The organism is Burkholderia sp. AW33-5 (genome assembly GCF_053427615.1).
Window position 1 is genome coordinate 57,672 of record NZ_JBSAXA010000011.1, and the last position, 57,671, is coordinate 115,342.

Below are 57,671 nucleotides of genomic sequence, written 5' to 3' on the forward strand. Positions count from 1 at the left end.
GCGCGGGCTGCCACGATCCGGGGCGCGCGTTCGCGCCGACATTGTCCGCCGCTTCGCTCGCGGGGCCGGGCGTGCCGGAAGGCAGCCGCCACGGACGCTTCAGCCTGCGCAACGCGCCGTCGCTGCTCTACGTGCGCTACGTGCCGCGCCGCCACTTCTATCAGGACGACGACGCCCCCGCGCCGTCGCCGTTCGGCGGCCTCTTCAGCGACGGCCGCGCGGACACGCTCGCCGAACAAATCCGCGGGCCGCTGTTCGATCCGAACGAGATGAACAACCGATCGCCGGCCGCGCTGCTGCGCAAGGTCGACCGCACCGAACTGGCGGACGATCTCGCCGCGCGCTTCGGCGCATCGGTGCGGCGCAACCCCGAGCAACTGGTGCGCGCGCTGGGCTCGGCCGTCGAGGCCTATCTGCAAAGCGACGACATGGCGCCGTTCACGTCGCGCTTCGACGCGTATCTGCGCACGCGCAAGCCGCTCGCGCCGGCCGAGATGCGCGGTCTGACGCTGTTCCGCAATCCCGACAAGGGCAACTGCATGAGTTGCCATACGCTGTCGGAGACGTCGAGCCGGCCGGAGCGCTCGCTCTTCACCGATTTCGGCTACGACGCGATCGCGGTGCCGCGCAACCGCGCGCTGCCCGCGAACCGCGATCCGCGCCATTTCGACAACGGCCTGTGCGACACGGCCACACGGCTGCGCTGGCCCGAGCCGACGCAATGGTGCGGCTACCTGCGCACGCCGGGGCTGCGCAACGTCGCGGTCAAGCAGACGTTCATGCACAACGGCGTGTTCACGACGCTGCGCGACGCGGTCGCGTTCTACAACACGCGCTCGACCGACCCGGGCCACTGGTATCACGGCGCCAGGACCTTCGACGACGTGCCGGCCACCTATCGCGGCAACATCAACGTCAATTCGACGCCGATGAACCGGCGGCCGGGCACGCCGCCCGCACTGACCGACGCGGAAATCGACGACATCGTCGCGTTCCTGGGCACGCTGACCGACGCGCGCTACGCGAACCTCGTCCCGCCCGCCGCGCCTGCCGCCCGGATGACCGGATCGCCGGGCGCCCGCCCACCTGCGCCGGTGCGCTGAACCCTGGCCGAACGGCCAGGCTAATGCGCGCCCGCTTGCGGCCGCCTCATATACTGGTTATATTTACAGTACTGTATTTATGAACAGTGAGGTGCGCGATGGAACATCTGGTCCGTATCGTCAACGACACCGATCGCCAAGTGCTGGCATGGCTGCGTGCGCAGGTCGGCGACGCCCGCGTCGAGCGCGCGGCGCGCCAGCTCGGGCATACACGCAAGCCCTTCCCGTCGGCGGTATGCCGGTATCTGGGCATGAGCGCGCCGGCCACGCTGCGCCGGGCCGAGCGGCCGCGTGCCGCACGCGACTTCTCGGTCGGCGATCGCTACCTGTCGCTGATCCGTCAGCATCTCGCCGCGCATGCGGTCAGCCGATGAAATCGCCGAAATCGTATCGTCGGCGCATAGCCGCGCGGCGGCCGTCCGGGGTGAACGCGGCGTGCCGGCCGGAAAATGGCGCGCGATCGCATCGATCGTCACATCGCGCTGCACGCGCAGTTGCTCGCGAAACCGGTGCAGGTGGCGATCGAACGCGCCCGAGCCGACGAATTCGGCCGCAGCAACGTCACCCAGCTACCGCCCCTTCCGCGCGCGCTCGATCCACTCGAACAACGCCATCCCGATCAGCATCGCGACGACGAACGCGATGCCCTTGGCCGACCCGAGTCCGATCGACACGATCGCCGGCCCCGGGCAGAACCCGGCAAGCCCCCAGCCGATGCCGAACACGGCGCTCCCTGCGACGAGGCGCACGGTAATCGTCCGCACGGCCGGCCACTGGATCGGCAGGCCGAGCAACGACCGCGTCCGACGCTTCGCCCACGCGAACGCGAACACGGCAACGCCAATCGCGCCGGCCATCACGAACGCGAGCGACGGGTCCCAGCGGCCTGCCAGGTCGAGAAAGCCGAGCACCTTCTGCGGGTTGGCCATCCCCGACACGATGAGGCCGGCGCCGAACAGCAGCCCCGCAAGAAACGCGAATCCTGCCTGCATGTCAGCCTCCGATCACGTGCCGTCGCACGAATACGGTCGCAAAACCCGCGACCATGAACACCGTCGTCGCGACGATCGATCGCGCCGCGCCGCGCGACAGCCCGCAGACGCCGTGACCGCTCGTGCATCCGCCCGCATAGCGCGTACCGATCCCGACCAGCAGGCCGGCCGCCAGCAACTCGCCCCAGCCCGCATCGACCTGCGGCGCCGCAGCGACACCGGCGATACGCATCATCAGCGGCGCGGCAATCAGCCCGGCGACGAATGCGGCGCGCCAGTCGCGCTCGGCGGCACCGGCCGTGAACAAGCCGCCGACGATGCCGCTGATCCCGGCGATCCGCCCGTTGAACGCAACGAGCCACGCGGCCGCGAGCCCGATCAGCACACCGCCTGCAAGCGACAGCCACGGCGTGAAATGAAGCACATCAAGCTGCATGGCGGGTCCCCTTTGCGGCCGTGCCGCAGAACTGTTCGTACAGCACGCCCATCACCGCGATCACGGCCGGGCTGTCGAGCGAATAGTGGATGTTCTTGCCTTCACGGCGCGTGCGGACCAGTGCGTTGTCCCGCAACACGCCGAGCTGCTGCGACAGCGTCGGCTGGCGGATGTCCAGCCGCGCCTCGAGATCGCTCACGCAGCGTTCGCCCTGCGACAGCTCGCAGAGCAGCAGCAACCGGTCGGGATTGGACAGCACCTTGAGCAGCGCGCATGCCGATTCGGCGGCGGCGCGCATCTGGTCGGGCTCGGGCAGCCCGGTGGAAGGGTCGGCGTTCATGAGGGGGACGGCAAACGATTAAGGAATCTACATTATATAAATTCATATAATGTAGATTCTTGCTTTCGTTCGGTGCCGTCGGAAGACGGCGCCATCGGCAATGGTCGCCCCTGCCTCCGCTACGCCTGCTCGCCGGCAATCGCCTCGGCCGCAACCGCGCGCTTCGCGCCGGCCCGCACCGCGCCAAGCACCAGCACCGCGCCCCCGGCAATTACGCACGGCACCGCGACGAATGCGAACGCGGTCGACAACGGCAGTCCCATCGCGAGCATCGCGCCGCCCGCCATCGAGCCGACGACGGACCCGCCGCGGCCGATCCCGTTCGCCCAGCTCACGCCCGTGGTTCGGCATTCGGTCGGATAGAACGCGGCCGACAGCGCGTTCGCGCCGACCTGCGAGCCGGACACGCAGAAGCCGGCCGCGAACACGGCCAGTGCCGCGCCCGCCGGCGACGCGGCCAGCACCCCGATCGCCGCGACGAACACGCCCGCCGCCGCATAGCTGCACGCGAGCACGCGATGCGGATCGAAGCGGTCCATCAGCCAGCCGAGCACGATCGCGCCGAGCGTGCCGCCGACCTGGAACATCGCGGTCACGCGCGCGGCCGTCTGCAGCGTCGCGCCGGTCGTGCGCAACACCGTCGGCAGCCAGCTCGACAGCAGGTAGATGACGAGCAGGCTCATGAAGAACGTCAGCCACAGCAGCAGCGTGCCGCGCAGCAGGTCGGCAGCGAACAGGCGGCCGAGCGGCGACCCGGCCGGCTTGCCGCGCGGCGCGACGAACGACGCGTGCGCGAGATCCGGGTCCGGTGCGATGCGCGCGAGCATCGCCGCGATCCGCTCGCGCGATGCGCCGGTGTTGACGAGGTAGCGCACCGATTCCGGCAGTCGCCACGCCAGCACCGGCAGGAGCAGCAGCGGCGCGGCACCGCCGACGACGAGCACCGCGCGCCAGCCGTCGCGTTCGATCAGCGACGCGGCCGCGAGGCCGCCGAGCGCCGAGCCGATCGTGAAGCCGCAGAACATCGTCGTGACGAGCAGCGAGCGCCGCCGCGCGGGGCAATACTCGGACGTCAGCGTGATCGCGTTCGGCAACGCGCCGCCGAGCCCGAGGCCCGTCACGAAGCGCCACGCGATCAGTTCGGTCAAGCCGCCCGCAGTCGCCGACGCCGCACTCGCGATGCCGAAGCACGCGACACAGGCGAGCAGCAGGCGCTTGCGGCCGAACCGGTCGCCGAACGGCCCGAACACGAGCGCGCCTGCCATCAGCCCGGCGAGCCCCGCGCCGAAGACCGGCGCGAGCTGCGCGGGCGACAGCCCCCATTCCGCGCGAATGACGGGAGCGATGAATCCGATCGATGCCGTGTCGAAACCGTCGATCGCGACGATCAGGAAGCACAGCACGACGATCGCGGCCTGAAACGGCGCAACGCGATGCCGGTCGATCCATGCGCTGACGTCGATGGACAGCGTATCGGCCATGATGATGTCTCCTCCATGAAGGCGGTCGCGCGCGATGTCGTTGGAACGCGCGCCGCCGGATTCGGGCTGAAGCGCGTCAGTCGACGGTCTTCAGGCAATCCTCCGCGCGCCAGCCGTGCAGCCAGTCGAGCGCGTCGTAGAACTGCGCCTGCGTGCGTCCGACCCACAGCGCGTTGCGCACCTGCCGTTCGACGCCCTTCGCGTGATAGATCCGCCCCATCTCGCGCGCCGAATACAGCACGCGCGCGGTGCGCGGAATCCGCACGCGTTCGTACTGCGCGAACGCGGCTTCGAAGTCGCCGTCGGTCCGCGCGACGGCCGCGCCGAGCGTCACCGCATCCTCGAGCGCCTGGCACGCGCCCTGCGCGAGGTATTGCGTCATCGGATGGGCGGCGTCGCCGAGCACCGTCGCGCGGCCCGCGCTCCAGCGCTCGACCGGGTCGCGATCGGCGGTCGCCCAGCGCTTCCACGACGTCGGCCGGTCGAGCATCTGTTTCGGCAGCGGATGAATGCCGTCGAAGTACGACAGCACTTCCTCCTTGCTGCCGTCGCGCACGCCCCAGGTTTCCTGCTCGCGGCTGTGAAACGTGACGACGAGGTTGTATTGCCGTCCGCCGCGCAGCGGATAGTGGACGAGATGGCAATGCGGGCCGGCCCACACGACCGGCGCATTGATCTGCAGGTTCTTCGGCATGTTGTCGACGTCGACGACCGCGCGGTACACGACGTGCCCCGTCACGCGATGCGCATCGCCGATCAGCGCCTGCCGGATCGCCGACTTCACGCCGTCGCAGCCGATTACCGCGTCGGCGCGATAACGTTCGCCGTGCTGATCGATCACGGTCACGCCGTTGCCGTCCTGCTCGAACCCGCACACTTGCGTGCTGGTCCGGAATTCGATCAGCGGATGATCCTTGACCGCCTCGTAGATCGACAGGTGGATGTCCGCGCGATGGATCACCGCATACGGGTTGCCGAAGCGTTCGCGATACGCGGCGCCCGTATCGATGCACGCGACTTCCCGCGCATCGACCGCATCCATCAGCTGCAGCCGGTCGGTGAACACCGCACGGCCGCGCGCGGCCTCGCCGACGCCCAGCGCGTCGAGCGCATTGAACGCGTTCGCGGCGAGCTGGATGCCCGCGCCGATCTCGCCGATTTGCGCGGCCTGTTCGAGCAGCTTCACGCGAATGCCCTGGCGCGCGAGCGCCAGCGCCGTCGCGAGCCCGCCGATGCCGCCGCCGATCACGAGTACGCGTCGGCCTGTATTGTTTGTCTCGCCCATGTCCGTCTCCTCCATCGTGTTACGCGACGTAGTCCGGTTGCCGCTGCGGCTGCGCCGCCTCGAACGCCGGCTCGCGTCGCGCGTGTTCATGAACCGCGAGGCTGCGCGGATATGCGCTCAGGTCGCAATCCATCCGCAACGCGTTCGCGACCTGCGGCACGAGGCACACGTCGGCGAGCGTCGGCGCCTCGCCGAAACACCACGGGCCCGTATCCGCGCGCGCGAGCAGGCGCTCGACGCCGGCCATGCCTTCCGCGATCCAGTGCCGGTACCACGCACTCTTCTGCTGCGGCGTGACCCGCAGTTCGCTGTCGAGGTAGCGCAGCACGCGCAGGTTGTTGACCGGATGGATGTCGCACGCGATCAGCGTCGCGAGTTCCAGCACGCGTGCGCGCTGCCGCGGTTCGAGCGGAATCAGCCGCGGCGCCGGATGAATCTGGTCGAGGTAATCGATGATCGCGAGCGACTGGCCGAGACGGAAATCGCCATCGACCAGCGCCGGCACCGACGCCGACGGATTCACCCGCGCGACGTAGCCGGCCTCGCGGTGCTCGCCCGTGCGGATGTTCACGGGCAGCGTGTCGAACGGCAGCCCTTTCAGCGCGAGCGCGATGCGCACCCGATAGGATGTCGAACTGTTGAAGAAGCTATGCAGTTGCACGATGTGACCTTTCGAGGAAATCGAGGAACGCGCGTCAGACCACGCGCACGGCCAGTTCGCCGAGACGCTCGACGCCGACCTTCATCACGTCGCCCTTGACCACCGCGCCGACACCTTCCGGCGTGCCGGTGAAGATCACGTCGCCGGGTTCGAGGCGGAAGTACTTCGACAGGTCGGCCACCGTTTCCGCGACCGACCAGATCAGGTGCGACACGTCGCTCTTCTGCTTCGTCGCGCCGTTGACGGTTAGCCACAGGCCGGCCTGCTCGACATGACCGACCTCGCTCGCCGGATGCACGGGGCCGATCGGCGCGGAACGGTCGAACGCCTTGCCGATTTCCCACGGCCGGCCCATCTCGCGCATCTTCATCTGCAAGTCCCGGCGGGTCATGTCGAGTCCGACGGCATAACCCCACACGTGCTCGAGCGCGCGCTCGAGCGGAATGTCGGAACCGCCCTTGCCGATCACCGCGACGAGTTCGGCTTCGTAGTGATAGTTCTGCGTCTGCGACGGATACGCCAAATCGAGCGTTTCTCCGTAGGCGACCGGCACGATCGAGTCGGCCGGCTTGCAGAAGAAGAACGGCGGTTCGCGATCGGGATCGAAGCCCATCTCGCGCGCATGGGCCGCGTAGTTGCGGCCGACGCAGTACACGCGACGAACCGCGAAGCGGGCGTCGCTGCCAGCGACGGGAAGCGCCACCGGCGCTTCGGGCGGGAAAACGTAAGTCATGAACGGCTCCAGCGTAGGCATGAAGGAAGGAACGCGCGCCGCCTCGGCGGCGCACTTGGACGAATCGGGGAAGTCGGGAAAATCGGGCCGACCGGCGGCGTCAGTCGCGCGCTTCGCGCAGCAGGTTCAGCGCCGACAGCACCGGCCGGTCGGAATAGCTGAACAGCACGCCGTCGGACGACGCCGACAGCCGCACCGGCGCCCACGACGGCGCGACGAAGATGTCGTGCGGCTCGAATGCGAACGCGTCGCCGCCGATGTGCGCGGTGCCGCTGCCTTCGACGACGCAGTAGATCGTCGCGTCGGTGCTGCGATACGTGCGGCCGTCGAAGCCGGCCGGCAGGAACTGCATGAAGGTGGCGATCGTCGGCATCGGCCAGCCACCCGTCGCGGGATTCACGTAGCGCAGCTTCACGCCGTCCCACGCGTCGAGCTCGCCGTTGCGGTACAGCGCGTCGAGCGCCTCGCGGGTGCGTTCGTATGGATAGCTGAACACCGGCGACGTCGGATCGCTCGCGCGATGGCGCACCGGCACCATGTTGTGGCCGAAGCGCGCGAAGCTGTCGCCTTCCGCGCGGCTGACGGGCTGCTCGGCTTCCGGATAGGTCTCCGCGAAGCCTGCATCGAGGCTCCCGACGAGCGGGATGTCGAGCCCGTCGAGCCACACGACCGGCTCGCCGCCGTCTTCCGCCGACGGGTTGCCGTGGTCGTGCCACGCCCACGACGGCGTGATGATGAAGTCGCCCGGATGCATCGTCGTGCGCTCGCCGTTCACCGCGGTCCACGCGCCCTTGCCCTCGACGATGAAGCGCAATGCCGACTGCGTATGCCGATGGCTCGGCGCGATCTCGCCGGGCAGGATCAGCTGCAGGCCCGCGTACAGGCTCGGCGTCATGCTCGACTTGCCGGGCAGCCCCGGGTTCTCCAGCACCAGCACGCGGCGCACGGCTTCTTCCGCGCTGATCACGCCGCCGGCCTGCATCACCAGGTCGCGCACCTGCGCGTACTTCCAGATCGCGGCCTGCGCGGCCGGCTGCGGCGCTTTCGGCACGAGGTTGTGCAGCGACTCCCACAACGGCGCGAGGCGCTGTTCGGCGATCCGTGCGTAGTAGTCGGCGCGCGACGTATCCGGGTGACGGCTGGTCATGATGTCTCCTTGGGGCGGCCGATCGCGGTCGGCGCTGTGTCGGGTCGGGGACCGCGTGCTTCAGTCCGTTAGCGCATTTATATTCGACGCAGACATACCCGGTAAAATGGCGAAATCATCTAATCCATATGATTTCGGATATACCTTCCGACACGGAGCACGCGATGGACTGGACCTACCGGCTGCGATTGCGGCACCTCCAGGTGCTGCTGAGCCTGGCCAGCACGGGCAACCTGAGCCAGTCCGCGACGGCGCTGGCGACCACCCAGCCCGCGCTGTCGAAGTGGCTGAAGGAACTGGAAGAGGATGTCGGGCTGCCGCTGTTCGAGCGGCACGCGCGCGGCCTGCGGCCGACGGCCTACGGCGATGCGTTGATCGAGCACGCGCGCCGTGTGGAGGCGCAGCTCGACGTCGCGCGCGACGACATGGCCGCGCTGCGCGAAGGCGGCAGCGGCCTGGTCACGATCGGCACGTCGGGCGTCGCGGCGGCCGATACCGTGCCGCTCGCGGTGTCGCAGTTGCTGAAGCGGATGCCGCGCGCGCAGGTGCGGCTCACCGAGAGCACGATGAACCAGCTGATGCCGCAACTCGCGCGCGGCGAACTCGACATCGTCGTCGGCCGCTCGGGCTCCGCGTCCGTCGATCCGCACCTGCTCGCCGAAGCGCTGTACGTCGATCCGGTGGTGTTCGTCGCGCGGCCCGATCATCCGCTCGTCGGCGCGGCCTCCGTCGGCTGGGACGAGGTGCTGGCCCACTCGTGGATCGTCTGGCCGTCCGGCACACCCGTGCACAATGCGCTGCAGGTCGCGTTGACGGCCGCCGGCCGCGTGCAGCCGCCGCATTGCGTCGAATCGAATTCGTCGATCCTGAACCTCACGCTGCTGAACAACACCGATCTGCTGGGCGTCGCCTCGCATCGTGCCGCGCGGCGCTTCGAGCAATTGAACGCGATCCGCATCCTGCCGATGCGGCTCGAGGGCCAGGGCGCGGTGTCGATGTACTGGCATCCGGACAGCGCGAATCGCGCGGCCGTGGCCGCCGCGATCGAGTGCCTGCGTGCCTGTGCGGCGCCGCAGGTGGGCGGATGGGAGAAAGTGAAGACGGAATGAACGGCGAGGCGGCCCGCTGCGAACCGGGCCGCCTCGCGCTGGCGCGTCAAGCGCCGTCGCAGGATGCCGTGTCGTCCAGCATCAGCGTGCCGACCCGCGCGGGCACGAGCGGCGTGCGCGGCGCCGGCGGCGTCCAGCCGAACAGCGCCTGCGCGGCCGCACCGCACACGCGGCCCTGGCATGCCCCCATCCCGCAGCGCGTCTGCAGCTTCGCGGCCGTCCAGCCGGACGCCGGCGCGACCGCGTCGAAGCGCACATCCTCACAACGGCACAGCAGCGTATCGGGCCGCGCGAGCCGGCGGATCGGCTCGCGGATCGCGAAGCGTTCGCGCACCGCGTCCGCGAATGCCTGCCAGCGCGCGCGCTGCGCAATCAGCCCGGCCAGCGGCGCCGTCTGCCCGGTGGCCGCGCAGCCGGCAATCTCGCCTTCGACCATCGCCAGTTCGCTGCCGCCGACACCCGTGCACTCGCCCGCCGCGAAACAGCCGTCGCGGCTCGTGCGCTGGTGCGCGTCGACCACGACCGCGCCGTTCTCGATCCGGCAGCCGAGATGGCTCGGCAGCACGGTGTTCGGCACGAGGCCGAAGCCGCATGCGAGCCGGTCGCAGTCGACCTCGAATTCACGCTCGCCCTGCCGGATCCGCACGCGTTCGAGCCGCTTGTCGCCAAACGCTTCGACGACGTGTGCGCCGGGCCGATAAGCGGCCGTGACGAGCTTCGCGGCCTGCGCGAGTTTCGACGGCCAGCGCCACAGCCCCGCGCCGAAACCGGCGACATCGCTCCACGCAGCCTGTTCGAGCACGTGCGACACTTGCGCGCCGGCCTGCCGGGCCGTCGCCGCGCTCGCGAGCAGCAGCGGGCCGCTGCCGGCGATCACGGTGCGCTGCCCGCGCACGTCGAGGCCGTACTTGATCAGCGCCTGCAGGCCGCCCGCGCCGGTGACGCCCGGCAGCGTCCAGCCGGGAAACGGCAGCAGCAGCTCGCGCGCGCCGCAGCACACAATCAGCGTGCGGAATTCCAGCAGGAACCCGCGCTCGTCGTCCTCCAGCAGCAACGTGCCCGGCTGCGTCTCGGCGACGATGCGTGTGGCCGCCAGATGCGTGACGTTCGGCCGACGCAGCACGGCAAGGCGTTCCGCCGCGGCCGGCACCGGCGTCGCGGCCGCCGCCTGGCGCCAGATCTGCCCGCCCGCGCGCGGGTTGTCGTCGACGATCGCGATCGTCGCGCCGCTTCGTGCGGCGGCCCGCGCGGCCGACAATCCGGCCGGGCCCGCGCCGACGATGGCGACGTCGACGCTCAGTCGTTCCTGTTTCATCGCGTGCGCTCCACCCGCATCCCGTCGCGGCACAGCGTCTGGCAAGCCAGACGACGGCGGCCGTCGATCGTCATCCTGCACTCCTGGCAGATGCCCATACCGCAAAACGGCGCACGCGCCGCACCCGTGCACGACACGCGCGTCGTGTCGTCGCCGCTCGCCGCGACGGCGGCCGCGACGGTCGCGCCGTCGGCCACCGTCAGCGCGCGACCGTCCAGATGAATGATCATGTCAGCGCTCCGGCTACGGGGGACGTCGTTAGAAAACGTCCCGGCAAATACGGTTCGATGTCGATGGGCGGCCGTTCGCCGGTCATCAGCGCGGCGACGAGCCGCGCGCTGCCCGGCGCGGTCGTCACGCCGAGCCCTTCGTGCCCGACCGCGAGCCATACGCCCGGCCGCGCCGGATGCTCGCCGAGCAGCGGCAGACCGTCGGGGCTCGCGGAACGGAAGCCCGTCCATGCGCGAATTCCGTTCAGGTCGGCCAGATCCGGCAGGTAGCCGGCCGCGCGGCGCAGCATGCGCGCGAGGACCGGCGGCTCGACGCGCGCGTCCTCGGTGTCGAACTGGCGCGACGAGCCGATCAGCAACTGGCCGGTGGGCCGCGGCTGCACGTTGAACGCGACCGACGTGCCGTCGCTCGCGTGCGCGCTCGCCGCATAGCCGAGCTCGACGAGCTGGTGCGACACCTGGCCCGGGTAACGATCGGTGATCAGCAGATGGCCCTTCTTCGGGCGCAATGGCAATTCAGGCAACAGCGTGCGCGCGGCGACGCCGTTCGCGACGACCACGCGCGCCGCACGCAGCGTGTCGCCGCTCGCGAGCGTCACGCTCGGACCGTCGACCGCCACCGCGCGATCGCGCCGCAACGTGATGCCCGGCGCGCGCTGCAACAGCCAGCTCGCGGCGACGGGCGCATAGAGAATCGCATCGCCGGGGATCTTCAGCGCGCCGCCGAGGCCCGCGCGCAGCATCGGCTCCAGCCGCGCGAGCGTCGCCGCGTCGATCAGCTCGCCCGCCACGCCGTGCGCGGCGAGCGTCGCCTGCTTGGTGCGCGCGAGATCCATTTCGTGCGCGTCGGCCGCGAGCCACAGCGTGCCGCAGTTGCGGTACGCGCAGCCGTCCGGCATCTCGCCGGCGAGCGCGCGCCACAATTCGATCGAATAATGGCTCAGCGCGAGCTCCGCCGCGTTGTCGTCCATCGCGACGAGGTGCCCCATGCCGGCGCCGGTCGCGCCGCCGCTCGCGTCGTCGACGACGAGCACGCGCAGCCCGCGCTGCGCGAGTTCATGCGCGCACGCCGCGCCGACGATGCCGGCGCCGATCACGACGACGTCGGTCCGGGTCTCGCTCACGACACGATGCCCCAGCCGAACGGGTCGTCTTCCTCGATCAGCAGCGTTGCTTCCGCGCTCAGGTGCGCGCTGCCGCGAATCGTCGGCACGATGCCGCCGTCGGCCTGCGCGTAGCTCGCCTGGAACACGCTGCCGATCACGCTCGCCTGACGCCACACGACGCCCGGTTCGAGCTTGCCGTCGGCCGCGAGGCACGCGAGCTTCGCGCTCGTGCCGGTGCCGCACGGAGAACGGTCGTACGCATGGCCCGGGCACAGCACGAAGCTACGGCTGTCGTGCTCGGGATCGTCCGCGAACAGTTCGATATGGTCGATCTCGCCGCCGTTCGCGCCGGTGATACCCGCGCGTTCGAGCCCGGCACGCACCGCGGACGCATAGGCGGTCAGCGCCGCCACGTTGTCGCCGGCCACGCGCTGGCCGTGATCGCTGATCAGGAAGAACCAGTTGCCGCCCCACGCGATGTCGCCCTTGACGGGACCGTAACCGGGCACATCGACGTCGACGGCCTTCGCATAGCGGTACGCGAGCACGTTGCGCACGCTGACCGACAGGTCGTCGTGCAGCGTCGCCTCGACGGTGCCGACCGGCGTTTCGATCCGGTGCACGCCCGGCTCGATGCGGCCCATGTGATGCAGCGTGCGCACCACGCCGATCGTGCCGTGCCCGCACATGCCGAGGTAACCGCTGTTGTTGAAGAAGATCACGCCGGCCGCCGCCTCCGGCGACACGGGTTCGCACAGCAGCGCGCCGACCAGCACGTCGCTGCCGCGCGGCTCGAGAATGCACGCGGTGCGATAGCGATCGTGCTCGCGCGCGAGCACGTCGCGGCGCTCGGCCATCGTGCCGTTGCCGAGCGAGGGAAAACCGGACACGACGAGCCGCGTGGGTTCGCCGCCCGTGTGCGAATCGATGATCTGGATGCGCTTCATCATGAGCCGTTCGAAGTGGGGAAAGGAGCATAGCTTCCTCCGTCGCGCGTCCGTCCGCTTGTGGCTTTTCGATGAGGACGGCGACGAAATCGGCATAGTGCGGAACGCGTTTCGCGACCCTTGCGGCCACTGTGCCGATTTCGTCATTTTGCTCCGCGATACGGCTCAAGCGTGATGGGTGTTTGCACGGCGATACTGGTTGCACGTCGACGCGCCTGTCGTCGACCGATACGAAGCAGGAGATTGCAGTGAGCCGAAACGCCATCCAGCGGACCGGAGTTTTCCCCGCCCTCAGCCACCGGTTCGTACCGGACGCTTCCATCGCTTTCGACGCCGCGCACCGCGCCGAACGGAGCCGCGCGAACCGCTGACCGGTTTCCCCCCGGCGGTGCGGCGGCCTCCCCCCGTCGCATCGCCACTTCCGTGTCCGGCATGGCCGGCACGGGCCCGTTCGCCGCGGCGCCTGCCCGCGCCGCACTCGAGCGGGCCCCGGCCCTCGCGGTCGTTCGAACCGGTCGCACGCCGGCCGGCAGGTGTTGCGCCGCTGCTCCGTCGGAGCGCGGCGCAGGCCGCACCTGCCCCGATATTTCACAGGAGACAAACCCATGCCAGGTCAAGGCAACACACACCCGTCCGTCCCGCTTTCCCGTTCCGTGCCCGCCGACGGCGGTCACGGCAAGTTCAAGAAGCAGCTGTCGCTGACCGACCTGACGTTCATCGGCCTCGGTGCGATCTTCGGTTCGGGGTGGCTGTTCGCCGCGAGTCACGTGTCGACGATCGCCGGCCCGGCCGGCATCTTCTCGTGGCTGCTCGGCGGCTTCGCGGTGCTGCTGCTCGGCATCGTCTACTGCGAGCTCGGCGCCGCGCTGCCGCGCGCGGGCGGCGTGGTCCGCTACCCGGTGTTCTCGCACGGCCCGTTGCTCGGCTACCTGATGGGCTTCATCACGCTGATCGCGTTCTCGAGCCTGATCGCGATCGAAGTGGTCGCCGCGCGCCAGTACGCGGCCGCATGGTTTCCCGGTCTCACCAAGGCCGGATCGAGCGACCCGACGACGATCGGCTGGCTCGTGCAGGCCGCGCTGCTGTGCTTCTTCTTTTACCTGAACTATTCGAGCGTGAAGACGTTCGCGAAGGCGAACAACATCATCAGCATCTTCAAGTTCATCGTGCCGCTGTCGGTGATCGCGGTGCTGTTCACGTTCTTCAAGCCCGCCAACCTCACCGCGCACGGTTTCGCGCCGTTCGGCATGCCGGGCATCGAGATGGCCGTGTCGGCCGGCGGCATCATCTTCGCGTATCTCGGCCTCACGCCGATCGTGTCGGTCGCGAGCGAAGTGCGCAATCCGCAGCGCACGATCCCGATCGCGCTGATCCTGTCGATCCTGCTGTCCACGCTGATCTACGTGCTGCTGCAACTCGCGTTCATCGGCAGCATCCCGACCGACATGCTGGCCGCCGGCTGGCACGACGTCAGCAAGGCCTTCTCGCTGCCGTACCGCGACATCGCGCTCGCGCTCGGCGTGGGCTGGCTCGCGGTGATGGTGGTCGCCGACGCGATGATCTCGCCGAGCGGCTGCGGCAACATCTACATGAACGCGACGCCGCGCGTCGTCTACGGCTGGGCGAAGACGGGCACGTTCTTCAAGGTGTTCACGCGCGTCGACGAGGCATCGGGCATCCCGCGCGCGGGCCTGTGGCTCACGTTCGGCCTCGCGATCTTCTGGACGATGCCGTTCCCGTCGTGGGAGGCGCTGATCAACATCGTGTCGGCCGCGCTGGTGCTGAGCTATGCGGTCGCGCCCGTGTCGGTCGCCGCGCTGCGCCGCACCGCGCCCGACCTGCCGCGGCCGTTCCGCGCGGTGGCGTTCGGCATCACCGGCCCCGCGTCGTTCGTGATCGCCGCGCTGATCGTCTACTGGTCGGGCTGGGGCACTGTGTCCTGGCTGCTCGGCCTGCAGATCGTCATGTTCGTGATCTATCTCGCGTGCCGCCGCTGGGTGCCGACCGCGCACCTGAGCCTCGCCGAGCAGGTGCGTTCGTCCGCGTGGCTGATCGCGTTCTACGCGGCCATGATCGTGCTGTCCTACTTCGGCGGCTTCGGCGGCACGGGCCAGCTCGCGCATCCGTACGACACGGTCGTCGTCGCGGCCGTCGCGCTCGTCATCTACTACTGGGGCGCCAATACCGGCATCCGCTCCGACAAGCTGCAACTCGACGACGACGAAGACTGACACACCCGCTTTCCCTTTTCACTCCGGCCGGGCGCCCCACGCCCGGCCCCGCTTTTTCCGAGGAAAACCCATGCAACTCACAGGTCAGCTCCTGATCGGCCAGTCGGCCATCGCCGGACAGAACGGCACCCTTCACGCGATCGCCGCCGCGACCGGCGAACCGCTCGAGCCCGCATTCGGCGGCGCGAGCCTGCACGACCTGGAGACGGCCTGCGCGCTCGCCGACGAAGCCTTCGACACGTATCGCGAGACGAGCCCCGAGCAACGTGCGGCGTTTCTCGATGCGATCGGCCGCAACATCCTGGCGCTCGGCGACGACCTGATCGAGCGCTGCGTCACCGAAACGGGCCTGCCGCGCGCACGCATCGAAGGCGAACGCGGCCGCACGGTCGGTCAGCTCGCACTGTTCGCGTCGCTCGTGCGCGACGGCGGTTACGTCGATGCGCGCATCGATCCGGCCCGCCCGGACCGCAAGCCGCTGCCGCGCGTCGACCTGCGCCTGCGCAACGTCGCGATCGGGCCGGTCGCCGTGTTCGGCGCGTCGAACTTCCCGCTCGCGTTCTCGGTCGCGGGCGGCGATACCGCGTCGGCACTCGCCGCCGGCTGCCCGGTGATCGTCAAGGCGCACTCCGCGCATCCGGGCACGTCCGAGCTCGTCGGCCGTGCAATCCAGCAGGCCGTGCGCGAATGCGGGCTGCCGGCCGGCGTGTTCTCGCTGCTGTTCGACGCGTCGCGCGAAATCGGCCAGGCGCTCGTCGCCGATCCGCGCATCAAGGCCGTCGGCTTCACCGGCTCGCGCCGCGGCGGCGTCGCGCTGATGAACATCGCGGCCGCGCGCCACGAGCCGATTCCGGTCTATGCGGAAATGAGCTCGATCAACCCGGTGCTGCTGTTCCCGGCCGCGCTCGACGCGCGCCACGACGCGATCGCGCCGCAGTTCGTCGCATCGCTCGCCCTCGGCGCCGGCCAGTTCTGCACCAACCCGGGCCTCGTGCTCGCCGTCGACGGCCCCGCGCTGCGCGCGTTCGAAGCCGCGGCGGCCACCGCCCTGCAGGCGACCGCCGCGCAGACGATGCTGACGCCGCACATCCACGCGAGCTATGCGCAAGGCGTGGCCACCCTGCGCGCGCACGACGCGGTCGAACTGCTGGCGCAAGGCGTGGAAGGCGGTCGCTTCCAGGCGCGCGCGGCGCTGTTCGCGACCTCGGCGGACGCATTCATCGCCCATCCCGAACTGCGTGACGAAGTGTTCGGTCCGGCATCGCTGATCGTGCGCTGCCCGGATGCCGACACGCTGCACCGCGTGCTGAAGTCGCTCGAAGGGCAACTGACGATCGCCGCGCATCTCGCCGACGGCGATGCCGCGCTGTTCGCCGCGCTGCGCCCGACGCTCGAGCGCAAGGCCGGCCGCATTCTCGTCAACGGCTTCGGCACGGGCGTCGAGGTCGGTCATGCGATGGTGCACGGCGGTCCGTTCCCGGCCACGTCCGACACGCGCACGACGTCGGTCGGCGCACGCGCGATCGAGCGTTTCCTGCGCCCCGTGTCGTACCAGGACGTGCCGGACGCGCTGCTGCCCGACGCCATCCGCAACGGCAACCCGCTGAACGTGCCGCAACGCATCGACGGCGTGCCGGCGCCCCGGGAAGCGCGCGATGTCTGAGCCGCTCGCCGAAGTCGTCCTGTCGCTCGATGAGGTCCATGCGCTCGCGCTGCGGGTGCTGACGCACCACGGGCTGTCCGATGCGCACGCGCGGGCGATTGCGGGTGTGATCACGCAGGGCCAGCGCGACGAGTGCCACTCGCACGGCGTGTATCGGCTGCTCGTGTGCGTGCGCTCGCTGAAGAAGGGCAAGGTCGACCCGCAAGCCGTGCCGACGCTGCGCCGGCTGTCGTCGTCGATCGTCGCGGTCGACGCCCATCGCGGCTTCTCGCTGCTGAGCTTCGAAACCGGCCTGCCGGTGCTCGTCGAGATGGCGAAGCAGCACGGGATCGCCGCGATGGCGATCAACCACTGCTACCACTTTTCGGCGCTGTGGCCCGAGGTCGAGGCGATCGCCGCCGAGGGGCTGGTCGGCATCGCGATGAACCCGAGCCACAGCTGGGTCGCGCCTGAAGGCGGCCGCGAGCCGGTGTTCGGCACGAACCCGATCGCGTTCGCGTGGCCGCGCCCGGACGGCGTGCCGTTCGTGTTCGATTTCGCGACGAGCGCGATCGCGCGCGGCGACATCGAGCTGCACGCGAAACAGGGCAAGGCGATCCCGCCGCACTGGGCGATCGACGCCGACGGCCAGCCGACCACCGATCCGAAGGCCGCGCTGCAGGGCGCGATGCGCACGTTCGGCGGGCACAAGGGCTCGGCGCTCGCGGCGATGGTCGAACTGCTCGGCGGCGCGCTGATCGGCGACATGACGAGCCAGGAGTCGATGGACTTCGACGAAGGCGTCGGCGCGACGCCGTGCCACGGCGAGCTCGTGATCGCATTCGACCCGAAGGTGTTCCTCGGCGACGATCTCGACGCGGGCCTCGCGCGCGGCGAGCGGATGTTCGCGTCGATCACCGGGCAAGGCGCGCGGCTGCCGTCGCAGCGGCGCTTCGACGCCCGCGCGCGCAGCATCGCGCACGGCGTGCGGATTCCGAAGGCGCTGTACGACGAAATCCTGACGCTGCTCGACTGACGCGCGATCGCCAGGCGCGGCTTCATTGCCGGCAGGACGGGCGATGAAGCCGCCGTCCGGTTCGACCGGCGTGTCCCGTGCCCGCATCCACGCGTCCAATCCGGCGCCCGCTCGCCCGCGCCCGCCGGCGGCCGCATGCCCGGCGGCTGTGGGATAATCGACGGGTTTGCCCAGGGCGCAGCTCAAGAGGTTGTTCGCACGGGCGCGCGAGAGGCCTCCATTCCCGTGCCTCCACCCTTTTTCGCGATAATTCTTCAGCCATCACCATGCCCACATACCGTTCCAAAACCTCCACCGCCGGCCGCAACATGGCAGGTGCGCGCTCGCTGTGGCGCGCCACCGGCATGAAAGACGACGATTTCTCGAAGCCGATCATCGCGGTCGTCAACTCGTTCACGCAGTTCGTGCCCGGGCACGTGCACCTGAAGGATCTCGGCCAGCTCGTCGCGCGCGAGATCGAGGCCGCCGGCGGCGTCGCGAAGGAATTCAACACGATCGCGGTCGACGACGGCATCGCGATGGGCCATGACGGCATGCTCTATTCGCTGCCGAGCCGCGACATCATCGCCGACTCGGTCGAGTACATGGTGAACGCGCACTGCGCGGACGCGATGGTGTGCATCTCGAACTGCGACAAGATCACGCCGGGGATGCTGATGGCCGCGATGCGCCTCAACATTCCGGTGATCTTCGTGTCGGGCGGCCCGATGGAAGCCGGCAAGACGCGCCTCGCGAACCCGGTCACCAAGACCGTCGAACTGAAGAAGCTCGACCTCGTCGACGCGATGGTGATCGCGGCCGACCAGTCGTATTCGGATGCAGACGTCGCCGAAGTCGAGCGCTCGGCCTGCCCGACCTGCGGTTCGTGCTCGGGCATGTTCACCGCGAACTCGATGAACTGCCTGACCGAGGCGCTCGGCCTGTCGCTGCCCGGCAACGGCACGGTCGTCGCGACGCACGCGGATCGCGAGCAGCTGTTCAAGCGCGCCGGCCGCCGCATCGTCGAGCTGACCCGCCAGCACTACGAGCAGGACGACATACGCGTGCTGCCGCGCTCGGTCGGCTTCAAGGCGTTCGAAAACGCGATGACGCTCGACATCGCGATGGGCGGTTCGACCAACACGATCCTGCACCTGCTGGCGATCGCGCAGGAAGCCGGCATCGACTTCACGATGAAGGACATCGATCGCCTGTCGCGCATCGTGCCGCAGCTGTGCAAGGTCGCGCCGAACACGAACAAGTACCACATCGAGGACGTGCACCGCGCGGGCGGCATCATGGCGATCCTCGGCGAGCTCGACCGCGCCGGCAAGCTGCACACCGACGTGCCGACCGTGCACGCGCCGACGCTGAAGGATGCGCTCGACCAGTGGGACGTCGTCCGCACGGAAGACGAAGCGGTCCGCACGTTCTATCTGGCCGGCCCGGCCGGGATCCCGACGCAGGTCGCGTTCAGCCAGGACACGCGCTGGCCGAGCCTCGACCTCGACCGCGCCGAAGGCTGCATCCGCTCGTACGAACATGCATTCTCGAAGGAAGGCGGCCTGGCCGTGCTGACCGGCAACATCGCGCTCGACGGCTGCGTGGTGAAGACGGCCGGCGTCGACGAAAGCATCCTCGTGTTCGAGGGTTCGGCGCACGTGACCGAATCGCAGGACGAAGCGGTCGAGAACATCCTGAACGACAAGGTCAAGGCCGGCGACGTGGTGATCGTGCGCTACGAAGGCCCGAAGGGCGGCCCCGGCATGCAGGAAATGCTGTACCCGACGAGCTACATCAAGTCGAAGGGCCTCGGCAAGGCATGCGCGCTGCTGACGGACGGCCGCTTCTCGGGCGGCACGTCGGGCCTGTCGATCGGTCACTGCTCGCCGGAAGCGGCAGCGGGCGGCGCGATCGGCCTCGTGCGCGACGGCGACCGGATCCGCATCGACATCCCGAACCGCACGATCGACGTGCTGGTGTCGGACGAGGAACTCGCGCGTCGCCGCGAAGAGCAGAACGCGAAGGGCTGGAAGCCGGCGCAACCGCGCCCGCGCAAGGTGTCCGCGGCGCTGAAGGCCTATGCGAAGCTGGTGATGTCGGCCGACAAGGGTGCCGTGCGCGACCTGTCGCTGCTCGACGACTGACACCGGACGACGGGCCGCGCGAACGGCCCGCCTGCGTGATTCGGAAGCCGCTCCTCGGAGCGGCTTTTTTTCGTCCGGCGCCGGCCCGAAGCCGCGGCACCGGCGCCGTCAGTCGATCAATGACGGAACTCGTCGGTGCCCCATCCACCTCCACCGCCGCCGCGGTTCCCACCACCGCGGTTCCCGCCGCTGTTTCCACCGCCTTGCGGCCGTGCGCCGTAACCGCCGCCGCCCTGATACGTCGGCGGCGCCATCATCCGGGCCGCGCCACCGTTAGGTGCGGGCTGCTGCGCCGGCTGCTGCGGCTGCGGCTGACGGCCGGGCATCGGCGCAGGCGCGGGTGCGGCCTGTTGTGGCGCCGGCGCGCGGTTCGGGCCGTTCCAGCCACCGCGCGTCGCCGACGGCCGTGCATCATGCCGCTCGGGCGCCCCACCGCCCGGCGCGCGCTGGTTCGGCCCGCCCGGCTGCGGGTGTCCGTAAGCGGGCGGCATCCCGCCGGGGCCGATGCGCGGCTCGGCACGACGCTCCCAGCGGTCGCGATCGTGAAACCACGGCCGATGGCGGTAGTAGCGGTCCCAGTACGCGCCGATCGCGAAGCCGGTCACCGGCACGCCGATGATCGCGCCGTATTCGAGCAACGGCACGTAATTGCCTTGATACGGATAGTCGAGCTGCTCCGCGTCGATCCAGCCGCGCACGCCCGGCAGCGCGACGTCGCACCACGAGTAGTCGCTCAGGCAGCCGAACACGTCCAGCGCGGTGCCGGGCGGAACCTGCGCGACGACCGGATAATCGGGCGCCGGCCCCGCATAGATTTCGGCCGGCGAATTCGTGTAGGCGCTGCTTTGCGCGTCGGCGATGCCCGGCACCGCGGCGATGCCGAACAGGACGACGCACAAACTTCGGATGATCGTGTTGCTCATGATGCTCTCCCGCGCGGTGCCACCGCGCGTCGGTCAGTGTCGATGGCCCCCGCCCCCATGCCCGCCTCCCCAGTGACCGCCGCCCCACGGACGGTGCCAGTATCCGCCCCGGTAGCCGCCGCCCCAATGCCCCCAGAAACCGAGGCCGATCGTGACGGGCGGCCCATACCAGCCCGGGTAGTACGCGGGATAGTAGGCCGGGTAAGGCACATAAGCCGGCGCGACATATACCGGGGCCGGTACGTAGACGTAATCGTCTGCCGGCGGCGGCACCGCGGCCGTCGACGGCGCGATCGGTGCGGCGGTTGCCGGCGCCACCGGGATCTCTCGCTGCGACACCGTGGCAGGCACGGGTGCGTAATACGGCGCATAGCCGTATGGGCTGGTGTAATAACAGCCGCTCAGCGCGAACACGGCCAGCGCCATGACGGCAGGCCGCGCGGCGGGAATCGGGTTCATTCGAGGCTCCGCAGGGAATCGGTGCGTCGCCGCGTGGCGCGCGCCTGACTCTAGCTTACGTCCCCCGCATATTTCTGCGGGTTTGATCCGTTACTTTTTGTTTCGCGGCAACAAGAACGGGGCGCGACCACGCGGGCATGCCGCATGCTCGCGCGTCAGCCACGCCGGCGTTGAAGTTGGCGCAAATGCCCTCAAGTTGAATATCGAATCAGGCTGGCCGGCGCGGACGGGTGTTCGCGGCCCCCGGGAGCCTGAAACCCGCGGACTTCGGCCCGCCCAGACAGGAGCGCGGCTCGCGCCGCCATCGACATGACTACGCCACGCCCCACGCTTCGGGCGGACACGCCCCTCGATCCGATCATCCAGCTGCTGGCGCTCGCCGGCGAACAGGGTTATCTGACGCACGCCGACCTCGTCGACGCGCTGCCGCCGGAAAGCGACAGCCCCGACGCGCTGGACGTCGTGCGCGCCGCGCTCGCGGACATCGGCATCGCCGTGCTCGACGAGCCCGCCGCGCCGGCGCCGTTCACGGGCGCGGCACCGGTCGACGTCGATCGCGACGCCCTCGACGAGGGTCGCGCGCTGCTGGGCGATCTCGCGCGCGGCACCGGCGCATCGACCGATCCGCTCGCCCTCTACATGCGGCGCATCCATGCGGTGCCGCTGCTCAAGCGCGAGGACGAAATCGTGCTTGCCCGCGAGATCGAAACGGGCCGCCATCAGATCCTGCACGCGCTCGCCGGCTGTCCGGCGGCCGTCGAGGCGTTGCTCGCGCGCCATGCCGCAACGCGTGCAACCGCCGCGGCCACCGACGAAGGCGACGACGGCGGCGATGACGCACCGGCGCCTGCGCGCTACGACACGCTTCAAGGCGCGGTTGCGACCGTGCGCGACGCATTGCATGCGCAGGGCTGCCGCTCGGCCGAGTACCGCGACGCGCGTAACCGCCTGGCCGCGCTGCTCGGGTCGCTCGCATGGGTTGCACCGGCCGTCGACGAAGCGAGCCGCGTCGTGCGCGCGCTCGCCACTGCCCCGGTCGATGCCGGAGCGGACACCGCGGGCGCCGATGCCGCGTGCTTCGATCCGGTCGCGCGGCGCGCGCTCGGCGCCGCGCTGAGCGACGGCCAGCAAAAAGTGCGCGACGGTACGCGCGCGATGCTCGAGGCGAACCTGCGCCTCGTGCTGTCGATCGCGCGCAAGTACATGAACCGCGGTGTCGACCTGCCCGATCTCGTGCAGGACGGCTGCCTCGGCCTGATGCGCGCGATCGAGAAGTTCGAATACCGGCGCGGCTTCAAGTTCTCGACCTACGCGACCTGGTGGATCCGGCAGGCGGTTGCGCGCGCGGTGGCCGACCGCTCGCGCACGATCCGCGTGCCCGTGCACGTCGGCGACCAGTACCAGCGCGTGCAACGCCATGCGCTGCGCTTTCGCCAGCGCACGGGCCGCCGCGCGACGCCGGCCGAACTCGCGGCCGAGACCGGGCTCGCCGAGGACAAGCTGCGCGCGGTGCTCGCGCTGCCTGCCGAGCCGCTGTCGCTCGACACGCCGCTGCCCGACGCGGATACCGGCCTCGTCGACCTGCTCGAGGACCAGGCATCGGCGAGCCCGTTCGAGCGTCTGGCCGACACGCGCATGCGCGAATGCGTGACGTCGCTGCTGCGCTCGGTCACGCCGGCCGAGGCCGACGTGCTGCGCCGGCGGTTCGGCCTCGGTGGCGCCGAGCCCGACACCTACGATGCGATCGCGCAGGATGCGGGGATGTCGCGCGAACGCGTGCGGCAGATCGAGAAGCGCGCGCTCGCCACGCTGCGCATGGCCGCGGAGGCCGAGGGCGCGCAGTCGTTCCTCGACGCGTAACGGGTCGCGCGCTCGTGCTGCACGCCGGCACGAACGCGCGCGGGACCGGTCCCGCCCGTGCAACGTTTGCCGTTGACGCACATCAATTTTTGCTCGTCGCTTGCCGTGACAATGTGCTGAAATAAGAGGTGGACCGGGGCGTTGCGCGCCGTGTCCATTCCGTTTGCACATCTCCGGGCTCCGCACATGCAAACGACCATCGGCCAAACACACGAGGAAAACCGGCAGATCGCGGCCTGCCTGCGCGAGGCCGCGCAGTTGCTTGCCGACCAGGGCGCGAATCCTTATCGGGTTGCCGCCTACCGCGCATCGGCCGATACGATCGAGTCGCTCGAAGACGGTATCCGCACGCGGTTCGACGCGGGCGGCGTCGATGCGCTCGACGCACTGCCGGAAGTCGGCACGGGCGTCGCAGAGGCGATCGCCGAACTGCTGGTGACCGGACGCTGGCGGCTGCTCGACCGGCTGCGCGGCGACGCGGAGCGCGCGTCCGCATTCGAAGCCGTGCCGGGCATCGGCCACGCTCTCGCGCTGCGGATTCACGACCAATTGCACATCGATACGCTCGAGGATCTCGAACGCGCGGCCCGCAGCGGCCAGCTCGAGGCGATTCCGGGCGTCGGCCCGCGGCGCGCGGCCGGCATCCGCGCGGCGCTCGACGACGTGCTGAGCCGGCGCCGGCGCTGGCAAGGCCACGCGCGCGACGCCAGCCTCGGCACCGAGCCGCCCGTCGAACTGCTGCTGTACATCGACCGCCTGTACCGCAACAAGGCCGCCGCCGGCATCCTGCCCACGCTCGTGTCACGCCGGCTGAACGCTGACGTGAGCATTCAGCCGCCCGTGATGCACATGACGAAAGGCGGCTGGCATTTCACCGCGCTGTGCCCGTATCCCGTGCGCCCGCAAGAGTCGGGGCGCACCGCGGACTGGGTCGCGCTCTACTTCTATGATGCGTTGCAATGCGAGAACCAGCGGACCGTCGTCACCGAAACGCTCGGCTCGCTCGTCGGCAAGCGCATCGTGCGCGGACGCGAGATGGAATGCCGCGTGTATTACGCGGGATGAGGCGCTCGGCACGCCAGCCGTGGAGGTATAGCCGCCTCGTGACGCGCTCGAGCGTCCACGCTCCGGCAAACCGGACCGCCTGACCGCTTACGCGCCTTCCGTCTTCGTGCGGCGCGCCGGATGCCGATGCGCCGCGATGCGCAGCAGCTTGCGGAACGACGGACACTCGAGATGACTCGGCGCCGGGCAGACGGCCGCGTGCCGCAACGCGTCGCGCACCGCGCCGAGACGGCGGATCGTCCGGTCGAGCTCGTCGGCCTTGTCGTCGAGCTTCGCGCGATCGATCGCGGGCCGGCCGTCCGCGCCGAACATCGCGAGGATGTCGTCCAGCGAAAAGCCGGCCTCACGGCCGAGCGCGATCAGCGCAAGACGCTCCAGCACCGACTCGTCGTACTGGCGCCGCAGCCCGTGACGGCCGTTCGGCACGATCAATCCCTTTTCCTCGTAGTAGCGCAGCGTCGACGCGGGCAAGCCCGAGCGGCGCGCGACTTCGGCGATGTCCAGACGGCTCATGCTCGATCTCAAGTGAACTTGAAGTCGCAAGATAGCCGCTCGACTCCTTCGATACAAGCCTGGACCGCCATGAACCGCCGGCACCGGGTCGTCGGGCGCCACGCACCGCGTTCATTCGCCGCCGCTGTCGATCAGGTTGTGGCGCACGCGCCCGAGCAGACGCACGAGCGTGTCGCGCTCGTCGCGCGTGAAGCCGCGCAACCCGTCGTCGGTGACCGTGTCGCCCACCTCCAGCATCTGCGGAAAGATGGTCAGGCCTTCATCGTCCCGGTGCGCACGTAACGCTCGTGCCACGACAGCGCCTCGGCGAGCAGGTGCGGCGTGTGCTTGCCGAAGCTCTCGCGCGACGCGCGCTCGAAGTAGTCGTCGAGCATCGGCCGGTAGTCGGGATGCGCGCAGGTCGCGATGATCTTGCGCGCGCGCTGCTTCGGCGACAGGCCGCGCAGGTCGGCGAGCCCCTGCTCGGTGACGACCACCGCGACGTCGTGCTCGGTATGGTCGACGTGGCTCGCCATCGGCACGATCCGCGAGATCGCGCCGCCCTTCGCGGTGCTGGCCGACATGAAGCACGACAGGTAGCCGTTGCGCGCGAAGTCGCCCGAGCCGCCGATGCCGTTCTGGATCTTCGTGCCCATCACGTGCGTCGAGTTCACGTTGCCGTAGATGTCGGCCTCGATCATCCCGTTCATCGCGATGCAGCCGAGGCGGCGCACGAGTTCCGGATGGTTGCTGATCTCCTGCGGGCGCAGCAGGATCTTTTCGCGGAACGTCGCGATCTCGTCGGCGAAACGCTGCACGGCGGCCGGACTCAGCGACAGCGCCGTGGCCGATGCGAAGCTCAGCGTGCCGTCGTCGAGCAGGTCGAGCATGCCGTCCTGGATCACTTCGGTGTAAGCAGTCAGGTTCGAGAAGCCGGCCGAGCTCAGTTCCGCGAGCACCGCGTTCGTGATGTTGCCGACGCCCGACTGCAGCGGCAGCAGGTTTTCCGGCAGGCGGCCGCGCTTCACTTCATGGCGCAGGAAGTCGATCAGTTGCAGCGCGATCTGCTTCGACGTGGCGTCCGGCGCGGAGAACGCGTTGCTGCGATCCGGCGCGTCGGTCTCGACGATGGCGACGATCTTCTCCGCCGGGCAGCGCAGGTACGGCTCGCCGATCCGGTCGTCGCTTTTCGTCAGCGGAATCGGCTTGCGGTGCGGCGGCAGCGCGGTGCCGTAATAGACGTCGTGCATCCCGTCGAGACCGAGCGGCTGGCGCGCGTTGACTTCGAGGATCACGTGCTTCGCCTGCTCGAGCCACGTCTTGTTGTTGCCGATCGACGCGGACGGAATCAGCAGCCCGTCCTCGCGGATGCCCGCGACTTCGACGATCGCGACGTCGAGCTCGCCATACAGCCCGAACCATGCGTATTGCGCGACGTGGCTCAGGTGGACGTCCTGGTAGTCGACTTCACCGGCGTTGATCTTGTCGCGCAGCGTCGGGTCGGACTGGTACGGCAGGCGCATCGAGATGCCATCGGTGCGGGCGAGCGCGCCGTCGAGTTCCGGCGCGGTCGACGCGCCCGTCAGCACGTTGATCCGGAAGTCCGCGCCGCGCGCGTGGGCCGCGTCGATGTGGGCGGCGAGCGCGGCGGGAACGGCCTTCGGATAGCCGGATCCGGTGAAGCCGCTCATGGCGACGGTCATGCCGGGGCGGATCAGCGCGGCGGCTTCGTCGGCGGTGCGGACGAGCGAACGCAGGGCGGGAGCGAGGATGCGTGAAGAAGACATGGCTGTATATCTGACGCTTTGGTCTGTCGTTGACGTCGCGGGGGGTGTCTCCTGAGCGACGCGAAGCCCTTGGGGCCGCGAGGGGCGGCCCGGCACCACGGGCACGGTCGGAGTATCGCAGAGGCCATTGCCGCGAAATGTCCGCTGGATGCAAAAGATACTTGCTGAATGCACCGGGTATCGAACGACGGTTCTGTGACAGCCCACGGCGGCCGCAAGCGCATGTATCCGAAAGGTGCGCGAAAGCGGACCGCCAGTTTGGCGCGCGAAAATTACGAACGGCTGAACGCGAATCGACCGATACCTTTCCGGATTAGTCGCATCGACGCGAAGAATCCGCATGCGATGGCCAATCGGCGATCGCCGCGGCCGATTGTCGCCCGTCGCGGCGGTTGCGGGCCTGATGCACGTCAACGCATCGACGCGCGCGAATCGCCGCCAGGCCCGCTGTCAAGGCCCGTCCGCCCTTGACAGCGGCGTGAGGCGAACCACACTGGATCAGACAGGGTCCGCCTGCGCGAACGCCGTTTCGCGCATCCGGTTTGCAATCGGCCGATGCCCGGAATGCGCGGTAACACTCCCGTATGTCAGGACATTGGTCGAAGAAAAAGCAACAAATTACAATTCCGTATATATTTCGCCGATGGACCAAAGAAAAACCGCTACACGCTCCGAACCGCCCCTGCCGCGCACCTGGGATGCGCGGCTCGCGCGCTCGCTCGTCCGACCGCTGATCGACACGCCCGTTACCCCGAATCACCTCACCACCCTTCGTCTGCTGATCGGCCTCGCCGGCGCCTGGTGCCTTGCGCACGGCGGCTTCGGCTGGAGCAACGCGGGCGCATTCCTGATCGTGCTGTCGAACTTCGTCGATCACACCGACGGCGAACTCGCGCGCATCAGCGGCAAGTCCAGCAAGATCGGTCACTTTTACGACCTCGCGGCCGACGCGCTCGTGACGGTCGCGCTGTTCGTCAGCATGGGCGTCGGCATCGTCGCCCAGGGCGGCCAGATGGCCGCGTCGCCGGTGCTGCTCGGCGCGGTGGCCGGCGCGGCCGTCGCGCTGATCTTCTTCCTGCGCATGCGGATCGAATCGATCGCCGGCAAGGCCGGCACCAAGCAGGCGTTCGCCGGCGGCTTCGAGACGGAAGACGTGCTCTACCTGCTGCCGATCGTGACGCTCGTCGACGGCGTCCAGCCGTTCCTGCTCGCGGCGTCGATCGGCGCCCCGCTGTTCGCCGCGTGGGTCGTGATCGACTGGTGGCGCATCGTTCGGCGAAGCGGCGCCCCTCAGAATTCAACCGAAATCCAGGCTTCCAAATGACTCCTAGCACGCGCGACGACTCCGTGCTGAGCCCGGCACGCCCCGCGCCTGCGCGCGCGGCAGCGGCCGATCCCGATCGCACCGTGGCCGACTGCGTCGGCCGTCTCGACCTCGACCGCCTGCGCGGCGACTACACGCGCCAGGGGTCGTTCCTGTACCTCGACGCCTTTCTGCCGGCCGACGCGCACGCGAAGCTCGCGGCCGCCGCGCGCGCGATGCAGGCCGGCCTGAACCGCAATTACCTGCCCGGCCACAAGCAGGGCGGCAGCGTGAGCCGGCACACGATCGACGAACAGGCGCCGTACATCGCCGAGCTGTACCGGTCGAAGGCGCTGATCGGCTTCCTCGAGAAGATCACCGGCGACAAGCTGATGCTGTCGCCGGACGACGATCCGCACGCGTACGCGCTGTACTACTACACGAAGCCGGGCGACCACATCGGCTGGCATTACGACACGTCGTACTACGACGGCCGCCGCTACACGCTGCTGATCGGCGTGATCGACGATTCGTCGTGCCGGCTCGACTACGAGCTGCATACGCGCAATCCGGACGTGCCCGACGCGCCGGGCTCCGTGCAGATCGCCGACGGCGGCATCGTGCTGTTCGACGGCGACAAGCTGCGCCATCGCGTCACGCCGCTCGGCCAGAACGAGACGCGCGTGTCGCTCACTTTCGAATACGTGACCAACCCCGGCATGCGGCCGTGGAAGCGCTTCATCTCGAACATGAAGGACGCGATCGCGTATTTCGGTTTCCGCCAGGTGTTCAAGCAGCTGGCCACGCGACGGTCGGCCGGGTCATGACACGCGCCGGCCTGATCCTGCTGTCCCTCGGAACGGCACTGTTCGTCGCCCTGCTCGCGTGGCAGGGCGTCGGCGCGGTCGCGTCGACGTTTCTCGCGGCCGGCTGGGGCCTCGCGCTCGTCGCCGCATTCCACGTCGTGCCGCTCGTGATCGACGCGCTGGCGATCTCGGCGATGTTCCGCCGCGGCCAGCCTGGTGCCGAGCTCGGCAACGCGCTGCGCGCGCGCTGGGTCGGCGAATCGGTGAACAGCCTGCTGCCCGCCGGGCAGATCGGCGGCCCGGTGCTGATGGTGCGCCACCTCGCGCAGCGCGGCACGCGGATGGCCGATGCCGCCGCCGCGGTCACCGTCAGCACGACGATGCAGGCGCTCGCGCAGATGGCGTTCGCGCTGATCGGCATCGCCACGTTCAGCCTGTATGCGACGCACGAGTCCGTCGCTCACCTGCGCACGCCGGCGCTGATCGCCACCGGCGTGCTCGGCGCCCTCGCCGTCGCGTTCTACGTGGCGCAGCGGCGCGGGCTGTTCGGCCGCGGGCTGCGTCTCGCGTCGAAGCTGCTCGGCCCGCGCGACTGGTCGTCGCTGGCGACGCGCGCGGACGCGATCGACGACGCCGTCGGCGCGCTGTACCGCGATCGCGCGACGGTCGCGAAGACTTTCGCGTTGAGCCTCGCCGGCTGGATCGTCGGCACCGCCGAAGTGTGGCTCGCGCTGCACTTCCTCGGGCATCCGGTCAGCTGGCTGGACGCGCTGCTGCTCGAGAGCGTCGGCCAGGCGATTCGCGGTGCGGCATTCGCGATCCCGGGTTCGCTCGGCGCACAGGAAGGCGGTTACCTGCTGCTCGCCCCGCTGGTCGGCCTGCCGCCCGACGCGGCGCTCGCGCTGTCGCTCGCGAAGCGCGCGCGCGAACTCGCGCTCGGCCTGCCCGGCCTGCTCTATCTGCATTTCAGTGAAAGAAACTGGCAGCGGCGCCGCGCGCCGCAGCCCATCGCCGACTGATCGTTCAGATCCGCCGGCTTTTTGGTTGGAGAACCCATGCGAGCCATCATTCTTGCGGCAGGCCTCGGCTTGCGCCTGCAACAACCGCCCGAGGCGCAATTCCCGAAGTGCCTGCTGCGCTTCGACGACGTGTCGCTGCTCGAGCGCCATCTGCGCGTGCTCGACGCCGCCGGCGTCGATGAAATCGTGCTCGGGCTCGGCTTCCAGGCCGGGAAGGTCGAGCAGGAACTCGAGCGCCTCGGCCGCAGCGCCGAGATCGTGGTGAACGAGCGCTACGACCTCGGCAGCGTGCTGACCGTGCACACCGTCGCCGATGCGATGACGCGCGGCGGCGACGTGCTGCTGATGGACGCGGACGTGCTGTACGACGAGAACATCCTGCACGCGCTGGTCGCCGATCCGGACAAGTCGGTGGACCGCCTGCTGATCGATCGCGACTTCGAGGCCGGCGACGAGCCCGTCAAGCTGTGCCTGAAGAACGGCGTGCCGGTCGAGCTGCGCAAGCAGCTCGCGGTCGACCTCGAATACGACACGATCGGCGAGTCGGTCGGCTTCTTCCGCTTCACCGAAGGCACCGCGCGCCGCCTCGCGACGATCGTCGCGGGCTACGTCGACAGCGGCCGCGCGAACATGCCGCACGAGGAAGCCGTGCGCGACCTGCTGCTCGAAGGCGGCCATTCGTTCGACGTCGCCGACGTCACGGGCTCGCCGTGGATCGAGATCGACTTCCCGAACGACGTCGCACGCGCCACGCAAGAAATTCTTCCCCTGATTCAACGCACGACCGCAGGAGCCGCACGATGAACGCACGCGAACCCAACTTCTCCGAATCGCGCAGCGCACGCCTGCGCCGCATGCTCGTCAGCAGCGACCTCGAATTCCTGATGGAAGCGCACAACGGCCTGTCGGCACGGATCGTCCGCGAAGCCGGCTTCAAGGGCATCTGGGCATCGGGCCTCGCGATCTCCGCGCAGTTCGGCGTGCGCGACAACAACGAAGCGAGCTGGACCCAGGTCGTCGACGTGCTCGAGTTCATGGCCGACGCGAGCGACCTGCCGATCCTGCTCGACGGCGACACCGGCTACGGCAACTTCAACAACGTGCGCCGCCTCGTGAAGAAGCTCGAGCAGCGCGGCATCGCCGGCGTGTGCATCGAGGACAAGCAGTTCCCGAAGACGAACAGCTTCATCGACGGCGAGCGCCAGCCGCTCGCCGAGATCGACGAGTTCTGCGGCAAGATCAAGGCCGGCAAGGATTCGCAGAGCGATCCCGACTTCTCGATCGTCGCGCGCGTCGAGGCGCTGATCGCGGGCTGGGGGATGGACGAGGCGCTGCGCCGCGCGAACGCGTATGCGGAAGCCGGCGCCGACGCGATCCTGATTCACAGCAAGCTGTCGCGCCCGGACGAGATCCTGCAGTTCGCGCGCGAATGGAGCGGCCGCGCGCCGCTCGTGATCGTGCCGACCAAGTACTACAGCACGCCGACCGACGTGTTCCGCCAGGCCGGCATCAGCACCGTGATCTGGGCGAACCACCTGATCCGTGCGTCGGCATCGGCGATGCAGTCCGTCGCACGCGAAATCCACGAAAACCAGACGCTGATCAACGTCGAGGACCGCGTCGCGTCGGTCAACGAAATCTTCCGCCTGCAGGACGCCGACGAATACTCGGCGGCCGAGCGCATCTACCTGTCGTCGTCGTCGCGCGCGTCGAACGCCGCGATCGTGCTCGCCGCGAGCCGCGGCAAGGGGCTGGAGGCCGTCACCGAAGACAAGCCCAAGGTCATGCTGCCGGTCGCCGGCAAACCGCTCTTGCGCTGGCTCGTCGACGGCTTCAAGAAGCATGGCGTGAACGACATCACCGTGGTCGGCGGCTATCGCGCCGACGCGATCGACACGTCGGGCATCAAGCTCGTCGTCAACGAGCGCCATGCGCAGACGGGCGAACTCACGTCGCTCGCATGCGCGGCCGAACGCCTGACCGGCGACACCGTGATCTCGTACGGCGACCTGCTGTTCCGCAGCTACATCCTGCGCGACCTGGCGGAGAGCGAGGCCGAGTTCAGCGTCGTCGTCGATTCGTCGCTCACGGAGACCAACCAAAGCGTGCGCGACTTCGCGCTCTGCTCGGCCGCCGACGATCGCGGCCTGTTCGGCCAGAAGACGTATCTGCAACGTGTATCGAGCGACGTCGCCGCCGCCGGCACGCCGCACGGCCGCTGGATCGGTCTGCTGAACGTGCGCGGCGCCGGCGTCGATCGTCTGAAGGCGATGCTCGCGACGCTGCAGGCGCGCCCCGATTTCGACACGCTCGACATCCCGTCCCTGCTCAACGAACTGATCGCCGCCGGCGAGAAGATCGAGGTGCAGTACGTGCACGGCCACTGGCGCGGCGTCAACGATCTCGAAGACTTCCGCCGCGCGGGCGACTTCGCGCACGGCCAGACGCCGCTGTCGGAGCCGGGCGCCGGCAACGGGGGCGCGCAATGATCGAAGCGGCCCAGTTCGTCGAGGCCGCGCGCGAACGCGGCTTCGACTGGTACGCGGGCGTACCCTGCTCGTACCTCACGCCGTTCATCAACTACGTGCTGCAGGACCCGACGCTGCATTACCTGTCGGCCGCGAACGAAGGCGACGCGGTCGCGCTGATCGCGGGCGCCACGCTCGGCGGCAGGCGCGGGATCGCGATGATGCAGAACTCGGGGCTCGGCAACGCGGTGAGCCCGCTCACGTCGCTGACCTGGACGTTCCGGCTGCCGCAGCTGCTGATCGTCACGTGGCGCGGCCAGCCGGGCGTGGCCGACGAACCGCAGCATGCGCTGATGGGGCCGATCACGCCCGCGATGCTCGACACGATGGAGATCCCGTGGGAGACGTTCCCGACCGACCCCGAACAGGTCGGCCCGGCACTCGACCGCGCGATCGCGCACATGGACGCAACGGGCCGCCCGTACGCGCTCGTGATGCAGAAAGGCAGCGTCGCGCCGTATGAACTGAAGGCGAACCCGGCGGCGGCGCCGCGCGCGCACGTCGCCGCGCAGTCGGCGGCACGCGCCGAAGCGCCCGCCGCGTGGCCGACCCGCCACGACGCGCTGCAGCGCGTGATCGCGCACACGCCGGTCGATTCGACCGTCGTGCTCGCGTCGACCGGCTTCTGCGGCCGCGAACTCTATGCCATCGACGACCGCCCGAACCAGTTGTACATGGTCGGCTCGATGGGCTGCGTGACGCCGCTCGCGCTGGGTCTCGCGCTCGCGCGCCCCGACCTGCGCGTGGTGGCCGTCGACGGCGACGGCGCCGCGCTGATGCGGATGGGTGTGTTCGCGACGCTCGGCACCTACGGTCCGTCCAACCTCACGCACGTGCTGCTCGACAACGGCGCGCACGAATCGACCGGCGGTCAGGCAACCGTGTCGCGGCATGTGTCGTTCGCGGGCGTCGCGGCCGCATGCGGCTACGCATCGGCCGTCGAAGGCGATACGCTCGACGTGCTCGATGCGACGCTCGCGACGCAAGCCGACGGCGCGCAGTTCGTGCGCGTGGCGATCCGCACGGGCGTGCCCGACGGCCTGCCCCGCCCGACCGTCACGCCGGTCGAGGTCAAGACCCGCCTGATGCGGCATATCGGCGCCGCACAGGCTGAAGCCCATGCCGAAGGAGCTCATTGATGCTGCTGCTGAATCCCGGCCCGGTAACGCTGACCGAACGCGTGCGCCGCAGCCTGCTGCAACCCGACCTGTGCCATCGCGAAAGCGAATTCTTCGATCTGCAGGATGAAGCGCGTGCGCGCCTCGTCGCCGCGTACGAGCTCGATCCGGCCGAATGGGCCGCCGTGCTGATGACGGGCTCGGGCACCGCCGCCGTCGAAAGCATGATCGCGGCGCTCGTGCCGCAGGACGGCAAGCTGCTCGTGATCGAGAACGGCGTGTACGGCGAGCGCATCACGCAGATCGCGACGCAGTACGGCATCGCGCACGACGTGCTGAAGCACGAATGGATGCAGGCGCCCGATCTCGCGCAGATCGCCACGCGTCTCGACGCGGGCGGTTATTCGCACGTCGCGGTGATTCATCACGAAACGACGACCGGCCGGCTGAACGACCTCGGCGCGATCGCCGACGTGTGCCGCGCGCGCGGCGTGAAAATGCTCGTCGACGGCGTCAGCAGCTTCGGCGCCGAAGCGATCGACTTCGCCGGCGGCGTGATCGACGCGGTCGCCGCGACCGCGAACAAGTGCCTGCACGGCGTGCCGGGCGCGGCGTTCGTGATCGTGCGCCGCGGCGCGCTTGCGAAGGCCGCGAGCCGCACGTATTACCTCGATCTCGGCCGTCTCGCGAAGCTGCAGGACCAGCGCAATACGCCGTTCACGCCGTCCGTGCACGCGTATTACGCGCTCGTCGAAGCGCTGCGCGAGTTCGACGAAGCCGGTGGCTGGCGTGCGCGCCATGCGCACTACAAGGCGCTCGCGGATCAGGCGCAGGCCGGCCTCGCCGCGCGCGGGATGCCGCTCGTGCTGCCCGAAGGCGCATCGTCGGTCGTGCTGCGCGCGTACCGGCTGCCGCAGGGCGTCACGTACGAGACGCTGCACGACGGCCTGAAGGCGCGCGGCTTCGTGATCTACGCGGGGCAAGGCGGGTTGTCGAAGGAACTGTTCCGCATCTCGACGATGGGCGCGATCGAAGCGGCTGATGTCGATCGACTGCTGGAGGAGTTCACGGCGCTGACGCGTTAAGCGTCGGCCTCGCTCTCCAACCCAAGGCCCGCGAGGGCCTTTTTTGTTCCTCGCAGATTTTCGCTCGTATCGCTTATCGACGTTCGCGCGCAGCGAAACAAACGACGGATGCCATCGAATGCTACGCCGCCGTCAACCTGGCGGTCTCCTGCGACGTTTCGCGCGCCAGCAACCATGCCATCAGCTCTACGACCGGCATGGCCTTCGCGAAGTACCAGCCTTGTCCGTACTGCACGCCCTTGCCTCGAAGATATTCGACCTGTGTGTCCGATTCGACACCCTCGGCAACGACTTCCAGACCCAGCTCGTGAGCCATCGAGATGATGTGCGGTGCGACGATGCTCGATGCAGTGTCCCTTGCGACCGTGTCGATGAACGACTTGTCGATCTTGAGAATATCGACCTGGAAAGTCTGCAGGTAGGAAAGACTCGAATAGCCCGTGCCGAAATCGTCGATATAGACGGGGTGTCCGGCCGCCCTGAATGCCGCGATGACGTCGCGGGTTTCGTCCGCATTCATGAAGCTGCGCTCGGTGGCTTCGATCCGTATCTGGGACGGGTCAATGCCTGTGCCGTCTAGCACGCGCGCGAGAACCTTGAGGAACCGATCGCTTCGCAAATCGTCGCTGCTCACGTTGATCGACACATAAAATGCCGGGTGTGTGCGCAGCAGAGGCGTCATGTCGGCAATAATCTTGTCGAGCACGAGATCGGTCAACGGCTGGATCAGATGATTTTCCTCGGCAACCGCCACGAAGATCTCCGGCGACACGGGTCGCCCGTTCAATTCCCATCTGACGAGCGCCTCGACCCCGGCGCAACGGCCGTCTGCAAGATTGACGATCGGCTGGTAGACGACTTGCATCTTCTTGCGACTGATCGCCCACTCCAGGGTTGCCGGAAAGGAGAGCTGGCGCGACACGCGTTTGAACGCCAGCCATCCGATCGCAGCGCCCAGCGCAACGCCGATGGAAAGCCACGTCGCAAGCAGTTTCGGCCAGTCGCCGACAAGACTGCTCTTCGGCGATTTGACGACCATCGCGAGCGGGCCGGTCGCGGACTTCGCGACCGCGTAATACCATCGGTCGTTCTCGAGCTTGCCGCCGAGCTTCCATGCGTTGAGCATTTCATCCTTGTCGGCGCCATAGGAGAGCGCGAACAGCGTGCCGGTGTCGGTATTGACCGCCGCGATCGGGCGCCTCGCCGGATCGATCAGATCGACGTATGACTTTGGATCGATCAAGACGTAATGGCCGTTGCGAGCCAACTGGATGTCCTCGCGCACGTCGCTCAGCGGGCTCTTGCGCCTGAACCAGACGGAATATCCGTCCGCACTGCGCCAATCGGCCGGCGGCAGCGTCAAATGCAGCGCGCGCACATCGCCCATCAAGGGCGAGCAGAGATATTGTCCGTCGGCGTAGGTGCCCGCATCCTGCACATAGCCGTAATTGAAAATCACGCGCGCCGCGTGCGACAGGTTGGCGGCGGAACAGGATGCCCCCGGAACACGCTCGAGGTCCGCAAGGGCAGTAACGGCCTGATACGTGACCAACTCCGCGCGCAAGAGCGCCTTGGCTGCGAAGTCGCGCAGATCGTTCTGATCCCGTCGCTCGACGTCCTCATCGGCAACGTAAATGCTCGTCAGCACGGGGGCGATGGTCGCAACGCAGCCCAATACGATCGAGGCAGATACAAGCGTAAGCCGTTTGATCATCCATCAGCTCCGATGATCGATTGTCACCACGGTCGCAAAGCCGGTCAGGCAGAAGCTACATCGTCAGAGCATTACCGCATATCAACCGAACAATAGAATCTTGTCCGATTTTATTCAAATGGATAAATGAGTCGCTAGCGTTCAGGCGACGCCGGAACCCGGCAGATGCTTGCAAGCGGATGCCGGAGCACGTCGAATGACCGCGGCGGACGTGAGGTCGAATGGCGGTTCGTAGCCGAACAGCGACGGTCTGCCTCGCGTTTCCGGGAGGTTCGCAACGTCGCCATTTCGCGTCGCGACGACAAGTCGGACGGAATCGGCCCGGCGCGCCCTGTATTTTCCCAAGGCGCTGAAGCGTTTCAGCCTGGTAGACAGGCGGGGCCCGTCACGCCTGCCCTACTCCACCACCTTCGGCCCGATCGCATCGGTCGGCACCGGCATCCGCAGCGCATCGTCGCGCATGCGTCGAGCCTCGCGCGCGGCGTAGCGATCCTTCAACCGCAGGAACGGCTTCTCGACGAGGAAATAACTCGCCGTCGCGGCCAGCAGCGCCCACACGATCCCGAGCGGGAACGCGTGCGGAACCGCCAGCTCCGGATTCGCGAACGGCTGCTGCCACAGATACAGGCTGAACGAGATCGTGCCGACGAACACGACCGGCGCGGCGCGCAGCCACCGCGCGCACCAGAACTCGCTGCGGAAATTCAGCACGACGATTACGATCGCGATCAGCGCGGCCTCGAGCGTCACGCCGTAGGTTGCATTCCAGAAGCCACCGAGCCGATGCTCGGCAACGGGCATCCCGAACAGCACGATGACGACGAGCGCCGTCACGATGCGCGTCTCGCCGCGCCACGAGCGGATCCATGCTTCGAGCCGTTCGCGGTTGAGCGCCGCGTAGCAGCCGATCAGGATCGGATCGACGCCCGTATGCAGCATCATCCCGAGTTGCCCGCGCAGCGCCGGCGCGACGAAATACGTGAGCGCGCGCACCAGCGGCACGACCAGGATCAGCGCGGCCAGCCAGCGCGTGCCGCGACGGCGGGCGCCGTACACGAACAGCAGCGGCCAGAACCAGTAGAACTGCTCCTCGAGCGCGAGCGACCAGAAATGGCCGAGATACCACGCGCCGGCCGGATGCAGCGTGTTGTCACCCGTCAGCCCGAACCACGCCGAGTAGTTCCACAGATGCAGCGCCGCATACAGCCACTGGCGGCGATCGACGTCGAGCCAGCCGGCGATGGCGAGCACGCCGACGGTCGCGAGATACACGTAGCAGGCCGGCCAGATCCGCAACGCGCGGCGCACGTAGAACGACGTCAGCGCGATTCCGCCGGTGCGCGCGAATTCCGCGCGCAGCACGTTGGTGATCAGGAAGCCGCTGAGGACGAAGAAGATCAGCACGCCGAGCCGGCCGTCGGCGATCAGCCGCAGCGGCGCGAACCAGCCCGTGTAGCCGCCCGGCAGCACGTGCTCCGCATGGCCGACGACGACCATCGTGACCGCGACGGCGCGCAACCCGGTCAGCTGCTTGACGCGATGGTTCATCGGCTCGTTTCCCGTTGGCACGGTGGAGGAACGGTATGAAGGCCGGCGCCCGCGACCGGCTCGCCGATATGTCGCCGGGATTTTGTCTGAAAAATATCGGAACGAAATTGCTTCAAAAAATTTCTGTGCGCCTGTCGGCCGAAATGGCCGCGCCGCACGCCCGGTGCCGACCGCCGCACGGCGGGCGGAATGAATGGGCATAATGACAAGCCTTGCCCGGCGGCGGCCGGTCCGATGCAGACACAACGAATTTTGCGGCGCCGCAATATCCGCGATACCGGCGCCGCGGTATTCCGTCGCACACCGGCCCGTGCCTCGTCCGCCCTCCTGCCGACCCTCACCCGGAGCCTGCCTGTGTACCCACCGATCGAACCCTACGCCCACGGCCACCTCGACACCGGCGACGGCCACCGCATCTACTGGGAGCGCTGCGGCAACCCGTCCGGCAAGCCGGCGGTGTTCCTGCACGGCGGCCCGGGTGCGGGCTGCAGCCCCGACCATCGCCGCCTGTTCGATCCCGAGCGCTACGACATCCTGCTGTTCGACCAGCGCGGCTGCGGGCGTTCGACGCCGCACGCGAGCCTCGACAACAACACGACCTGGGACCTGGTGGCCGACATCGAGCGGCTGCGCGAGATGGTGGGCGCGGAACAATGGCTCGTGTTCGGCGGCTCGTGGGGCAGCGCGCTCGGCCTCGCGTACGCGGAAACGCACCCGCGGCGCGTGAGCGCGCTCGTCGTGCGCGGCATCTTCACGATGCGCCGCGCGGAGTTGCTGTGGTACTACCAGGAAGGCGCGTCGTGGCTGTTCCCGGACCTGTGGGAGGAATTCCTCGCGCCGATCCCGGAAGCCGAGCGCGGCGACCTGATGGCCGCATACCATCGCCGGCTGACGGGCGACGACGAAGCCGCGAAGCTCGAAGCCGCGCGCGCATGGAGCATCTGGGAAGGCCGCACGATCACGCTGCTGCCCGATCCGGCGCTGGCCGCGCACTTCGCGGACGGCCACTACGCGCTCGCGTTCGCGCGCATCGAAAACCACTACTTCGTGAACCGCGGTTTCGTCGACGAAGGCCAGTTGCTGCGCGACGCGCATCGCCTCGCCGGCATTCCGGGCGTGATCGTGCAAGGCCGCTACGACATCGCGACGCCCGCGCGCACCGCGTGGGACCTCGCGAAGGCATGGCCCGACGCGACGTTCGAGATCGTGCCGGACGCCGGGCATGCGTACAACGAACCGGGCATCCTGAAGGCACTGCTCGCCGCGACGGACCGGTTCGCCGCGTAAGCTGCAACGCCAGGCGGTGCGTTGCAGCCGGCCATGCCGGCCTCCTTCACGCGCCGCCCGCTCAAAGCGCGGCTTCGACGATCGTCCGGCCGCTGATCGCGCGCTCGACGAGCTGTTCGTCGCCGACCTTGCGGATCGCATCGTCGAGCAATCCTTCCGGCTGCTCGGTCGCGACCTTCAGCAGGCCCGACAGGCCGCGCGCATCGAGCACCACGAGCGTCTCCATCGAATCCGCGCGGCTCACGAGCACGCGACGGAATGCGGGGCCCGCGCCGAAGCTCGCGCAGAGCGCGATCGTCTCGTTGCCGAGCGGGTAGTCGAAGTTCTTGATCATGTCTGCCGCCGTTGCAATGAAATGGCCACGCGCGACGGCGCGGCGCCGTGACGTCGACGCACCCGTGCGTGCCGCCGGCGCCGGACCCGGGTCCGGCGCCGGCGGCATCACCATGCTAGGCGGGCAGAATTAACGAAGACTTAAACGGCCGACGCGCGCGGCGCCGGCGCGATCATGCCGCGTGACTTACGGCGTATCGAGCGGCTCGACCGTCACGCCGACCTTCAGCTCCTGATCCGCGCCGCCGCCGCGGATCACACCGCGCAGCGGCGTCACGTCCGCGTAGTCTCGGCCGATCGACAGCATCACGTAGTCGTCGCCCGGTGCACGGTCGTTGGTCGGATCGAGCTGCAGCCAGCCGCCGTCTTCGGGCCATGCCGGGTCGTAGACGTCGACCCATGCATGCGACGCATCCGCGCCGATCAGTCGCGGCTGCCCGGGCGGCGGCTGCGTCAGCAGATAACCGCTCACGTAGCGCGCGGCGAGCCCGAGCGAGCGCAGCGCGCCGATCATCACGTGCGCGAAATCCTGGCAAACGCCCTTGCGCAATCGCAACGCATCGAGCGCCGTCGTCGTGATGTCGGTGCTGTTCGGCGTGTACGCGAAGTCGGCGTGAATCCGCTGCATCAGATCCCACGCGGCCTGCACGAGCGGCCGCCGCGGCGTGAAGCTGGCGGCCGCGTACGCGGCCAGTTCGGGATCGCACGCCACGTGCGGCGACGCGAACACGAACTCGCTCGCCGCGTCGTACGGCTGCCCGGCACGAAACCGCAAGCGGTCGCGCACGGCTTCCCATGCCGTTGCATGTTCGGCGTCGGGATGCGCGATCGCGGGCGGCGGCGCGCCGCGTGCGCCCTGCGACCACACGGGCGAGCTCACGCGCACCGTGCTGCGGCTGCGCACGAGCAGCGCGTCGTGAGGCTGGTTCAGCGCGAACGATGCGCGCGCATTGCCGAATGCGTCGATCTCGGTGCAGACCGCTTCCGGCGCGGGCTCGATGTCGAGCGCGAACGACAGCACCTGCTGGCGCGGCGTCGCGAGCGGTTGCAGCCGCGCCTGGTGCTGGGCGGATTCGACGCGGGCGGCGTAGCGGTATTCGGTGTCGTGCGTGACGCGCAGCACGCGGCCGGCCGCGACGGCCGCCGGCGTTGCGGGTGCGGCGGGCGTGGCAGGCGTGGCCGCCTCCTTCGCGCTGCCGGCACCGGCCGCGGGCGGCGTCTTCGCCGCGTGTTTCGTCGTCACCATAGCGTCCTGCCCGCCTCGCGCACGTGGCTGAAATAGCGCTCGCCGATCCGGTTCGACAGCTCCCACACGGCCTTCACGGTCGTGTCGAGCGCATCGAGCAGCGTGTCGTGCCGGCCGTCGTCGCCGGTTTCGCACAGCTCGTGCAGCGACCACGCGGGCACGTCCGGAATCGTCTCGGCCAGCTCGAACAGCGCATAGCCCTCGCTGCGCTCGACCTTCGTCAGCCGGCCGCGCAACGCCTGCACGACCCAGCCCAGCGAGCGCGGATTGTCGGTGTCGAGCACGACAAGCGACAGCAGCGGCGCGACGTCGAAGCCGCGCTGGAACCGCGAGCGGAACGTGATCGTGCTGTCGAACAGTTCCAGCACGAGTTCGAAGCCGTCCTGCCGATGCACGGCGCCATCGTCGAACGCGAACTTCAGCACGCTGCACAGGAAGTCCAGCCGGTCGATCTGCCGGCCGATCGACAGCAGTCGCCAGCCGTCGTCGCGCGTCATGTTGTCGGTCTGCGCGCCGGTGATCGCGCCGAGCAGCAGCCCCAGCCGCTCGAGCAGCTGCAGCGCCTCGTTGCCGATCTGCTCCTCGGCTTCCGGATGATCGGCGCTGTCGGCGAACAGTTGCGTCGCGTCGTCGATCAGCCGCCACTGATCGCTCGACAGCCGCTCGCGGATCGCGGCGGCGGCCGCGCGCATCCCGAACAGGCAGGACGCGATGCCCGACGTACGGTCCGCGCCGCGCGTCAGCGACGTCGCGAGCGCGTGCTGGAACGCGCGCGGCGCATCGACGGCGTTCGGTGCGTCGGGCGCGATCAGCCCGGTGTCGCGGCACAGCGTGTCGATCAATTCCAGATGCGCGGGACTGTCGACGTCGTCCTCGCCGCGCAGCCGCTCCAGCGCGGCGCGCGCGAGACGCATCAGGTTGGTCGCGCGCTCGGTGTAGCGGCCGAGCCAGAACAGGTTCTCGGCCGCGCGGCTCGCGATCGCGCGCGGGCGCTCGACCAGATCGTCGGGGCCGAGACGGGTTTGCAGCAGCGTCGTCGAATCGACGATGCCTTCGGTCATCACCCACGTATCGACGGTGCTGCCGCCGCGCGGCATCGGCGCGTTGAACAGCGTATCGCGCGTGCCGACCCGCGACAGCCCGCCCGGCAGGAGCCGCCAGCGTTGCGCGCCATCGGCGAGCGCGAACACGCGCAGCAGCAGCGGCTTCGGCACGATGCGCGCGCCGCCGGAGCCGTCGGGCGCGTCGGGTCCCGGCCAGGTCGGCGCCTGCGACAGCGGCAGGTCGGCCTGCACCGTGTAATGCTCGGGCCGGGCCAGGATTCGCGCACGCCATTCGGCCAGTTGCGCCGGTGTGAGCCGCGCGCCGATCACCGGGTCGAACGCGCCGCCGGCCTGCACGTCGGGCGGATACGACGGCTTCACGATGCAGCGCGCGAGCTGCGCCAGCGCGTCGTCGCATGCCGCCGCCTCGCCGCACCACCACGAATGCACGGCGGGCAACGTCAGCGTTTCGCCGAGCAGCCCTTCCGCGAGGCGCGGCATGAAACCGAGCATGCCCGGCGATTCGAGGAAGCCGGAGCCCGGCGCATTCGCGAGCAGCACGTTGCCGGCGCGCACGGCCTGCAGCAGCCCCGGCACGCCAAGCAGCGAATCGGGCCGCAGTTCGAGCGGATCGAGCCAGGCGTCGTCGACGCGCCGCAGGATGCCGTGCACGGGTTCGAGCCCGCGCAGCGTCTTCAGGAATACACGATTGTCGCGCGCGGTCAGGTCGCCGCCCTCGACGAGCGTGAGGCCGAGGTAGCGCGCGAGATACGCGTGCTCGAAGTACGTCGCGCTGTGCGGCCCCGGCGTCAACAGCACGATCCGCGAATTCCTGGCGGCCGGGCTGAGCGCCTGCATGCTCTGCAGCAGCGACCGGTACGCGGACGCGAGCCGCTGCACGCGCAGCCCGCGGAAGCCGCGCGGAAAGAGCCGCGACACGATCAGCCGGTTCTCGAGCAGATAGCCGAGCCCGGACGGCCCCTGCGTGTGCTGCGCGACGATCCGCCATTGCCCGTCGGGGCCGCGCGCGAGGTCGAACGCGACGACGTGCAGCCACGTATCGCCCGGCACGCGTGCGCCGCGCATCGCGCGCAGGTAGCCCGGATGCCCGGTCACGAGCGCGGGCGGCAGCAGCCCGCGCTGCAGGATCGTCTGCGGCCCGTACAGGTCGGCCATCGTCGCGTTGAGCAGCCGCACGCGTTGCAGCACGCCGCGCTCGATCGCGACCCAGTCCTCGGGCGTGACGATCAGCGGCAGCAGGTCGAGCGACCACGGGCCGGCCGCACCGTCGCCCGCGCGTTGTTCGTGGAGCTGGTAGAACAGGCCGTTCTCGCGCATGCGGCGCTGCAGCGCGTCGGCGCGGCGGTCGAGGTCGGCCACGCCGTCGCTGCCGATCGACGTGAAGAAGCTGCGCCATGCGGGCGCGAGCAGCGGCGCGGTGAGGCCGGCGGCGCTGCCGCGCAGTTCGTCGTAGCGGCCGGCCGCGGCCGGCGCCGCGAGCGCGGCGGCCAGTTCCGCGGCATCCGGCTGCGCACCGGTATCGAAGAGCGTGGGCATCGCGTCGGCGTCGGCGAGATCGTCGGGGTGAATAGGCGGCACGGTCGATATCGTTCCGTCGTCAGGGGGCGGACGCACCCGCGCGCCGCCGCACCGACGGCCGGGCACGGCGGACGCGGCGGGCGGCCGCGTTCTGCCCGCATCCTAGCACTCCGGCCGGCGCGCCGGGAGGTCGGGAACCGCGCATCGTCGTCCGTGCTTTCATCCGGGGATCAAGGCCGTCGCAGGTCGAGCGTGAACGGGAATTCGCGGCTCGGCGCGGCGGCCGACACGTCCATCCGCCCCGGCGTGTGCCCCATCGCGACGAAGCGCGCGAGCCGGCGGCTCTCGGCCTCGTACGCATTGACCGGGAACGTCGCGTAGTTACGCCCGCCCGGATGCGCGACGTGATACCGGCAGCCACCGAGCGAGCGTTGCAGCCACGTATCGACGATGTCGAACGTGAGCGGCGCATGCATGCCGATGGTCGGATGCAGCGCCGACGGCGGCGCCCATGCCTTGTAGCGCACGCCCGCGACGTATTCGCCGACGGTGCCGGTCGGCTGCAGCGGCAGCGCGCGGCCGTTGACGGTCACGACGTGCCGGTTGTCGTTCAGCCCGGTCACGCGCACTTCGAGCCGTTCGACCGACGAATCGACGTAGCGCACCGTGCCGCCGGTCGCGCCCTCCTCACCCATCACATGCCACGGCTCCAGCGCGCCGCGCAGCGACAGCTGCATCCCGTTCACTGCGATCTGGCCGAACAGCGGGAAACGGAATTCGAAGTGCGGCGCGAACCACGCCGCATCGAACGCGAAACCGGCGTCGCGCAGCTCGGCCAGCACGTCGTCGAAATCCATCTTCAGGAACGCGGGCAGCATGAAGCGATCGTGCAGCGCGGTGCCCCAGCGCGTGAGCGGCGTCGTATACGGCGCGGCCCAGAAACGCGCGACCAGCGCGCGCAGCAGCAGTTGCTGCACGATGCTCATCCGCGCATGCGGCGGCATCTCGAACGCGCGCAGTTCGAGCAGGCCGAGCCGCCCGGTCGACGAATCGGGCGAATACAGCTTGTCGATGCAGAATTCGCTGCGGTGCGTGTTGCCGGTCACGTCGATCAGCAGGTTGCGCAGCACGCGGTCGACGAGCCACGGCGGCATGTCCTGCCCGTACAGCAGCTTGTTGCGCTGGATTTCCGCGAATGCGATGTCGAGCTCGTAGACCTGGTCGTTGCGCGCCTCGTCGACGCGCGGCGCCTGGCTCGTCGGACCGATGAACAGCCCCGAGAACAGGTACGACAGCGACGGATGGTTGTGCCAGTACGCGATCAGGCTCGCGAGCAGGTCCGGGCGGCGCAGGAACGGGCTGTCGGCCGGCGTCGCGCCGCCGAGCACGAAGTGGTTGCCGCCGCCCGTGCCGACGTGCCGGCCGTCGACCATGAACTTCTCGCTGGACAGGCGCGACTGCCACGCAGCGTCGTACAGGAATTCGGTCTGGCCGACGAGTTCGTCGAAGCTCTTCGCCGGATGGATGTTCACCTCGATCACGCCGGGATCGGGCGTGACCTGCAGCAGCTTGAGCCGTGCGTCGCGCGGCGGCGGATAGCCTTCGAGCACGAGCTTCACGTCGAGCGCGTGCGCGGTCAGCTCGATCGCGGCGAGCAGGTCGAGATAATCTTCGAGCGCGGCGAGCGGCGGCATGAACAGATACAGGATGCCGTTGCGCACTTCGGCGCACAGCGCGGTACGCGTGATCCATGCGGCCGATTCGAAGCGCTCGGGGCGGCGCTGCGCGTCCGCCGTGCCATGCGCGTGCCGCCCGTCGGCGGCCGTGCCGTCGCCGCGCCATTGCATGACCGTTTGCACGGGTGCTTCGCGATGCGCGCCGGCCAGGTAGCGCGGCGCGTCGGCCGTGCCCGCGTGACGCGCACGGAACGCGGCAGCGTCCGGCAGCGCGGCGCGCGGCGCGAACGGATCGCGTTCGACGAGGTACGGATAGTCGGCGCCGGCGACCCACGGCAGCGAATCGAGCGGCAGCCGATAGCCCATCGGCGAATCGCCGGGCACGAGGTACATCCGCTCGTCGCGGAAGAACCACGGGCCCGTCTGCCAGCGCGGGCCGTCGAGGCCGGGCTGGCCCGCCACGTCGTCCGCGCGCTTGATCGGCAGCACGTAGCCGACCACGCTGTCGAGCTGCTGGTCGAACACCTTGCGCAGCCGCGCGCGTTCGAGCTCGTCGTCGAGGCGCGAGTCGAACGGATCGACGTTGACGGGCAGCCGGCGCTCGCGCCACAAGTAGTACCAGACGTCCTCGTAGCCGGGCCGCACGAATTCGTCGGTCAGGCCGAGGCGCGCGGCCAGCGCGTCGATGAAGCGCTTCGCGTCGGCGGTCGTGCACGCGGACGGTTCGCGCTCGTCGGCGAACAACGACGGATCGTGCCACACGGGCTGGCCGTCGGCGCGCCAGAAGATCGACAGCGCCCAGCGCGGCAACTGTTCGCCCGGATACCACTTGCCCTGCCCGAAATGCAGGAAGCCGCCTTCGCCGTATTCGGCGCGCAGCCGCTGCACGAGTTCGGTCGCGTAGCCGCGCTTGGTCGGGCCGAGCGCATCGGTGTTCCACTCCGCGCCGTCGCGATCGTCGATCGACACGAAGGTCGGCTCGCCGCCCTGGGTGAGCCGCACGTCGCCGGCCGTCAGCGCGCCGTCGACCTGCGCGCCGAGCGTGCGCACGGCGTCCCACTGCGACTCGGTATACGGTTTCGTCACACGCGGCGATTCGTACACGCGCGTCACCGCCATCTCGTGTTCGAACGCGACTTCGCATTCGTCGATCAGCCCTTCGACCGGCGCGGCGCTGGTCGGCTGCGGCGTGCACGCGAGCGGGATGTGCCCTTCTCCGGCGAGCAGGCCCGAGGTCGGATCGAAGCCGATCCAGCCCGCGCCCGGCAGATAGACTTCGCACCACGCGTGCAGGTCTGTGAAATCGACCGACGTGCCGCTCGGGCCGTCGAGCGCCTTCACGTCGGGCGTGAGCTGGATCAGGTAGCCGGACACGAAGCGCGCGGCGATGCCGAGGTGCCGGCACAGCTGCACGAGCAGCCATGCGCTGTCGCGGCACGACCCGGACGCGAGCTCGAGCGTCTGCTCGGGCGTCTGCACGCCCGGCTCCATCCGCACGAGATAGCCGACGTCGTGCTGCAGCTGCTGGTTCAGCGCGACGAGGAAGTTCACGGTGCCGGCCGGCGTACGGTCGACGCCATCGAGATACGCTCGGAACAGCGGCGCCGCGCTCGTCTGCGGATCGCACGCGAGGTACGGCGCGAGTTCGGTCTTCAGCGCATCGTCATAGTTGAACGGATAGTGCTCCGCGCTCGCTTCCAGAAAGAAGTCGAACGGGTTGTACACCGACATCTCGGCGACCAGGTCGATCGCGATCTCGAAGTGTTCGGTGCGTTCCGGAAACACGAGCCGCGCGAGATAGTTCGAGAACGGGTCCTGCTGCCAGTTGATGAAGTGCTGCGCGGGCTCGACCGTCATCGAATACGCGACGATCGGCGTCCGGCAGTGCGGCGCGGGCCGCAGCCGCACGATCTGCGGGCCGAGGTTGACGGGCCGGTCGTAGCGGTAGCGGGTGGTGTGATGCAGCGCGACGTGGATGGGCATGGGAGAGCCGCTCGGTTCGGGTTGGGCCGGCCGCGCGCGCCGCGTCGCCGTCGCTGCGGCGGCACGGCACGGCGGATTCGGCGAAGGGGTGCGTCAGACCAGTTCCGGCGACTGCACGACGCTGATCTCGATGCCGACGATGCTCGCGCCGAGTCCCGTCACCGGCTGCGCGTCGCGCGCGTCGAGGCCGACGGCGATGCGCACGTAGCGCTCGTCCGGGCAGCGGTTCATGAACGGATCGAAGCCGACCCAGCCGAGCCCTTCGACGTAGGCCTCCGCCCATGCATGACCGGCCGGTTGCTGCATCAGCGCGGCGGCCTGCGGCTGCGCGCCGAGCGCCGCCTGCGGCAAGCCCTGCGACTGCGCGGCGTGCGATGCGCCGAGCGCCTGCTGCATGCCGTCGCCGCTCTGCAGCGCGAGCGCCTCCTCTTCCTCGTCGTCCGCCGCGCTCTGCTTCGCGTCGGCGATGCGCTGCATCGCGCTGTCGGCGAGCACGTAGCCGGAGATATAGCGCGCGGGCACCTTCAGCGCGCGCGCGGCCGCGATGAACGCATGCGCATGGTCGCGGCTCGTGCCCTCGCCGCTTTGCAGCGCGGTTTCGGCATCGACCGGCGCGTCGGCCAGGTTCGGCGCGTACGCGATGCGGCCATGCACTTCCGTCATCAGCCAGTGCAGCGCGTCGAGGCTGTGCGGCTCGATCGGCAGCGCCTGCGTGAGTTCGCGCACGGTGTCGCCGGCCTTCGTGAGCGCGGTCTCGCGCTCGAAGATCCACGGCGGCGCATAGCCCTCGGGGTTGCCGAGAATGCCGGCGCGGTCCTGCGTCTCGACGACGCCGGCCGCGACCACGACGATCTCGTTCTTCGCGCCGCGGTCGTGGCGCACGAGGTCGATCCGGTTGCCGAGCCCGTCCGTGTAGGACAGCGCCGGCTCGACGCCTTCGATCGTGACCTGCCACGCGCGCACCGTCTGCCCGGGCCCCGATTGCGGGCGCAGCCGCAGCCGTTGCAACGCGTAGGTGGCTTGATCGTCGAACTGATAACGCGAGATGTGTCGGATGGCGAGTCGCATGGCAAGTCTCAGTCGAAGTTGTAAGCCTGGGCGATATCGATCCCGAGGCTGTTGTTGCGGCCGATGAAGTCGGTCAGGAACTCGTGCAGGCCGCTCTTGAAGATGCGCTCGACCGAGGTGTCGGACAGCATCTGCAGAATCTTCGTGGCCGTGTCGTGACACGGGTGTGTCACGCCGTAATCCTTCGCGAGCATGTTCAGGCTCGACACCACGCGCCCGTAGCAATAGCGCAGCGAACGCGGCATGCGGCCGTTCAGGATCAGGTAATCGGCGATGTTCATCGGCTTGTACTGCACGTCGTACACCCAGCGATACGAGCGGTGTGCGGCCACGCAGCGCAGGATCGTCTCCCACTGGTAGTTGTCGAGGATCGTGCCGACGTGCGACACCGACGGCAGCAGCAGGTGGTATTTCACGTCGATAATCCGCGCGGTGTTGTCGGCGCGCTCGACGAACGCGCCGATCTGCGCGAAATCGAAGATCTCGTTGCGCAGCATCGTGCTGTAGAAGCTGCCGAGGATCAGCGCGGTTTCACGCTTCACTTCGTCGAGCACCGCCGGCAGCCCGCTCTCCGGCACCGGCTGCGCGAGCGCGTGGCGCAGCGCGAGCCATGCGCCGTTTACGCTCTCCCACGCCTCGCGGGTGAGCGCCGTGCGCACCATCCGCGCGTTCGAGCGCGCGTTCTCGATGCACGACAGCACGCTCGACGGGTTGTCGCGGTCGCGCAGCAGGTAGTCGGTCACGGTATCGGCGGCATATGCGTCGTACTTCTGACGATAGCCGTCGTCCGCGCCCGAGCTGACCAGCACCGACGACCATTCGGCCGGCGCGTCGGACGTGCGCGTGAGCGCCATCCGCAGCCCGGCATCCACGATGCGCGCGATGTTCTCCGCGCGCTCGATATAGCGGTACATCCAGTAGAGACCGCTCGCAGTTCGTCCCAGAAGCATCTCGTGTCCACTCCGTCTTCGTTCGGTTCGCGCGCCGGCTGCGGCGCGCGCGGTCGTGCCCGGCTCAGTCGGCCAGCACCCAGGTGTCCTTGGTGCCGCCGCCCTGGCTCGAGTTGACGACGAGCGATCCCTCCTGCAGCGCGACGCGCGTGAGCCCGCCCGGCGTGATGCGGATCCGGTCCGACACCAGCACGAACGGCCGAAGGTCGACGTGGCGCGGCGCGAGGCCGGCTTCGGTCAGGATCGGCGTCGTGGACAACGCCAGCGTGGGTTGCGCGATGTAGTTCGCGGGACGCGCGCGCAGCTTCGCGGCGAACGCCTCGAGTTCGGCCTTCGATGCGCACGGGCCGACCAGCATCCCGTAGCCGCCGGAGCCGTGCACTTCCTTCACGACCAGTTCGTCGAGATGGTCGAGCACGTATTTCAGGCTGTCGGCCTCGCCGCAGCGCCAGGTCGGCACGTTCTCCAGCAGCGCCTTGCGGCCCGTGTAGAACTCGACGATCTCCGGCATGTACGAGTAGATCGCCTTGTCGTCGGCGATGCCGGTGCCGGGCGCGTTCGCGATCGTGATGTTGCCGGCGCGGTAGACGTCCATGATCCCGGCCACGCCGAGCACCGAATCGGGGCGGAACGTGAGCGGATCGAGGAACGCGTCGTCGACACGGCGGTACAGCACGTCGATCGGCCGGAAGCCTTCGGTGGTGCGCATCGCGACGCGGCCGTCGACCACCTGCAGATCGCTGCCCTCGACGAGGTGCACGCCCATCTGGTCGGCGAGGAACGAATGTTCGTAGTACGCGGAATTGTGGATGCCGGGCGTGAGCACGGCGATGGTCGGGTTGTCGGCGTTGCCGCCCGGCGGGCACACGGCCGCGAGCGACTGCCGCAGCATCTGCGGATAGGTCTCGACCGGGCGCACCTTGACCTGCTGGAACAGCTCGGGGAAGAGCTGCATCATCGTCTCGCGGTTTTCCAGCATGTACGACACGCCCGACGGCGTGCGCGCGTTGTCCTCCAGCACGTAGAACTCGTTCTCGCCGGTGCGCACGATGTCGACGCCGATGATGTGCGTGTAAACGTTCCCGGGCGGCCGGAAATCGATCATCTCCGGGATGAACGCCTCGTTGTGCGCGATCAGATGCTTCGGCACGATGCCGGCGCGCACGATCTCCTGGCGGTGGTAGATGTCGTCGAGGAACGCGTTGAGCGCCATCACGCGCTGCTCGATGCCGAGCGACAGCCGGCTCCATTCCGCACCCGAGATGATCCTCGGCACGATGTCGAACGGAATCAGCCGCTCGGCGGCCTGCGCGTCGCCGTACACGGCGAACGTGATGCCCGTCCTGCGGAACACGCCTTCCGCGTCGTGGGCCTTCTGGGCGAGGCTCGCGGGGTTCTGCGTGTCGAGCCACTGCTTGAGGCGCGCGTAAGGCGCCCTCACCATGTCGCCGGATTGCAGCATTTCATCGAATGGCTTCATCGATCTTTTCTCCATCGATCGTTTTCCCCGGCATTGCGCATGCCGGACCGGCGTACTGACTGCCTTGCAAGGAACGTGCCTTGCGATATTCCCTCAGGTTCCCCCTTTTTGTCGCGCGACCGGCACGCCCCCGCGGCACGCCGCACCACGATGGTGCGATGCGCACGACGCAGGACGCGCCAGAGGCGTGCCGTGCCCGCGCACGGCCTCTGCTGCACCGCGCCTGTCGAACATAGTTCCCCCGCGTGTCACGACTGTGCAATCTGCACTGCACCAATCCTTCCCCTGGCGGCGCGCCTCCGCGACTCTCGGCGCCGCCGGCCGGCAGCGGTGCCTCGCCTGCGTCGGCGCGGCTTCCCCCGTCGCCGTGCGGTCGCCCGCGCCCCGCCACCTCCCCGCCCGGCCTTGCCGCATCGCAGCGAACCGCGACGCGGCATCGGCGAGCCATTGCGGCGGCCCGCCCTGCACCGCGACGGGGATTGCGCCACATCCTTCGGTTGCCCGGGCGGAATAGCGGAAAGGCGAGCCGGCGCGCGCGGATGCGCGGCCGGCCCTGGGGGGAAGTACCGTCTGCGGCAAGTCGGGCAGTTCGACGCGGTGAACTAACCGGTTAGCCGGGTCCGGCACCTCAACCGTATGTAGCCGTAATCCCGCCGACAACGCCCATGCATATTTCGACTAACACCAATCGAAAAAAAACATCGGCTCCGATGCGCGAGGCGCGGTACGCTACCAAACCGGTTCAGTGAAACGGCGCCGCCGCCTTCCGGCGCCGACTATAAAAAGCGAAGATCAACATGGAAGCAAAGTGGCTGGAAGATTTCCTGAGCCTTGCGGATACCAAGAGTTTTTCCCGGGCCGCGCGTCATCGGCACCTCACGCAGTCGGCATTCAGCAGACGAATCGCCGCGCTCGAAACATGGATGGACGCGAAGCTGGTCGACCGCAGCATCAACCCGATCGCGCTGACGCCGGCCGGGCAGATGTTCCGCGGGCTGGCCGCGGATATCCTGCGCAGCATGTATGCGGCACGCAACCTCGTGAACGGCTACGACCAGTTCGCCGCAAGCGACCAGGTGGTGCGCTTCGCGGTCGCGCATACGCTCGTGTTCACGCTGTTCCCCGAATGGCTCAAGCAGTTGAACGGCGAAGTCGGCCACGTGACCGCGCGCGTGAACGCGGTGAACGTGCCCGAAGGTGTGCAGCAACTCGTCGAAGGTGAATGCGATCTGCTGCTCGGCTATCACCATCCGCAACTGCCGATCGTGCTCGATCCGAACCACTTCCCGTTCGTCACGCTCGGCGTCGAGCGGATCCTGCCGGTGTCGACGCCCGACGCGCGCGGCAAGCCGGTATTCGAACTGCCCGGCACGCCGGACGCGCCGCTGCCGCTCCTCGCGTATTCGTCGGGCGCGTTCCTCGGGAACGTCGTCGAGATGCTGCTGCTGAACGCGTCCGAATCGTATGCGCTGCATCGGTGCTTCGAGACGCACATGTCCGAGGCGTTGAAAGGAATGGTCGTGGCCGGGCACGGCATCGGCTGGCTGCCCGAAAGCTGCGTGGCGAAAGAACTCGCGGATGGTTCGCTCGTTCGTGCGGGCTCGGCGGACTGGATCACCGAGCTCGAGATTCGCCTGTACCGGTCGGCCCGCAAGCGCGGGCTCGCGGCCGAGCAGTTGTGGACCTACATCATGAACCGCCCGCGCGTCGCGGCCGACGGCACGCGTGCGGCCGAACCGTCGATCGAGCCGGCCGTGCGCATCGCGCGCCGCAGCGCCGGCGGCAGCCGGTAACACCCTCCACCGCCCCTCATCGCCCGATTTACCGGAGCGCCGCGTGGATGCAATCCGCGCGGCGCTCCGGTATTTCATGTTCGCCGTCGCGAAGCATTTTTCGATCCCGCCTTGTCTTCAATATGCGTTCCGCACGCTCGATCAATTCCACGATACCGCCAAACGTTTGCGAATCCGAATGAATTGTCGACTTGGATGACGGAAATACCCTGTTACACAACATATCAAAAGTTTCGATTTTCATGTAACGACAATCTCGCCAAAAACGTCATACCAGCCCTTTCGATTTAGCTGACCTGTGCTTCATGATTCATCGTGATTTGCCGATGACAGAGGCAAGTCTTCCTTTTATCAGTCGTTATTTTTCGGCACAAAGTTCGGTACCACTTACGTCGGAAAATTGCGAAATGGTCATCGCTACCGGCGAGCAAATTTCATGTTCGGCAATATCGACTTTGTTCAGTGCTGATCCATTTCGTCGAATGAGTACCAATCCTATTTAAATAAGACATTTAAAGCATGTCCCATTCGGGCCACACGCGATTGTTTGTTCAAAACCCATCGTGTATCAATAGCATGTCGCAAAAAGAACGTCGCTAATTTTCAAATCGGAATAAATGCGCTGTCAGCGATTTCGGATGGAGGTTGCAATGTCTTCCTCGTTTGAACAGCATGCTCGCCCGCTCCTCGGCATCGTCGTATCCGCACTCTGCATCAATGCCGCGGCACAGACCCAGCCCCCGGCACCCTCGTCCGACGCCGAGGCCGGCCGATACATGATTTCGTACATCTGCGGTGATGCGCGAATCGACGGTACGGCACCGCTTCCCCCCGATGGTCGCCCTTACAACCTCGGCGTGTCGTTCGTATCAGGCGCGAACGGGCAACCGCTGTCGAACGTGCAGGTGCGGCTGCGACGGCATGGCCGCGTGCTCGTCGAATTCAAGGCAACGGGGCCGCGCTGTCTGTTCAGCGTGCCCGATGCAAGTTACCGGGTCGAGGGCACCTATCAGGGCTCGACCCAGTTCGCGGTCGTCGAAACGGGCGCGCTCACCACGCAGTTGCGGTGGTGAGCGTCGGGTGAATCCGCGTGGCGATGGCACGTGCTCGCGTCGTGCATCGCAATCCGTCGAATCGAGGAGGACTGAATGACTCGTGCAGAACGACCGGACGGCTCGCCCGTCCGTCAGTCGAAGCCCGCCTGGGGCCCCGGAAAGAGTGCGGCACTCAGCATCATTGCGTTTGCCGCGATCTTCGGCGGTTTCGCGTACGTCCAGCGGGACGCGGGAGTCGGCCATGCAACCGTGACGCACGACATCGCCGGCATGATCCGCAGCGCCGTCGGAAAGTATCGCAACGCCATTGCGGCCGCGACGGCCGAGCCGGTTACGCCTTCCGTGCCGGGAACGCAGTATGCGTCGGCGACGCCTGCCGTGTCGGCCACGGCGGCGCCGGCCGCGCCGCCACGCACGACTGCCCGCGCGGCCGCGAAACACCCGCACCCCGCGCATGTGCCGCCCACGACGCTCGCGGCCACCGCGCACGCCGCATCGGCCGGCGGTCGCGCGGCGCGGCCCGGCGACACGCACCGTACGTCACGTTCGCAGGCGCTCGCAAGCACGAAAAAACACACCGACCCCGCGCCGCGTCGTCAACCGCAATCGTATCTCGCCGACTCGCCGCACATGGAGGCCACCAGCGTCACGCGCGATGAACTGGAAGGCGCGCGCGCACTGGCCCGGGCGCGCTGGTGCGCACGGATCGACGAATGGAATTGCGTGGAGCAGAACGCGAGCCGCGCGCTCGCCATCGACCCGAAAAACAGCGAATCGCGCGCGCTGCTTGGACAAGCGATCCGCAACCGCCTGTGAAGCGGCCGGATGCCGCCGGGCCTGGCTGCCGGCGGCACGACGACCGGCGACGCGCGTCGTCGGGCGTGCAACCGATGTGATCGTTTCAGAGTGAGGAGACATCGTGGCTAACAATCGTAGGCAACAATGCACCACCGCCGCTCCGCCCAACCGGCGGATCCTCCTGCATGCGCCATTGCTGTTGCTGCTCATCGCGTCCGGCTCCTGTCTTGCCGCCGAAGGCGACGCGGCCCCGGGCAGCGCGAGCGAAATCGCCGGGACGCGCGGTGCGGCGGACGCGCCGCCGCCCGACATGCAACCGACGGCGGCGTCGCTGAGAATCGCCCAGGGTCGGAACGCCCTGCCCCCGCAGGCGCCGACGCCGATCGCGCAGGCATCGGATGCGTCGATGCAGCTCGCGCAGGCGTCGGACCCGCCACAGCAAGCGATGCCGATCACGGTCGTGGTGGACCCCAACGTCGCCCAGCCGAGCGAACCGGCGCCGGGCGTGCCGATCCAGATCGCCCAGGCGACCGATACCGCGCCGCCGAGTACGCCGCCTCCGATCGAGCCGACGTCGAGCGCCCCGATGCAGCCGGCCCAGGCATCCGACACCGCGCCGTCAAACACGCCGGCACCCGTCGCGCAGGCATCGGACGCGCCGATCGGCGTCGCACAGGCCGCGAACCCGCAGCCGCCCGACACGCCGGCGCAAACTACCGCGACAACATCCGACACATCTACGTCAAGTTCACCCGCGCCGGTCGCGCACACGCCGGAGCCGCCGCCACAACCCGCGCAGGCCGCAACCCCCGCGCCCTCGACCGCGCCGACGCAAACCGCGCAGGCCTCCGGCACCCCGATGCCGGGCTCGCCCGCGCCCGTCACCCAGACACCGGGCTCGCCGCCCCCGTCCTCCGTGACGCCGAATTCACAGACGCCCGGCGCCCAGTTGCCCGGCGAGCAGACGCAACGATCGCAAGGCCCCGACGTCGAAGCGCCGAATGCCCAGATGCCGAATCTGCGTACCGCCGACGTCGCGACGGTGCGCAACGACGTGTTCGGTCTCGCGGCGAGCGGCGGCGCGATCCAGGCGCTCGAGGAAGCGAAGGCACGGCCCGATGCGTTCTCCGCCGTCGACGTCGCGCAGCTGGAGGAACTGGCGATTCGCCAGCAGGTGCGCGGCGGACGCGACAAGTCGCGCTCGATGACGAGTTCCGACCGCTTCGACGGCCTCGACAGCGCGCTGCACGCCGCGGACGACCTCGACAAGCGGATGCCGGCCACGCCCGAATATTCGCCGGTCAGGACGGCGCTCGCGGGCGACCGCACCGTCGCCTACGCGGCGCGCGGCGACATGACGAAGGCCGTCGCGACGTTCGAGACGATTCCGTCCGACGCGGAGATCTCGATCGACGCGCTGGCGGCCGTCGGCGACGCCTACCTCTACCTGAGCGAACCGGCCAAGGCGAACGGCGTGTACCAGCGCGCGCTGAAGCAGGCGACCGCCGCGCCGACGGACCGCGCGACCCGCGGCTTCCAGTACGGTGCACGCACGCGTGCGATCGAACTGCGCGAGGGGCTGTTCTGGTCGTACGTCGACCAGGGACGCGCGGCGGACGCGAAGCAGGTGCTCGACGACATCGGCAACTCGCTGCCGCCGGCCAAGGAGGTGCGCAACTACGGTCCGGAAGAAAGCGACTTTCTGCGTTACTACCGGCTGCGCGCGCAATACCTGATTTATACGGGCCGCGTCGACGAAGGGATCGCCGCGCTCGAGCAGCTCGAGCAACAGGTGCCGTTCAATGCGGAGGTCCGTGCCGCGCATGCCGACGCGGTGTCGGGCCAGGCGCATCCGCGCCAGGCGATCGCGATGTATCGCGCTTCGCTGACCGACCACCCGGACAGCGTCGAGATGCTCGCGGGCCTCGGCCGCGCGGCGCTCGTGGCGGACGACTACGCGACCGCGAAGTACGTCGACCAGACCGTGGACAACGTGTTTCCGGACAGCGGCGCCGTGCGCGGTTTCAAACGCGACTACAAGGCATACCGCAGCCCCGTGTTCACGACCGACCTGAGTTTCGAGCACGGCAACAGCGCGCTGGCCGACAACAGCTTCACGTCGGACAGTTATGTGTACTCCCAACCATTCGGCGACAACTGGCGCGTCTTCTCGCACACGTTCTTCGGCCATGCGCAGACCGACTCCGGCAGCGTCAGCCGCACGCGCACGGGTGTCGGCGGCGACTACCGGCACGGGCCGCTCACCGTGCAGGGCGAAGTCACGCGCTCGTTCGGCGCGGACGGCCGGACCGGCGGCCGCGGATCGATCGCATACGCGCTGAACGACTACTGGACGGTCAGCGCCGGGCTCGACACCAACGACAACTCGCTGCCGTGGAAGGCGTATGCCGCGCACATCTGGGGCCGCTCCGCGAACGTCTCGGTCGTATATCGGCAGAACGATCGTCGCGAGGTCAAGCTGAACTACGGCGTGAGCCGGTACAGTGATTCGAACCTGCACCAGGAAATCACGGCAATCGCCACGCAGCGCGTGTACACGTCCGCCAATCAGCTCGTCAACGTATCGCTGGACCTCGGCACCGACAGCAACACGCGCCACGACGCGCCCTACTTCAGCCCGAGCCGCGATTACGCGGCCGCGGCGACCGTCATGCACCAGCTGACGCTGTGGAAGAAGGGCGACATGTCGCTGCAGCAGCGCGTATCGGTGTCGGGCGGCGTGTACAACGAGCGCGGCTTCGGCACCAGCCCGCTGTGGAGCGCACGCCTCGAGCACGCGTGGACGTTCAAGCACGACATCACGCTGAGCTATGGCGTCGAGGTCAGCAGCCACGCGTACGACGGCCAGCGCGAGCGCTCCGAAACCGGCTTCCTGTCGGTCAACCTGCCGTTCTAGCAAGGAGATCGCGCAATGCAAACCAGACGGACCTTCATGTGCGGATGCCTCGGCACGTTCGCCGCCTGTTCGCTGTTCCCGGGCGTGTCGAACGCCCGGATGATCGACCTGCTGCCGCCGTCCGATCCGGCCGACGGCAAGACGTTCCGCGTGATCTGCCTGCACGACGTGCGCGACAACCTGATGGCGTCGTTCTCCTCCCCGTCGGCGATGGTCGACCCGTTCGCGGTCGATACCGGCACGCTGACCGCGATCTTCTCGTGGCTTCAGACCAACAACTACCACACCATCACGGTCAAGCAGATCGAAGAATCGCGGCACGGCGGCAAGCCGCTGCCGCCGCGCGCGGTGCTCCTCACGTTCGACGACGGCTACCGCAGCCACTACACGAAGGTGCTGCCGCTGCTCGAGCGCTTCAAGTATCCGGCCGTGATGGGCATCGTCACGGCGTGGATCGATGCGCCGCCGAATGCGCCGATCCGCATCAGCGACAAGATCCAGGTGCCGCGCGACTACTTCATGTCGTGGGAGGAGGTGCAGAAGGTCGGTCAATCTCACCTCGTCGAGCTCGGCTGCCACACCCACAACCTCCATCACGGCGCGGTCGCGAATCCGCAAGGCAACGAATTGCCGGCGACCACGTCGCACCTCTACCTGCAGAACGAGAAGCGCTATGAAACCGACGCCGAATTCGAAGCGCGCGTGCACGACGACCTTCAGACATGCGTGCGGCAGATCCGCGAACGCACCGGCATCGTCGCACGCTCGATGGTGTGGCCATACGGCGCGGAAAACCAGCCCGTGCGCAAGATATCGACGTCGCTCGGCATGGACATCCAGTTCAGCCTCGATGCCGGCCCGAATACGCCGGACGTG

The 57,671-nt window shown here is 68.7% G+C and carries 49 protein-coding genes and 1 pseudogene (2 of these 50 cut by a window edge); 23 read left to right on the plus strand and 27 right to left on the minus strand.

Going from position 1 to position 57,671, the window contains the following annotated elements:
- On the plus strand, positions 1-1,103 hold the 3' portion of the coding sequence (locus tag ACV22V_RS18725; protein WP_448015152.1) for a cytochrome-c peroxidase. Its footprint begins 226 nt before the window's first position; the window shows 1,103 of its 1,329 coding nt (coding positions 227-1,329); its start codon lies beyond the left edge, outside the window; it ends in the stop codon at positions 1,101-1,103.
- A 98-nt stretch (positions 1,104-1,201) separates the two neighbouring features.
- Positions 1,202-1,477 carry a hypothetical protein gene (locus tag ACV22V_RS18730; protein ID WP_059525043.1) on the plus strand — a complete coding sequence of 92 codons (276 nt, stop codon included), beginning with the start codon at positions 1,202-1,204 and terminating at the stop codon, positions 1,475-1,477.
- A gap of 195 nt (positions 1,478-1,672) precedes the next feature.
- On the opposite strand, the gene ACV22V_RS18735 is transcribed toward ACV22V_RS18730, so the two are convergent.
- From ACV22V_RS18735 to gtdA, 8 genes are all read right to left on the minus strand, one after another.
- Complete coding sequence (locus tag ACV22V_RS18735) at positions 1,673-2,095, minus strand: DUF6691 family protein (protein ID WP_448015015.1); 423 nt, start codon at positions 2,093-2,095, stop codon at positions 1,673-1,675.
- A gap of 1 nt (position 2,096) precedes the next feature.
- Positions 2,097-2,531, minus strand: coding sequence for a YeeE/YedE family protein (locus tag ACV22V_RS18740; RefSeq protein ID WP_175914838.1), 435 nt, complete (start codon positions 2,529-2,531; stop codon positions 2,097-2,099).
- Positions 2,521-2,871: an ArsR/SmtB family transcription factor gene (locus ACV22V_RS18745; RefSeq protein ID WP_059525037.1), complete on the minus strand. Its 351-nt coding sequence runs from the start codon at positions 2,869-2,871 to the stop codon at positions 2,521-2,523. Before ACV22V_RS18745 ends, ACV22V_RS18740 begins: the two co-directional genes overlap by 11 nt.
- A 119-nt stretch (positions 2,872-2,990) precedes the next feature.
- Positions 2,991-4,352: an MFS transporter gene (locus tag ACV22V_RS18750; protein WP_448015017.1), complete on the minus strand. Its 1,362-nt coding sequence runs from the start codon at positions 4,350-4,352 to the stop codon at positions 2,991-2,993.
- A 76-nt stretch (positions 4,353-4,428) separates the two neighbouring features.
- Positions 4,429-5,637: a 3-hydroxybenzoate 6-monooxygenase gene (locus tag ACV22V_RS18755; protein ID WP_448015018.1), complete on the minus strand. Its 1,209-nt coding sequence runs from the start codon at positions 5,635-5,637 to the stop codon at positions 4,429-4,431.
- Positions 5,638-5,656: 19 nt separating this feature from the next.
- The gene (maiA, locus tag ACV22V_RS18760; protein ID WP_448015020.1) at positions 5,657-6,298 is read right to left on the minus strand and encodes a maleylacetoacetate isomerase; all 642 of its coding nucleotides are present in this window, start codon (positions 6,296-6,298) and stop codon (positions 5,657-5,659) included.
- A 34-nt stretch (positions 6,299-6,332) separates the two neighbouring features.
- Positions 6,333-7,031 (minus strand): fumarylacetoacetate hydrolase family protein, encoded by a 699-nt coding sequence (locus ACV22V_RS18765; RefSeq protein ID WP_448015021.1) that lies wholly within the window; start codon positions 7,029-7,031, stop codon positions 6,333-6,335.
- Positions 7,032-7,131: 100 nt separating this feature from the next.
- Positions 7,132-8,178, minus strand: coding sequence for a gentisate 1,2-dioxygenase (gene gtdA / locus ACV22V_RS18770; protein WP_448015023.1), 1,047 nt, complete (start codon positions 8,176-8,178; stop codon positions 7,132-7,134).
- A 164-nt stretch (positions 8,179-8,342) separates the two neighbouring features.
- On the opposite strand from gtdA, the gene ACV22V_RS18775 reads away from it, so the two are divergent.
- Entirely contained in the window at positions 8,343-9,287 is a 945-nt protein-coding gene (locus tag ACV22V_RS18775) for a LysR family transcriptional regulator (protein WP_448015024.1), read from the plus strand.
- Between the two features lie 46 nt (positions 9,288-9,333).
- Here the strand turns inward: ACV22V_RS18775 and ACV22V_RS18780 are convergent, their stop codons facing one another.
- Genes ACV22V_RS18780 through ACV22V_RS18795 form a run of 4 tightly spaced genes read right to left on the minus strand, consistent with a single transcriptional unit; the run spans position 9,334 to position 12,885 of the window.
- Positions 9,334-10,602 carry an FAD-dependent oxidoreductase gene (locus ACV22V_RS18780; protein WP_448015025.1) on the minus strand — a complete coding sequence of 423 codons (1,269 nt, stop codon included), beginning with the start codon at positions 10,600-10,602 and terminating at the stop codon, positions 9,334-9,336.
- Complete coding sequence (locus ACV22V_RS18785; RefSeq protein ID WP_011658575.1) at positions 10,599-10,832, minus strand: 2Fe-2S iron-sulfur cluster-binding protein; 234 nt, start codon at positions 10,830-10,832, stop codon at positions 10,599-10,601. Before ACV22V_RS18785 ends, ACV22V_RS18780 begins: the two co-directional genes overlap by 4 nt.
- On the minus strand, positions 10,829-11,956 hold the full coding sequence (locus ACV22V_RS18790) for an NAD(P)/FAD-dependent oxidoreductase (protein WP_448015027.1): 1,128 nt from the start codon (positions 11,954-11,956) through the stop codon (positions 10,829-10,831). The genes ACV22V_RS18785 and ACV22V_RS18790 overlap by 4 nt, the downstream gene beginning before the upstream one ends.
- Positions 11,953-12,885: a 4-hydroxyproline epimerase gene (locus tag ACV22V_RS18795; RefSeq protein ID WP_448015154.1), complete on the minus strand. Its 933-nt coding sequence runs from the start codon at positions 12,883-12,885 to the stop codon at positions 11,953-11,955. Before ACV22V_RS18795 ends, ACV22V_RS18790 begins: the two co-directional genes overlap by 4 nt.
- Before the next feature lie 605 nt (positions 12,886-13,490).
- Between ACV22V_RS18795 and ACV22V_RS18800 the strand changes: the two genes are divergently transcribed.
- The 4 genes from ACV22V_RS18800 (at position 13,491) to ilvD (ending at position 19,920) form a co-directional block, all read left to right on the plus strand.
- Positions 13,491-15,116, plus strand: coding sequence for an APC family permease (locus ACV22V_RS18800; RefSeq protein ID WP_059525015.1), 1,626 nt, complete (start codon positions 13,491-13,493; stop codon positions 15,114-15,116).
- 70 nt (positions 15,117-15,186) lie between these two features.
- The gene (locus ACV22V_RS18805) at positions 15,187-16,779 is read left to right on the plus strand and encodes an aldehyde dehydrogenase (NADP(+)) (protein WP_448015028.1); all 1,593 of its coding nucleotides are present in this window, start codon (positions 15,187-15,189) and stop codon (positions 16,777-16,779) included.
- On the plus strand, positions 16,772-17,794 hold the full coding sequence (locus tag ACV22V_RS18810) for an Ldh family oxidoreductase (protein WP_059450587.1): 1,023 nt from the start codon (positions 16,772-16,774) through the stop codon (positions 17,792-17,794). Before ACV22V_RS18805 ends, ACV22V_RS18810 begins: the two co-directional genes overlap by 8 nt.
- 266 nt (positions 17,795-18,060) lie before the next feature.
- On the plus strand, positions 18,061-19,920 hold the full coding sequence (gene ilvD, locus ACV22V_RS18815; protein ID WP_448015029.1) for a dihydroxy-acid dehydratase: 1,860 nt from the start codon (positions 18,061-18,063) through the stop codon (positions 19,918-19,920).
- A gap of 116 nt (positions 19,921-20,036) precedes the next feature.
- Here the strand turns inward: ilvD and ACV22V_RS18820 are convergent, their stop codons facing one another.
- Positions 20,037-20,843, minus strand: a complete 807-nt coding sequence (locus tag ACV22V_RS18820) for an SH3 domain-containing protein (RefSeq protein WP_448015030.1) — start codon at positions 20,841-20,843, stop codon at positions 20,037-20,039.
- A gap of 33 nt (positions 20,844-20,876) precedes the next feature.
- On the minus strand, positions 20,877-21,302 hold the full coding sequence (locus tag ACV22V_RS18825) for a hypothetical protein (RefSeq protein WP_448015032.1): 426 nt from the start codon (positions 21,300-21,302) through the stop codon (positions 20,877-20,879).
- A 309-nt stretch (positions 21,303-21,611) separates the two neighbouring features.
- Between ACV22V_RS18825 and ACV22V_RS18830 the strand changes: the two genes are divergently transcribed.
- Together ACV22V_RS18830 and ACV22V_RS18835 are read left to right on the plus strand one after the other, a co-directional pair.
- Entirely contained in the window at positions 21,612-23,162 is a 1,551-nt protein-coding gene (locus tag ACV22V_RS18830) for a sigma-70 family RNA polymerase sigma factor (RefSeq protein WP_448015033.1), read from the plus strand.
- 186 nt (positions 23,163-23,348) lie between these two features.
- The gene (locus ACV22V_RS18835) at positions 23,349-24,227 is read left to right on the plus strand and encodes a helix-hairpin-helix domain-containing protein (RefSeq protein WP_223958805.1); all 879 of its coding nucleotides are present in this window, start codon (positions 23,349-23,351) and stop codon (positions 24,225-24,227) included.
- A gap of 87 nt (positions 24,228-24,314) precedes the next feature.
- Here ACV22V_RS18835 and ACV22V_RS18840 read toward each other — a convergent pair whose 3' ends face one another.
- From ACV22V_RS18840 to ACV22V_RS18850, 3 genes and pseudogenes are all read right to left on the minus strand, one after another.
- A complete protein-coding gene (locus ACV22V_RS18840; protein ID WP_059525001.1) occupies positions 24,315-24,740 on the minus strand; it encodes a helix-turn-helix domain-containing protein in 426 nt (141 codons plus the stop codon).
- 111 nt (positions 24,741-24,851) lie between these two features.
- Positions 24,852-24,995 (minus strand): annotated as a pseudogene (locus ACV22V_RS18845) (MarR family transcriptional regulator); the annotation flags it as partial.
- A complete protein-coding gene (locus ACV22V_RS18850; protein ID WP_448015036.1) occupies positions 24,992-26,506 on the minus strand; it encodes an acetyl-CoA hydrolase/transferase family protein in 1,515 nt (504 codons plus the stop codon). The gene ACV22V_RS18850 and the pseudogene ACV22V_RS18845, both read right to left, overlap by 4 nt.
- Positions 26,507-27,149: 643 nt before the next feature.
- Between ACV22V_RS18850 and ACV22V_RS18855 the strand changes: the two genes are divergently transcribed.
- Genes ACV22V_RS18855 through ACV22V_RS18885 form a run of 7 tightly spaced genes read left to right on the plus strand, consistent with a single transcriptional unit; the run spans position 27,150 to position 34,365 of the window.
- A complete protein-coding gene (locus ACV22V_RS18855; RefSeq protein WP_059524997.1) occupies positions 27,150-27,830 on the plus strand; it encodes a CDP-alcohol phosphatidyltransferase family protein in 681 nt (226 codons plus the stop codon).
- Positions 27,827-28,636: a HalD/BesD family halogenase gene (locus ACV22V_RS18860; protein WP_448015039.1), complete on the plus strand. Its 810-nt coding sequence runs from the start codon at positions 27,827-27,829 to the stop codon at positions 28,634-28,636. The genes ACV22V_RS18855 and ACV22V_RS18860 overlap by 4 nt, the downstream gene beginning before the upstream one ends.
- Complete coding sequence (locus tag ACV22V_RS18865) at positions 28,633-29,634, plus strand: HpnL family protein (RefSeq protein WP_448015041.1); 1,002 nt, start codon at positions 28,633-28,635, stop codon at positions 29,632-29,634. The genes ACV22V_RS18860 and ACV22V_RS18865 overlap by 4 nt, the downstream gene beginning before the upstream one ends.
- Positions 29,635-29,670: 36 nt before the next feature.
- Positions 29,671-30,438, plus strand: a complete 768-nt coding sequence (locus ACV22V_RS18870; protein WP_059524991.1) for a phosphocholine cytidylyltransferase family protein — start codon at positions 29,671-29,673, stop codon at positions 30,436-30,438.
- Positions 30,435-32,123 (plus strand): phosphoenolpyruvate mutase, encoded by a 1,689-nt coding sequence (gene aepX, locus ACV22V_RS18875; RefSeq protein WP_059524989.1) that lies wholly within the window; start codon positions 30,435-30,437, stop codon positions 32,121-32,123. The genes ACV22V_RS18870 and aepX overlap by 4 nt, the downstream gene beginning before the upstream one ends.
- Positions 32,120-33,301, plus strand: a complete 1,182-nt coding sequence (gene aepY, locus ACV22V_RS18880; protein WP_448015044.1) for a phosphonopyruvate decarboxylase — start codon at positions 32,120-32,122, stop codon at positions 33,299-33,301. The genes aepX and aepY overlap by 4 nt, the downstream gene beginning before the upstream one ends.
- Positions 33,301-34,365, plus strand: a complete 1,065-nt coding sequence (locus tag ACV22V_RS18885; protein ID WP_448015046.1) for a 2-aminoethylphosphonate aminotransferase — start codon at positions 33,301-33,303, stop codon at positions 34,363-34,365. Before aepY ends, ACV22V_RS18885 begins: the two co-directional genes overlap by 1 nt.
- A gap of 121 nt (positions 34,366-34,486) precedes the next feature.
- On the opposite strand, the gene ACV22V_RS18890 is transcribed toward ACV22V_RS18885, so the two are convergent.
- On the minus strand, positions 34,487-36,079 hold the full coding sequence (locus ACV22V_RS18890) for an EAL domain-containing protein (protein ID WP_448015048.1): 1,593 nt from the start codon (positions 36,077-36,079) through the stop codon (positions 34,487-34,489).
- Between the two features lie 396 nt (positions 36,080-36,475).
- The gene (locus tag ACV22V_RS18895; RefSeq protein WP_223958819.1) at positions 36,476-37,627 is read right to left on the minus strand and encodes an acyltransferase family protein; all 1,152 of its coding nucleotides are present in this window, start codon (positions 37,625-37,627) and stop codon (positions 36,476-36,478) included.
- Positions 37,628-37,662: 35 nt separating this feature from the next.
- Here ACV22V_RS18895 and ACV22V_RS18900 point away from each other — a divergent pair, with 35 nt between their 5' ends.
- Positions 37,663-37,830, plus strand: coding sequence for a hypothetical protein (locus ACV22V_RS18900; protein WP_156437134.1), 168 nt, complete (start codon positions 37,663-37,665; stop codon positions 37,828-37,830).
- 151 nt (positions 37,831-37,981) lie between these two features.
- The gene (gene pip, locus ACV22V_RS18905) at positions 37,982-38,914 is read left to right on the plus strand and encodes a prolyl aminopeptidase (protein ID WP_059524980.1); all 933 of its coding nucleotides are present in this window, start codon (positions 37,982-37,984) and stop codon (positions 38,912-38,914) included.
- Positions 38,915-38,975: 61 nt separating this feature from the next.
- Here pip and ACV22V_RS18910 read toward each other — a convergent pair whose 3' ends face one another.
- From ACV22V_RS18910 to ACV22V_RS18940, 7 genes are all read right to left on the minus strand, one after another.
- Positions 38,976-39,248: a hypothetical protein gene (locus tag ACV22V_RS18910; protein WP_059525674.1), complete on the minus strand. Its 273-nt coding sequence runs from the start codon at positions 39,246-39,248 to the stop codon at positions 38,976-38,978.
- Between the two features lie 186 nt (positions 39,249-39,434).
- Positions 39,435-40,493: a transglutaminase family protein gene (locus ACV22V_RS18915; protein WP_448015051.1), complete on the minus strand. Its 1,059-nt coding sequence runs from the start codon at positions 40,491-40,493 to the stop codon at positions 39,435-39,437.
- Positions 40,487-43,093: a circularly permuted type 2 ATP-grasp protein gene (locus ACV22V_RS18920; protein ID WP_448015156.1), complete on the minus strand. Its 2,607-nt coding sequence runs from the start codon at positions 43,091-43,093 to the stop codon at positions 40,487-40,489. The genes ACV22V_RS18915 and ACV22V_RS18920 overlap by 7 nt, the downstream gene beginning before the upstream one ends.
- A 212-nt stretch (positions 43,094-43,305) precedes the next feature.
- Positions 43,306-46,734 (minus strand): transglutaminase family protein, encoded by a 3,429-nt coding sequence (locus ACV22V_RS18925; RefSeq protein ID WP_448015053.1) that lies wholly within the window; start codon positions 46,732-46,734, stop codon positions 43,306-43,308.
- A 93-nt stretch (positions 46,735-46,827) separates the two neighbouring features.
- Positions 46,828-47,802, minus strand: coding sequence for a transglutaminase family protein (locus ACV22V_RS18930; RefSeq protein WP_059689879.1), 975 nt, complete (start codon positions 47,800-47,802; stop codon positions 46,828-46,830).
- 8 nt (positions 47,803-47,810) lie between these two features.
- Positions 47,811-48,752 carry an alpha-E domain-containing protein gene (locus ACV22V_RS18935; RefSeq protein WP_059524971.1) on the minus strand — a complete coding sequence of 314 codons (942 nt, stop codon included), beginning with the start codon at positions 48,750-48,752 and terminating at the stop codon, positions 47,811-47,813.
- 64 nt (positions 48,753-48,816) lie between these two features.
- Entirely contained in the window at positions 48,817-50,232 is a 1,416-nt protein-coding gene (locus tag ACV22V_RS18940; protein WP_059450610.1) for a circularly permuted type 2 ATP-grasp protein, read from the minus strand.
- A gap of 797 nt (positions 50,233-51,029) precedes the next feature.
- Between ACV22V_RS18940 and ACV22V_RS18945 the strand changes: the two genes are divergently transcribed.
- Positions 51,030-52,025, plus strand: coding sequence for a LysR substrate-binding domain-containing protein (locus ACV22V_RS18945; RefSeq protein WP_059689878.1), 996 nt, complete (start codon positions 51,030-51,032; stop codon positions 52,023-52,025).
- Between the two features lie 28 nt (positions 52,026-52,053).
- Here ACV22V_RS18945 and ACV22V_RS18950 read toward each other — a convergent pair whose 3' ends face one another.
- Positions 52,054-52,269 carry a hypothetical protein gene (locus tag ACV22V_RS18950; protein ID WP_448015054.1) on the minus strand — a complete coding sequence of 72 codons (216 nt, stop codon included), beginning with the start codon at positions 52,267-52,269 and terminating at the stop codon, positions 52,054-52,056.
- Positions 52,270-52,675: 406 nt separating this feature from the next.
- On the opposite strand from ACV22V_RS18950, the gene ACV22V_RS18955 reads away from it, so the two are divergent.
- From ACV22V_RS18955 to pgaB, 4 genes are all read left to right on the plus strand, one after another.
- A complete protein-coding gene (locus tag ACV22V_RS18955) occupies positions 52,676-53,098 on the plus strand; it encodes a hypothetical protein (protein ID WP_059525671.1) in 423 nt (140 codons plus the stop codon).
- 75 nt (positions 53,099-53,173) lie between these two features.
- Complete coding sequence (locus tag ACV22V_RS18960; protein ID WP_448015055.1) at positions 53,174-53,896, plus strand: hypothetical protein; 723 nt, start codon at positions 53,174-53,176, stop codon at positions 53,894-53,896.
- 103 nt (positions 53,897-53,999) lie between these two features.
- Positions 54,000-56,795 (plus strand): poly-beta-1,6 N-acetyl-D-glucosamine export porin PgaA, encoded by a 2,796-nt coding sequence (pgaA, locus tag ACV22V_RS18965; RefSeq protein ID WP_448015056.1) that lies wholly within the window; start codon positions 54,000-54,002, stop codon positions 56,793-56,795.
- A 15-nt stretch (positions 56,796-56,810) separates the two neighbouring features.
- Positions 56,811-57,671: the beginning of a poly-beta-1,6-N-acetyl-D-glucosamine N-deacetylase PgaB gene (pgaB, locus tag ACV22V_RS18970; RefSeq protein WP_059524962.1), read on the plus strand. 1,233 nt of this gene lie beyond the right edge of the window; only the first 861 of its 2,094 coding nucleotides appear in the window; its start codon is at positions 56,811-56,813; its stop codon lies off the right edge, out of view.

Coding starts and splice junctions, on each gene's coding strand:
- ACV22V_RS18730 (WP_059525043.1), top strand. CDS start 1,202: ATGGAACATCTGGTCCGTATCGTCAACGACACCGATCGCCAAGTGCTG.
- ACV22V_RS18735 (WP_448015015.1), bottom strand. CDS start 2,095: ATGCAGGCAGGATTCGCGTTTCTTGCGGGGCTGCTGTTCGGCGCCGGC.
- ACV22V_RS18740 (WP_175914838.1), bottom strand. CDS start 2,531: ATGCAGCTTGATGTGCTTCATTTCACGCCGTGGCTGTCGCTTGCAGGC.
- ACV22V_RS18745 (WP_059525037.1), bottom strand. CDS start 2,871: ATGAACGCCGACCCTTCCACCGGGCTGCCCGAGCCCGACCAGATGCGC.
- ACV22V_RS18750 (WP_448015017.1), bottom strand. CDS start 4,352: ATGGCCGATACGCTGTCCATCGACGTCAGCGCATGGATCGACCGGCAT.
- ACV22V_RS18755 (WP_448015018.1), bottom strand. CDS start 5,637: ATGGGCGAGACAAACAATACAGGCCGACGCGTACTCGTGATCGGCGGC.
- ACV22V_RS18765 (WP_448015021.1), bottom strand. CDS start 7,031: ATGACTTACGTTTTCCCGCCCGAAGCGCCGGTGGCGCTTCCCGTCGCT.
- gtdA (WP_448015023.1), bottom strand. CDS start 8,178: ATGACCAGCCGTCACCCGGATACGTCGCGCGCCGACTACTACGCACGG.
- ACV22V_RS18775 (WP_448015024.1), top strand. CDS start 8,343: ATGGACTGGACCTACCGGCTGCGATTGCGGCACCTCCAGGTGCTGCTG.
- ACV22V_RS18780 (WP_448015025.1), bottom strand. CDS start 10,602: ATGAAACAGGAACGACTGAGCGTCGACGTCGCCATCGTCGGCGCGGGC.
- ACV22V_RS18785 (WP_011658575.1), bottom strand. CDS start 10,832: ATGATCATTCATCTGGACGGTCGCGCGCTGACGGTGGCCGACGGCGCG.
- ACV22V_RS18795 (WP_448015154.1), bottom strand. CDS start 12,885: ATGAAGCGCATCCAGATCATCGATTCGCACACGGGCGGCGAACCCACG.
- ACV22V_RS18800 (WP_059525015.1), top strand. CDS start 13,491: ATGCCAGGTCAAGGCAACACACACCCGTCCGTCCCGCTTTCCCGTTCC.
- ACV22V_RS18805 (WP_448015028.1), top strand. CDS start 15,187: ATGCAACTCACAGGTCAGCTCCTGATCGGCCAGTCGGCCATCGCCGGA.
- ACV22V_RS18810 (WP_059450587.1), top strand. CDS start 16,772: ATGTCTGAGCCGCTCGCCGAAGTCGTCCTGTCGCTCGATGAGGTCCAT.
- ilvD (WP_448015029.1), top strand. CDS start 18,061: ATGCCCACATACCGTTCCAAAACCTCCACCGCCGGCCGCAACATGGCA.
- ACV22V_RS18820 (WP_448015030.1), bottom strand. CDS start 20,843: ATGAGCAACACGATCATCCGAAGTTTGTGCGTCGTCCTGTTCGGCATC.
- ACV22V_RS18825 (WP_448015032.1), bottom strand. CDS start 21,302: ATGAACCCGATTCCCGCCGCGCGGCCTGCCGTCATGGCGCTGGCCGTG.
- ACV22V_RS18830 (WP_448015033.1), top strand. CDS start 21,612: ATGACTACGCCACGCCCCACGCTTCGGGCGGACACGCCCCTCGATCCG.
- ACV22V_RS18835 (WP_223958805.1), top strand. CDS start 23,349: ATGCAAACGACCATCGGCCAAACACACGAGGAAAACCGGCAGATCGCG.
- ACV22V_RS18840 (WP_059525001.1), bottom strand. CDS start 24,740: ATGAGCCGTCTGGACATCGCCGAAGTCGCGCGCCGCTCGGGCTTGCCC.
- ACV22V_RS18850 (WP_448015036.1), bottom strand. CDS start 26,506: ATGTCTTCTTCACGCATCCTCGCTCCCGCCCTGCGTTCGCTCGTCCGC.
- ACV22V_RS18855 (WP_059524997.1), top strand. CDS start 27,150: ATGGACCAAAGAAAAACCGCTACACGCTCCGAACCGCCCCTGCCGCGC.
- ACV22V_RS18860 (WP_448015039.1), top strand. CDS start 27,827: ATGACTCCTAGCACGCGCGACGACTCCGTGCTGAGCCCGGCACGCCCC.
- ACV22V_RS18865 (WP_448015041.1), top strand. CDS start 28,633: ATGACACGCGCCGGCCTGATCCTGCTGTCCCTCGGAACGGCACTGTTC.
- ACV22V_RS18870 (WP_059524991.1), top strand. CDS start 29,671: ATGCGAGCCATCATTCTTGCGGCAGGCCTCGGCTTGCGCCTGCAACAA.
- aepX (WP_059524989.1), top strand. CDS start 30,435: ATGAACGCACGCGAACCCAACTTCTCCGAATCGCGCAGCGCACGCCTG.
- aepY (WP_448015044.1), top strand. CDS start 32,120: ATGATCGAAGCGGCCCAGTTCGTCGAGGCCGCGCGCGAACGCGGCTTC.
- ACV22V_RS18885 (WP_448015046.1), top strand. CDS start 33,301: ATGCTGCTGCTGAATCCCGGCCCGGTAACGCTGACCGAACGCGTGCGC.
- ACV22V_RS18890 (WP_448015048.1), bottom strand. CDS start 36,079: ATGATCAAACGGCTTACGCTTGTATCTGCCTCGATCGTATTGGGCTGC.
- ACV22V_RS18895 (WP_223958819.1), bottom strand. CDS start 37,627: ATGAACCATCGCGTCAAGCAGCTGACCGGGTTGCGCGCCGTCGCGGTC.
- ACV22V_RS18900 (WP_156437134.1), top strand. CDS start 37,663: ATGAAGGCCGGCGCCCGCGACCGGCTCGCCGATATGTCGCCGGGATTT.
- ACV22V_RS18910 (WP_059525674.1), bottom strand. CDS start 39,248: ATGATCAAGAACTTCGACTACCCGCTCGGCAACGAGACGATCGCGCTC.
- ACV22V_RS18915 (WP_448015051.1), bottom strand. CDS start 40,493: ATGGTGACGACGAAACACGCGGCGAAGACGCCGCCCGCGGCCGGTGCC.
- ACV22V_RS18920 (WP_448015156.1), bottom strand. CDS start 43,093: ATGCCCACGCTCTTCGATACCGGTGCGCAGCCGGATGCCGCGGAACTG.
- ACV22V_RS18925 (WP_448015053.1), bottom strand. CDS start 46,734: ATGCCCATCCACGTCGCGCTGCATCACACCACCCGCTACCGCTACGAC.
- ACV22V_RS18930 (WP_059689879.1), bottom strand. CDS start 47,802: ATGCGACTCGCCATCCGACACATCTCGCGTTATCAGTTCGACGATCAA.
- ACV22V_RS18935 (WP_059524971.1), bottom strand. CDS start 48,752: ATGCTTCTGGGACGAACTGCGAGCGGTCTCTACTGGATGTACCGCTAT.
- ACV22V_RS18940 (WP_059450610.1), bottom strand. CDS start 50,232: ATGAAGCCATTCGATGAAATGCTGCAATCCGGCGACATGGTGAGGGCG.
- ACV22V_RS18945 (WP_059689878.1), top strand. CDS start 51,030: ATGGAAGCAAAGTGGCTGGAAGATTTCCTGAGCCTTGCGGATACCAAG.
- ACV22V_RS18950 (WP_448015054.1), bottom strand. CDS start 52,269: ATGAAAATCGAAACTTTTGATATGTTGTGTAACAGGGTATTTCCGTCA.
- ACV22V_RS18955 (WP_059525671.1), top strand. CDS start 52,676: ATGTCTTCCTCGTTTGAACAGCATGCTCGCCCGCTCCTCGGCATCGTC.
- ACV22V_RS18960 (WP_448015055.1), top strand. CDS start 53,174: ATGACTCGTGCAGAACGACCGGACGGCTCGCCCGTCCGTCAGTCGAAG.